At 68.3% G+C, this 51214-nt stretch carries 47 protein-coding genes and 4 tRNA genes; 35 read left to right on the top strand and 16 right to left on the bottom strand.

Features of this window, described 5'->3' with window-relative positions; genetic code table 11:
- The 3 genes from QZV84_RS06550 to QZV84_RS06540 all read right to left on the bottom strand — a co-directional run.
- The coding region (locus QZV84_RS06550; protein WP_292827108.1) for a biotin/lipoyl-containing protein at positions 1-795 on the bottom strand (795 nt) is incomplete at its 3' end.
- A 74-nt stretch (positions 796-869) separates the two neighbouring features.
- Complete coding sequence (lpdA, locus tag QZV84_RS06545; RefSeq protein WP_292827105.1) at positions 870-2243, bottom strand: dihydrolipoyl dehydrogenase; 1374 nt, start codon at positions 2241-2243, stop codon at positions 870-872.
- On the bottom strand, positions 2240-3808 hold the full coding sequence (locus QZV84_RS06540; RefSeq protein WP_292827102.1) for a leucyl aminopeptidase: 1569 nt from the start codon (positions 3806-3808) through the stop codon (positions 2240-2242). The genes lpdA and QZV84_RS06540 overlap by 4 nt, the downstream gene beginning before the upstream one ends.
- Positions 3809-3902: 94 nt before the next feature.
- Here QZV84_RS06540 and QZV84_RS06535 point away from each other — a divergent pair, with 94 nt between their 5' ends.
- The 3 genes from QZV84_RS06535 to QZV84_RS06525 all read left to right on the top strand — a co-directional run bounded on the left by QZV84_RS06535 (position 3903) and on the right by QZV84_RS06525 (position 7164).
- Positions 3903-4826, top strand: coding sequence for a PAC2 family protein (locus tag QZV84_RS06535; RefSeq protein WP_292827099.1), 924 nt, complete (start codon positions 3903-3905; stop codon positions 4824-4826).
- Between the two features lie 218 nt (positions 4827-5044).
- Positions 5045-6469, top strand: a complete 1425-nt coding sequence (locus QZV84_RS06530; protein WP_292827096.1) for an RNA polymerase sigma factor — start codon at positions 5045-5047, stop codon at positions 6467-6469.
- A complete protein-coding gene (locus tag QZV84_RS06525) occupies positions 6469-7164 on the top strand; it encodes a coenzyme F420-0:L-glutamate ligase (RefSeq protein WP_292827093.1) in 696 nt (231 codons plus the stop codon). Before QZV84_RS06530 ends, QZV84_RS06525 begins: the two co-directional genes overlap by 1 nt.
- On the opposite strand, the gene QZV84_RS06520 is transcribed toward QZV84_RS06525, so the two are convergent.
- On the bottom strand, positions 7161-8183 hold the full coding sequence (locus QZV84_RS06520) for a sugar-transfer associated ATP-grasp domain-containing protein (RefSeq protein WP_292827090.1): 1023 nt from the start codon (positions 8181-8183) through the stop codon (positions 7161-7163). The genes QZV84_RS06525 and QZV84_RS06520 overlap by 4 nt on opposite strands.
- Before the next feature lie 65 nt (positions 8184-8248).
- Here QZV84_RS06520 and QZV84_RS06515 point away from each other — a divergent pair, with 65 nt between their 5' ends.
- Positions 8249-8977, top strand: a complete 729-nt coding sequence (locus QZV84_RS06515; RefSeq protein WP_292827087.1) for an alanine racemase C-terminal domain-containing protein — start codon at positions 8249-8251, stop codon at positions 8975-8977.
- Positions 8974-10017 carry an alanine racemase gene (locus QZV84_RS06510; protein WP_292827084.1) on the top strand — a complete coding sequence of 348 codons (1044 nt, stop codon included), beginning with the start codon at positions 8974-8976 and terminating at the stop codon, positions 10015-10017. Before QZV84_RS06515 ends, QZV84_RS06510 begins: the two co-directional genes overlap by 4 nt.
- Here QZV84_RS06510 and QZV84_RS06505 read toward each other — a convergent pair whose 3' ends face one another.
- On the bottom strand, positions 10018-10239 hold the full coding sequence (locus QZV84_RS06505) for a hypothetical protein (RefSeq protein ID WP_292827081.1): 222 nt from the start codon (positions 10237-10239) through the stop codon (positions 10018-10020).
- Between the two features lie 180 nt (positions 10240-10419).
- Here QZV84_RS06505 and QZV84_RS06500 point away from each other — a divergent pair, with 180 nt between their 5' ends.
- Positions 10420-12513 carry a DNA topoisomerase IV subunit B gene (locus tag QZV84_RS06500; protein ID WP_292827078.1) on the top strand — a complete coding sequence of 698 codons (2094 nt, stop codon included), beginning with the start codon at positions 10420-10422 and terminating at the stop codon, positions 12511-12513.
- A 14-nt stretch (positions 12514-12527) separates the two neighbouring features.
- Here the strand turns inward: QZV84_RS06500 and QZV84_RS06495 are convergent, their stop codons facing one another.
- Positions 12528-14981 (bottom strand): DNA topoisomerase IV subunit A, encoded by a 2454-nt coding sequence (locus QZV84_RS06495; RefSeq protein ID WP_292827074.1) that lies wholly within the window; start codon positions 14979-14981, stop codon positions 12528-12530.
- A gap of 77 nt (positions 14982-15058) precedes the next feature.
- Between QZV84_RS06495 and QZV84_RS06490 the strand changes: the two genes are divergently transcribed.
- Positions 15059-16183 (top strand): nucleotide pyrophosphatase/phosphodiesterase family protein, encoded by a 1125-nt coding sequence (locus QZV84_RS06490; RefSeq protein ID WP_292827071.1) that lies wholly within the window; start codon positions 15059-15061, stop codon positions 16181-16183.
- Between the two features lie 6 nt (positions 16184-16189).
- On the opposite strand, the gene sepH is transcribed toward QZV84_RS06490, so the two are convergent.
- On the bottom strand, positions 16190-17224 hold the full coding sequence (sepH, locus tag QZV84_RS06485) for a septation protein SepH (protein WP_292827068.1): 1035 nt from the start codon (positions 17222-17224) through the stop codon (positions 16190-16192).
- A gap of 210 nt (positions 17225-17434) precedes the next feature.
- On the opposite strand from sepH, the gene QZV84_RS06480 reads away from it, so the two are divergent.
- Positions 17435-17728, top strand: coding sequence for a DUF4193 domain-containing protein (locus QZV84_RS06480; protein ID WP_292827065.1), 294 nt, complete (start codon positions 17435-17437; stop codon positions 17726-17728).
- Here the strand turns inward: QZV84_RS06480 and QZV84_RS06475 are convergent.
- The gene (locus tag QZV84_RS06475) at positions 17703-18188 is read right to left on the bottom strand and encodes a DUF3093 domain-containing protein (RefSeq protein WP_363331891.1); all 486 of its coding nucleotides are present in this window, start codon (positions 18186-18188) and stop codon (positions 17703-17705) included. The two genes, QZV84_RS06480 and QZV84_RS06475, sit on opposite strands and share 26 nt — an antisense overlap.
- A gap of 24 nt (positions 18189-18212) precedes the next feature.
- Here QZV84_RS06475 and dut point away from each other — a divergent pair, with 24 nt between their 5' ends.
- The 5 genes from dut to dxs all read left to right on the top strand — a co-directional run bounded on the left by dut (position 18213) and on the right by dxs (position 25101).
- Positions 18213-18659 (top strand): dUTP diphosphatase, encoded by a 447-nt coding sequence (gene dut / locus QZV84_RS06470; protein WP_292827061.1) that lies wholly within the window; start codon positions 18213-18215, stop codon positions 18657-18659.
- Positions 18660-18724: 65 nt separating this feature from the next.
- Entirely contained in the window at positions 18725-19324 is a 600-nt protein-coding gene (locus tag QZV84_RS06465) for a DUF3710 domain-containing protein (RefSeq protein ID WP_292827059.1), read from the top strand.
- A gap of 50 nt (positions 19325-19374) precedes the next feature.
- Positions 19375-20085 carry a DUF3159 domain-containing protein gene (locus tag QZV84_RS06460; protein WP_292827128.1) on the top strand — a complete coding sequence of 237 codons (711 nt, stop codon included), beginning with the start codon at positions 19375-19377 and terminating at the stop codon, positions 20083-20085.
- A gap of 138 nt (positions 20086-20223) precedes the next feature.
- Entirely contained in the window at positions 20224-23034 is a 2811-nt protein-coding gene (acnA, locus tag QZV84_RS06455) for an aconitate hydratase AcnA (protein ID WP_292827057.1), read from the top strand.
- Positions 23035-23136: 102 nt separating this feature from the next.
- The gene (dxs, locus tag QZV84_RS06450; protein WP_292827054.1) at positions 23137-25101 is read left to right on the top strand and encodes a 1-deoxy-D-xylulose-5-phosphate synthase; all 1965 of its coding nucleotides are present in this window, start codon (positions 23137-23139) and stop codon (positions 25099-25101) included.
- A gap of 31 nt (positions 25102-25132) precedes the next feature.
- Here the strand turns inward: dxs and QZV84_RS06445 are convergent, their stop codons facing one another.
- Positions 25133-26350: an HRDC domain-containing protein gene (locus QZV84_RS06445; RefSeq protein WP_292827051.1), complete on the bottom strand. Its 1218-nt coding sequence runs from the start codon at positions 26348-26350 to the stop codon at positions 25133-25135.
- Positions 26343-26933 (bottom strand): DUF3000 domain-containing protein, encoded by a 591-nt coding sequence (locus QZV84_RS06440; RefSeq protein WP_292827048.1) that lies wholly within the window; start codon positions 26931-26933, stop codon positions 26343-26345. Before QZV84_RS06440 ends, QZV84_RS06445 begins: the two co-directional genes overlap by 8 nt.
- Positions 26934-26958: 25 nt before the next feature.
- Between QZV84_RS06440 and QZV84_RS06435 the strand changes: the two genes are divergently transcribed.
- Positions 26959-28161, top strand: a complete 1203-nt coding sequence (locus QZV84_RS06435) for an alpha/beta fold hydrolase (protein WP_292827045.1) — start codon at positions 26959-26961, stop codon at positions 28159-28161.
- Between the two features lie 4 nt (positions 28162-28165).
- Here the strand turns inward: QZV84_RS06435 and QZV84_RS06430 are convergent, their stop codons facing one another.
- On the bottom strand, positions 28166-28606 hold the full coding sequence (locus QZV84_RS06430; RefSeq protein WP_292827042.1) for a SufE family protein: 441 nt from the start codon (positions 28604-28606) through the stop codon (positions 28166-28168).
- A gap of 40 nt (positions 28607-28646) precedes the next feature.
- Positions 28647-29546: a sulfurtransferase gene (locus QZV84_RS06425; RefSeq protein WP_292827039.1), complete on the bottom strand. Its 900-nt coding sequence runs from the start codon at positions 29544-29546 to the stop codon at positions 28647-28649.
- A 122-nt stretch (positions 29547-29668) separates the two neighbouring features.
- On the opposite strand from QZV84_RS06425, the gene zapE reads away from it, so the two are divergent.
- From zapE to QZV84_RS06410, 3 genes are all read left to right on the top strand, one after another.
- Positions 29669-30703 carry a cell division protein ZapE gene (gene zapE / locus QZV84_RS06420; protein ID WP_292827036.1) on the top strand — a complete coding sequence of 345 codons (1035 nt, stop codon included), beginning with the start codon at positions 29669-29671 and terminating at the stop codon, positions 30701-30703.
- Between the two features lie 186 nt (positions 30704-30889).
- Complete coding sequence (locus QZV84_RS06415) at positions 30890-32164, top strand: ammonium transporter (RefSeq protein WP_292827033.1); 1275 nt, start codon at positions 30890-30892, stop codon at positions 32162-32164.
- Positions 32165-32251: 87 nt separating this feature from the next.
- Positions 32252-32758 (top strand): type II toxin-antitoxin system PemK/MazF family toxin, encoded by a 507-nt coding sequence (locus tag QZV84_RS06410; RefSeq protein ID WP_292827030.1) that lies wholly within the window; start codon positions 32252-32254, stop codon positions 32756-32758.
- An 11-nt stretch (positions 32759-32769) separates the two neighbouring features.
- Here the strand turns inward: QZV84_RS06410 and QZV84_RS06405 are convergent.
- Positions 32770-32845: transfer RNA gene (locus QZV84_RS06405), tRNA-Val, on the bottom strand.
- A gap of 148 nt (positions 32846-32993) precedes the next feature.
- Between QZV84_RS06405 and QZV84_RS06400 the strand changes: the two genes are divergently transcribed.
- The 16 genes from QZV84_RS06400 (at position 32994) to QZV84_RS06325 (ending at position 46618) form a co-directional block, all read left to right on the top strand.
- Positions 32994-33066 (top strand) — tRNA-Gly (locus tag QZV84_RS06400).
- Between the two features lie 54 nt (positions 33067-33120).
- Positions 33121-33194 (top strand) — tRNA-Cys (locus QZV84_RS06395).
- Between the two features lie 24 nt (positions 33195-33218).
- Positions 33219-33290 (top strand) — tRNA-Val (locus QZV84_RS06390).
- Between the two features lie 47 nt (positions 33291-33337).
- Positions 33338-33580, top strand: coding sequence for a DNA alkylation repair protein (locus QZV84_RS11455; RefSeq protein WP_363331890.1), 243 nt, complete (start codon positions 33338-33340; stop codon positions 33578-33580).
- 95 nt (positions 33581-33675) lie between these two features.
- Entirely contained in the window at positions 33676-35667 is a 1992-nt protein-coding gene (gene thrS, locus QZV84_RS06380) for a threonine--tRNA ligase (RefSeq protein WP_292827125.1), read from the top strand.
- A complete protein-coding gene (locus QZV84_RS06375; RefSeq protein WP_292827027.1) occupies positions 35664-36212 on the top strand; it encodes an HIT domain-containing protein in 549 nt (182 codons plus the stop codon). The genes thrS and QZV84_RS06375 overlap by 4 nt, the downstream gene beginning before the upstream one ends.
- 86 nt (positions 36213-36298) lie before the next feature.
- Complete coding sequence (gene pdxS, locus QZV84_RS06370) at positions 36299-37213, top strand: pyridoxal 5'-phosphate synthase lyase subunit PdxS (RefSeq protein ID WP_292827024.1); 915 nt, start codon at positions 36299-36301, stop codon at positions 37211-37213.
- Positions 37203-37799, top strand: a complete 597-nt coding sequence (gene pdxT / locus QZV84_RS06365) for a pyridoxal 5'-phosphate synthase glutaminase subunit PdxT (protein WP_292827021.1) — start codon at positions 37203-37205, stop codon at positions 37797-37799. The genes pdxS and pdxT overlap by 11 nt, the downstream gene beginning before the upstream one ends.
- A gap of 134 nt (positions 37800-37933) precedes the next feature.
- Positions 37934-38692 (top strand): YebC/PmpR family DNA-binding transcriptional regulator, encoded by a 759-nt coding sequence (locus QZV84_RS06360; RefSeq protein ID WP_292827019.1) that lies wholly within the window; start codon positions 37934-37936, stop codon positions 38690-38692.
- A gap of 47 nt (positions 38693-38739) precedes the next feature.
- The gene (gene ruvC / locus QZV84_RS06355) at positions 38740-39300 is read left to right on the top strand and encodes a crossover junction endodeoxyribonuclease RuvC (RefSeq protein ID WP_292827017.1); all 561 of its coding nucleotides are present in this window, start codon (positions 38740-38742) and stop codon (positions 39298-39300) included.
- 46 nt (positions 39301-39346) lie between these two features.
- A complete protein-coding gene (gene ruvA / locus QZV84_RS06350; RefSeq protein WP_292827014.1) occupies positions 39347-39967 on the top strand; it encodes a Holliday junction branch migration protein RuvA in 621 nt (206 codons plus the stop codon).
- Positions 39960-40982: a Holliday junction branch migration DNA helicase RuvB gene (ruvB, locus tag QZV84_RS06345; RefSeq protein WP_292827011.1), complete on the top strand. Its 1023-nt coding sequence runs from the start codon at positions 39960-39962 to the stop codon at positions 40980-40982. Before ruvA ends, ruvB begins: the two co-directional genes overlap by 8 nt.
- An 81-nt stretch (positions 40983-41063) precedes the next feature.
- A complete protein-coding gene (locus tag QZV84_RS06340; protein WP_292827008.1) occupies positions 41064-41519 on the top strand; it encodes a preprotein translocase subunit YajC in 456 nt (151 codons plus the stop codon).
- Between the two features lie 38 nt (positions 41520-41557).
- Entirely contained in the window at positions 41558-43291 is a 1734-nt protein-coding gene (gene secD, locus QZV84_RS06335) for a protein translocase subunit SecD (protein ID WP_292827005.1), read from the top strand.
- On the top strand, positions 43291-44280 hold the full coding sequence (secF, locus tag QZV84_RS06330; protein ID WP_292827002.1) for a protein translocase subunit SecF: 990 nt from the start codon (positions 43291-43293) through the stop codon (positions 44278-44280). Before secD ends, secF begins: the two co-directional genes overlap by 1 nt.
- A 73-nt stretch (positions 44281-44353) precedes the next feature.
- Positions 44354-46618, top strand: a complete 2265-nt coding sequence (locus tag QZV84_RS06325) for a bifunctional (p)ppGpp synthetase/guanosine-3',5'-bis(diphosphate) 3'-pyrophosphohydrolase (protein WP_292826999.1) — start codon at positions 44354-44356, stop codon at positions 46616-46618.
- On the opposite strand, the gene QZV84_RS06320 is transcribed toward QZV84_RS06325, so the two are convergent.
- From QZV84_RS06320 to QZV84_RS06310, 3 genes are all read right to left on the bottom strand, one after another.
- Positions 46597-47172: a type IV toxin-antitoxin system AbiEi family antitoxin gene (locus QZV84_RS06320; protein ID WP_292826996.1), complete on the bottom strand. Its 576-nt coding sequence runs from the start codon at positions 47170-47172 to the stop codon at positions 46597-46599. The genes QZV84_RS06325 and QZV84_RS06320 overlap by 22 nt on opposite strands.
- Positions 47173-47277: 105 nt before the next feature.
- Complete coding sequence (locus tag QZV84_RS06315) at positions 47278-48555, bottom strand: DUF349 domain-containing protein (RefSeq protein WP_292826993.1); 1278 nt, start codon at positions 48553-48555, stop codon at positions 47278-47280.
- 106 nt (positions 48556-48661) lie between these two features.
- Positions 48662-48907, bottom strand: coding sequence for a dioxygenase (locus QZV84_RS06310; RefSeq protein ID WP_292826989.1), 246 nt, complete (start codon positions 48905-48907; stop codon positions 48662-48664).
- A 160-nt stretch (positions 48908-49067) separates the two neighbouring features.
- Between QZV84_RS06310 and QZV84_RS06305 the strand changes: the two genes are divergently transcribed.
- Complete coding sequence (locus QZV84_RS06305; protein WP_292827123.1) at positions 49068-50372, top strand: replication-associated recombination protein A; 1305 nt, start codon at positions 49068-49070, stop codon at positions 50370-50372.
- A gap of 176 nt (positions 50373-50548) precedes the next feature.
- On the top strand, positions 50549-51178 hold the full coding sequence (gene rpsD / locus QZV84_RS06300; RefSeq protein ID WP_292826986.1) for a 30S ribosomal protein S4: 630 nt from the start codon (positions 50549-50551) through the stop codon (positions 51176-51178).
- Positions 51179-51214: the final 36 nt, after the last annotated feature.

The following is a 51214-nucleotide window of genomic DNA, read 5'->3' as shown; positions in this document are numbered from 1 at the left end:
CTCCTGCGCGGGCGGAGCCTCCTGCGCGGGCGGAGCCTCCTGCGCGGGCGGAGCCTCCTGCGCGGGCGGAGCCACCTCCGCGACAGGCGCCACCTCCGCGACAGGTGCAACGGCAGATGATTCCGCGGGGGCGGCGACGCTGTCGCCGATGCGCGCGAGCGGCGAGCCGACGGCGACCGTCTCATCCTCCTGGATGAAGATCTGCTGCAGCACGCCCGCGAAGGGCGAGGGGATCTCGGTGTCGACCTTGTCGGTCGAGATCTCGAGCAGCGCCTCGTCGACCTCGACCGTGTCGCCGATATTCTTGAGCCAGCGCGTGACGGTGCCCTCGGTGACGCTCTCGCCGAGTTCGGGAAGCACGACGTCCTTGCCGTCGGGCGCCCCGCCCGCAGCCGGGGCCTCGGCAACAGGGGCACCCGCAGGCGGTGCCTCCGCAGCGGGCGCCTCGGACTCGGCAGACGCGGGTTCCGGGGCGAAGCCCTCGGTCGAGGGCGCCTCGGGCGCGGTCGCGACATGCTCGGCAGTGTCGGGGGCTTCATCCGACGCCGAGGCGGACCCGACCTCGCCGATCTTCGCCAGCACAGCACCGACCTCGACGGTCTCGTCCTCCTGGACGAAGATCTCCTCGATCACGCCGCTCACCGGCGATGGAATCTCGGTGTCGACCTTGTCGGTCGAGATCTCGAGCAGTCCTTCGTCCGCCTCCACGGTGTCGCCGACCTTCTTGAGCCAGCGGGTGACCGTTCCCTCGGTGACGCTCTCGCCGAGCGCGGGGAGGACCACAGAAGTGCTCATGTGCATGACTCCTTCAGAATGCCGATGTCGCTTTCCAGCTTAGTGATGCTGTCGTCGTAGCGCGTCGGCGCGCGTCAGAGCGCATGCAGGGGCTTTCCCGCGAGTGCGAGGAACGCTTCGCCGAGCGCTTCGCTCTGGGTGGGGTGCGCATGGATGAACGGTGCGATGTCCTCGGGGTGTGCTTCCCACGCGACTGCGAGCTGCCCCTCGGTGATCAGCTCGCCGACGCGATCGCCGACCAGATGCACGCCGAGGACCGGACCCTCCTTCAGCCTGACGACCTTCACGAGCCCCGAAGTGCCGATGATCTCGCTCTTGCCATTGCCCGCGAGGTTGTACTCGTACGAGACGACCTCTGCAGCGCCGTTCGCTTCTACGGCCTGGGCTTCGGTCAGACCGACCGAGGCCACCTCCGGGTGGCTGTAGGTCACCTTGGGGATCTGCGAGTCGGGGACCAGCACCGGCCGCAGGCCCGCGATCTCCTCAGCGACGAAGATCCCCTGCTGGAATCCGCGGTGCGCCAGCTGGAGGCCGGCGACGATGTCACCCACAGCCCAGACGTGCTCGGCGCTCGTGCGCAGGCGCTCGTCGATGGTGACGAAGCCGCGATCGAGCGTGACGCCATTCTCCTCGAAGCCGAGTCCGGCGGTCACCGGGCCGCGGCCGACGGCCACCAGAAGGTAGTCGGCCTCGTAGGTCGAGCCGTTCTCGAGCGTCACTGTGACGGCATCCGCGCTCTGCGACACACCGGCCACGCGCACGCCGAGGGACGAGGCGATGCCGCGTCGACGGAATGCCCGCTCGAGCGCCTTGCTCATCGTCACGTCCTCGTTCGGGACGAGATGGTCGAGAGCTTCCACGACCGTCACGTCCACGCCGAACGAGCGCCACACGCTGGCGAATTCGACGCCGATCACACCACCGCCGAGGATGACGATCCGCTGGGGGATCTCGGCCAGATCAAGGGCATGCTCGCTGGTGAGGACCCGCCCTCCGATCTCGAGACCGGGCAGCGTCCGGCTGTACGAGCCGGTCGCAAGGATGACGTCCGCTCCACGGTACAGATCGTCGCCGACGCGCACCGCCGGACCCGCCTCGAGCATGCCCTCGCCGGCGACGACGGTGATCCCGCGCGCCCTGATGAGCCCCTCGAGCCCCTTGTACTTCTTGGCTACGATGCCTTCCCGGTAGGCGCGCACACCGTCCGGGTCGATGCCGTCGAACGTGGCGCGGATGCCGATGACGGCGGCATCCCGGGCGACATCCGCGACCTCGGCTGCGTGCAGCAGCGCCTTCGTGGGGATGCAGCCGCGGTGCAGGCAGGTTCCGCCGACCTTATCCTTCTCTATGAGGGCGACCGACCTGCCCAGCTCCGCAGCCCGCAATGCCGCGGCATATCCACCGCTGCCACCACCGAGCACGACGATATCGAATTGGTGATCTGTCATGGGGTCTCCTCACCCTCTGGGGCTCCGCCCCAGACCCCCGGCTCGCTGACGCGCGCCCCCTCCGGGGCTCCGCCCCAGACCCCCGGCTCGCTGACGCGCGCCCCGGCGACGAAGCGGATGAGCGACCGGACGGTCGCTCCCGTGGGGCCTTTATCGGTGAACCCATAGCCGCCGCCCTTGTTCATTCCGACTCCGGCGATATCCAGATGAACCCAGGGGATTCGCGGCGCCTCCGCCTCGTCCGACACGCGACCGACGAAGTGGCGCAGAAACAGACCGGCGAAGAGCGAGCCGCCGGCCGAGTCGCCGATCTTGGCGTTCTGCAGGTCGGCGATGGGGGAGTCGAGCTCATCCACCATGTGGGCCGGAAGCGGCAGCTGCCAGGCGAGCTCGCCGGTCTCCGCGGAGGCCGCGAGATACTCGGCGACGGCAGCGTCCTCGCCCATCACCCCGGCATGCCGCGTACCCAGGGCAGTCGAGATCGCGCCCGTCAGGGTGGCGACGTCCACGATCACATCCGGGTGCTCCCGGCTTGCGGCCACGAGACCGTCGGCGAGCACGAGCCGCCCCTCGGCATCTGTGTTCAGCACTTCCACCGTCGTCCCGTCGAGCATGCGCAGCACATCGCCGGGGCGGGTCGCTCGACCAGAGGGCATGTTGTCGGCGATGCACAGCCATGCGGTCACGCGCACCGGCAGGCCCTGCGTCGCCACGGCGCGCAGTACGCTGAGCACCGTCGCGGCGCCGCACATGTCGTATTTCATGCCGACCATCGATCCGGCCGGCTTCAGCGACAAGCCGCCGGTGTCGAACGTGATGCCCTTTCCGACCAGCGCGACATGCCGCACGGCCTCGGCGGGTGCGTACTCGAGCCGGACCAGCCGCGGCGGCCGGTCGGATCCCTGGCCGACACCCAGGATGCCGCCGTAGCCTGCGTCGCGCAGAGCGGTCTCGTCCAGGACTTCGACGGTGACAGGAAGCCCCTCTACGGACTCGACGGCGCGTTCGGCGAAATCAGCCGGTCCCAGCCATTCCGCCGGGGTCGCGACCAGGTCCTTCACGAGTGCGACGGCGTCCGCTGCGGCGAGGACCGCGGCCAGTTCGTCGGCGGGCGGCTCCTGCGGACCGTGGACGATGACAGTGCTCGCGCGCGCCCTGGGGGACTCGGTCTTGTAGCCCTCGAAACGGTAGCCGCCGAGGGTCGCACCCTCCGCCGCCGCGCGCCACAGGCCGACGTCGTCGGCGACGACCGCGACGCTCACGGTCGCATAGCCGGTCAGAAGACGGATGCCGGCGCCCACCGCGTCACGGACGGCCGCGGCATCCGGATTCGCGCCTGTGCCGACGACGGCCAGCGGAAGCAGGGTGATGTCGGGCGCATAGACCCGCTGGAACGATGCCAGACCGCCGGTGAAACCGGTGCCGGCGAGTGCGTCGCGCAGTCCCGGCCAGGCTGCCAGCGTGGGCGCGTCGTCACGATCGAGCGGAGGCAGGGCCAGCAGGATGGCGTCGGCTTCGGATTCCTGAACGGGGGCGGCGCTGAACACGAGATCGGGAAACGGCATGACCTCCATCCTAGGTATGCCGCCCTTTGCCGTGTTCGCTGTGAGCGGGATGCGCGAGGTCTGCTCCGACGGGCGCGACTCGTAGCATGGGGGCATGGCTCTTTCCGCTCCGCTCTACGAGCGTGTGGCATCCGCGCCGCCGATCCCACGGGGACTCCCGCTCATCATCGCGCTCACGGGTTTCACCGACGCCGGGAGCGCGGTCAGCCGCATGGTCGATTACTTCCGCAATGGTCTCGAGCCCACCCCGGTGGCGGTGTTCTCGAACGATGTGCTGCTGGATTATCGCGCCCGCCGGCCGCTGATCTCGTTCGAACAGGATCACCTCACCGACTACCGGCCGCCGCGACTCGAGCTCTCCTTCGCGCACGACTCGCTCGGGCAGCCCTTTCTCCTTCTCGCCGGCTATGAGCCCGATTTCGCTTGGGACGCGTTCGCCGACGCGGTGCTCGACTTCGCCGCAGCCTACGACGTGCATTCGGTGACGTGGGTGCATGCCATCCCCATGCCCGTTCCGCACACACGACCGATCGGCACGACGGTGAGCGGAACGCGCAAAGAGCTGACCACGGCCCATTCGGTATGGCAGCCGCACACGCAGGTTCCGGCCACCGCGGGTCACCTCCTCGAATACCGCTTCGCAGAGGCCGGCGCGCTCGTCGTCGGCTTCGTCCTGCTCATTCCGCACTACCTGGGTGACACAGAGTACCCGGCGGGCGCGATGGCCGGCCTCGACAGTCTGACGGTGGCGACCGGCCTGGTCTTCGCCGGCGATGAACTCCGCGAGGAGAACCGAGAGTACCTCACGAAGGTCGAAGAGCAGGTCGCCGGCAGCGACGAGCTCTCCCGCATGGTGCAGGGCCTGGAAGAGCGATACGACTCCTACATGGCGGGGTCCACGCTCGCGACTCCGATCATCCACACGGGCGATCTTCCCAGCGCGGATGAGCTCGCAGCCGAGCTGGAGCGCTTCCTCGCGAATCGGCCGTCGGGCGACGACGAGAAGCGTGGAGCCTGACCTCGGCGGAATTCCCATCCCCGCCCGGGTGTTGTTCCAGATGTGTCCATTGCGCACGTCGGATGTGCGCGACGGATGTGCGACAATGGATGACCTGACCCGTTGTCAACCGACTCTGCGAGCATTTCTCAGCAGAGTGGGGACTTGACAAGGGTCTTACTAGTGTCCGAAATCTACCGGAGGGCGTGCGACACGCGTCCGACGGTGAAAGGCGAACCGTGACCTCAGGCACGAAGACCACAAACCGCGCGACCGGCGCGAAGGACACCGCGGCAGACTCCTCCGCGGTCGAGCCCGCGACGATCGTCGCGAAGAAGACCGTGACGAAGCCGGCCACCGACAAGACCACGGCGGCCAAGACGACGACCAAGACCGCGGTGGCCCCGAAGGCGGTGGCGAAGCCGACCAAGGCGCGCACCACTCCCGCGACCGACGACGACTCAGAGGACCTCGCGGACGAGGTCGAGATCGACGATGTCATCGAGCTCGACGGCGTCGTCGTGGAACTCGACATCAGCGACGACGACGAGAAGCCCAAGGCGACTCGGAGTCGGGCCAAAGCGGCCCCCGCCGCGGAGCCCGAAGGGGAGGCGTCCGAGTCCGAAGAAGAGGACGACGACGAAGAGGACACCAAGCCGGCGTTCTCGGAGCCGCTTCCGACCGGAGCGATCGTCATCTCGTCGACCGACGAAGACGACGTGCCCGTCTACTCGACGATGATCACCGGCGCGACGGCCGACCCGGTCAAGGACTACCTGAAGCAGATCGGCAAGGTGCCGCTGCTGAACGCGGCCGAAGAGGTCGAGCTGGCGATGCGGATCGAGGCGGGTCTGTTCGCCGAAGAGAAGCTCTCGCACATGACCCCCGCCGAGAAGTCCCACCAGACCGGGCTCGACCTGCAGTGGGTCGCCCGCGATGGTCAGCGCGCCAAGAGCCACCTGCTCGGCGCGAACCTGCGTCTGGTCGTCTCTCTCGCCAAGCGCTACACCGGCCGAGGCATGCAGTTTCTGGATCTCATCCAAGAGGGGAACCTCGGCCTGATCCGCGCGGTCGAGAAGTTCGACTACACCAAGGGCTTCAAGTTCTCGACGTACGCGACGTGGTGGATCCGCCAGGCGATCACCCGCGCCATGGCCGACCAGGCGCGCACGATCCGCATCCCCGTCCACATGGTCGAGGTCATCAACAAGCTCGCCCGCGTGCAGCGGCAGATGCTGCAGGACCTGGGCCGCGAGCCCACGCCCGAGGAGCTCAGCCGCGAGCTCGACATGACCCCCGAGAAGGTCATCGAGGTGCAGAAGTACGGGCGCGAGCCCATCTCGCTGCACACTCCCCTCGGCGAGGACGGCGACAGTGAGTTCGGCGACCTCATCGAGGACACCGAGGCGGTCGTGCCGGCCGATGCGGTGGGCTTCACGATGCTGCAGCGTCAGCTCGAATCGCTCTTGGACTCGCTCTCGGAGCGCGAGGCGGGCGTGATCCGCATGCGCTTCGGCCTCGGTGACGGCCAGCCCAAGACGCTCGACCAGATCGGCGACACGTTCGGGGTCACCCGTGAGCGGATCCGTCAGATCGAATCCAAGACGATGGCGAAGCTGCGCCACCCGTCGCGCTCGCAGTCGCTGCGCGACTATCTCGAGTGATGGCCGAGGCCAACGCCGGCAAGGCGCTCACGGTCGAGGTCGACGGCGCGAAGTACTCCCGCATCCCCATCCGAACGCGTGTCGTGATGCCCGGTGACGACCTCGACGCGTTCATCCGCGAGTACGCGACCGGTGTGGTCGCGCCGGGCGACACCTTGTTCGTGACCGAGAAGATCGTCGCGATCACGCAGCGCCGCTCCTACCTGGTCGAGGAGATCCGGCCCCGCCGGCTCGCGATCTTCCTCTCGAAGTTCGTGGTGCGCACGCCGTACGGAATCGGACTCGGCATGCCCGAGACCATGGAGATGGCGCTGCGCGAGTGCGGCACGATCCGCATCCTGTTCGCCGCAGCAGTGTCGGCCGTCACGAAGCTCTTCGGCCGCAAGGGCGACTTCTACCGCATCGCCGGCGATAAGGCCCGCGCGATCGACGGCCCGACCAGCGGAACGATCCCCCCGTACAACAAGGCGGTCGTGCTCGGTCCCGAGCGCCCGCGTGAGGTCGCGCGCCACATCAAAGAGCTGATCGGCGGGTCGGCCGAGGTCGCCGTCGTCGACATCAACGACCTGGGCGGCAACATCCTCGGCTCAACGCTCGACAAGGCCGGCGAGAAGCGACTCGTGGCGATCCTCAAGGACAACCCGCTCGGCCAGGGCCACCAGTCGACGCCGCTGGGCGTCGTCCGAGCCGCCTAGAATCCGATCGCTTCGCGGTACCGCGCTTTGTGCCCGGTGCGGATGCCGGTGGCGCTGGGCTTGTTTTCGTACACGCCCGCGCCCCAGTTTCCCTCGACGAGCACAGGACCGTCAGGCGTCACCACGACATCCCAGCCCACGTACTGCACCTGGGGCACGACGCGCGCGACGCGGTCGATGAATGCACGAACATCGTCCATCATCGGCAGCTGGAACTCGCCGATGACGAACCCCGAGTCGGGGTGCTTCTCGTACACGTGCCCGTGCGAGTCGTATCCGGGACCGACCGCATGGCCGCTCTCGTCGAGCATCGTGTAGAAGCCGCCGAACGTCATCTGATCGCTGACCGCGCCGCGCCCGAACTTCTGGGCCATCGCGAGGATGTGGGCTCGCTCGCCATCGAAGAACGCCGTGATGCGGGTGGTGTTGACCGTTCCGGAGCAAACGTCGGCGAGATCGGGATGCTGGACGATGACCTCTTCGATGAGCAGCTCTCCGCGCTCGAGCAGGCCCTCGTGGAAGGCATCCCAATCATCGATCTCGGCTGCGCGGAAGCGATGCACTCCGGTGCCGGCCTGTCCGACCGGTTCCTTCGTGACGATCGTGCCGTGGCCCTGCGCGAATGCGCGCACGTCGGCCGCATTGCCGGGTTCGACGACCATCCAGTCCCGGTGCAGGTGCTCGCTGAAGACGCGGTCGAACTCGACCTTGTCCTGGAAGATGTACCGGAAATCGGGATGATCGAACTTCTGCGAGAGCTGGTTCGAGACCGGGTGGGTCATGTAGGTGGCCCGCTCGTCGCGGCTCAGGATGGCGAAGTCGTAGTCGATGTAGTCCTGAAAGCCGACGTTGCGCAAGCCCGCCTGCCACAGCATGTCGACGACGATCGCGGGGGTCCACTTGTCATGCTGGGCGGAGGACTGCTTCGCGCGCTCGATGACGGATTTGACGTCGATCCGTCGCGCGCGGCCGGCGAGGTAGCGAAGGCGGGGCGAGAGGCCGAGGCCTTTCTGAGGCATTGATGCTCCGGGGTGGGACGGGATGGGCGGGCGATGGGCAGAGGGCCCCGGATAGTCTAGATGCCGTGACCTTCGGCATCCGCGGGCGCCCGGCACGCGGCCCGGGCATGCCGGGACGCACCGCACCCGCGGCGCGGATCTCGCTCGGCGCACTCGACCTCAATCTGCGTGCCGTCGTCGCCAGCACTCGCAGCGCTGTCGTCGACGTGCGCGCGGACGCCTGGGGCCATGGCGTGAACGTGGTGGCGGGCCGGGCGATCGCGGCGGGTGCCGCGGGCCTGCTCGTCGACGAGCACGCCCGAACGGCCCTGACCGGCGAAGTCGATCCGGCACTGCTTGAGGTGACGGGCGAAGCAACCAAGCCAGAAGCCGTGTACGGACTGACCGCGGGCTTCACACCCGTGCTGAGTCTGCGCGGCACGGTGCTCAGCTTCAAGAGCCTTCGCGCGGGGGAGGGCATCTCCTACGGCTACACGTATCGCGCTCCTCGCGACACCGTGGTCGCCCTGATCACCGGGGGCTATGCGCAGGGGGTGGTGCGCTCTCTCGGCAACGCCGCATCGGTGCTGATCGCAGGCGAGCGGCATCCGATCATCGGACGCGTCGCGATGGATGTCTGCGTGGTCGAGGTCGGGTCGCATGATGCCGTGCACCGCGGGGACGATGTCGTCTTCTTCGGCGAGGGGGCGCCAGGCTCTCCGACACTGGCGGAATGGAGCGCCGCGACCGGTCTGACCCCCGCCGAGCTCGTCACCGCCATCGGACTGCGCAACGACCGGGAGTACGTCGCATGAACGAACCGGAGCTGCGGATCGACCTCGACGACTTCGCCGCGAATCTCACCGTCGTGCGCGCGCACGTCGCTCCGGCACAGCTCATGCTGATCGTCAAGGACGACGCCTACGGGCACGGACTCGAGCAGATCATCCGCCGGGCTGTGGTCGAAGGCATCGGTTGGTTCGGTGCGTTCGATGTGCGCGAATCGCTGCGCGCTCGGCGGGCGGCCGGGCCGCGGGCGCGCGTCTTCTCGTGGCTCACGGTGGGCCGAGACCAGATCGCGGATGCGCTGTCGTCTGACATCGACCTGGGTGTCGGCGACGCCGAGTTCCTCGACGACGTCGCCGCGGTCGCCGGTGCGAGCGAGGAGACGGCGCGGGTTCATCTCAAGATCGACACCGGACTGCACCGAAACGGCATCCGGCCCGAGGACTGGCCCATGGTGGTCGATCGGGCACGTGCGTTCGAGCGGGCGGGACGGATTCGGGTCGTGGGCGTGTGGAGCCACCTCGCCGAGGCGAGCGATCAGGAGGACGACGCTGCGCGCGGCATCTTCGACGAGGCGGTCCGTGCGGCTGAAGACGCCGGTTTCGCGCTCGAGGTGCGTCATCTCGCCGCCAGCGCCGCGTCGTTCGCACGGCCGCAGTTCCGGTACGACCTCGTCCGGGTGGGCGCCTTCTGCTACGGCGTGCGTTCGGCGGGGGGCCCTGCGGAGGCGGATCTCGGAGTCCGTCCCGTCGCCACGCTTCTCGCGCCGGTGACGCACGTCGCCGACCACGCGGTCAGCATCGGTGTGGGCGCCCTGCACGGGTTGCCCTCGTCGCTGGCGCGGCACGCTGTGCTCGCGCCTGCGCAGGGCCGCATCGCCGTCGAGGACATCGGCCCGTTCCACACCACCGTCTCCCCGTGGCCGCACGCCGCCGTCGGCGAAGATGTCACCGTCTTCGGACCGGATGCTGCGTCGGCGACGGATCTCGCCGAGACGATCGGGACGGTGGGCGAGGAGATCCTCGTCCGCGTCTCACCGCTCGTGCCGCGGGTGTACCGCGGCGAGTGATCAGACGGACTCGAGCAGCCGGGCCGTCTCGTCGTGCCAGCTGGTCGCCATCGCGCGCAGCTTCTCTTCGTACTTGCGGCCGTGGTGGGCACAGAACAGCAACTCACTGCCGTTGACCTCGGCCGCGATGTAGGCCTGGGCCCCGCACGAGTCGCAACGATCAAGCGCCGTCAGGCGGTATTCGAGAACGGCGGGCTCGGTGGGGGTGGATAGCGCGGTCATCTCAGGTCCTCCTCGTAAGCGTCGCTCGCATCTCGTTCGCCCTGTCGGGTCCATCACATACAACCACGCGTTCGTTACGAGAATGGCGCGATGGCATGACATTTCGCTCACCGCGTACGCGGATCCGAGACCCGTGTCTGTGCGCGGGGGTGTCGGCATCCGGCGATAATCTTGAGGATTGTGACCTCCGAGTATTCCGCCCATCACCTGCAGGTGCTCGAGGGGCTCGAGGCGGTCCGCAAGCGTCCCGGCATGTACATCGGCTCGACCGATTCCCGGGGTCTCATGCACTGCGTCTGGGAGATCATCGACAACGCGGTCGATGAAGCCCTGGCCGGCAACGGCAAGCGCATCGACATCATCCTGCATGCCGATGCCAGTGTCGAGGTGCACGACACCGGTCGCGGGATCCCGGTCGACATCGAGCCCCGCACGGGGCTGTCAGGGGTCGAGGTCGTCTTCACGAAACTGCACGCCGGCGGCAAGTTCGGCGGGGGTTCCTACGCGGCGTCGGGCGGCCTGCACGGAGTGGGCGCCTCGGTCGTGAACGCTCTGTCCGAGCGGCTCGACGTCGAGGTCGATCGCGGCGGCAAGACCTGGGCGATGTCCTTCCACCGCGGCGAGCCCGGGGTGTTCGCCGACAAGGGCGAGCCGTCACCCGACTCGCCCTTCACGCCCTTCGTGCTGCGCAGCGAGCTGCGCGTGAAGGGCAGAGCCCCGCGCGGGGTCACCGGCACCCGCATCCGGTACTGGGCCGACCGGCAGATCTTCACGAAGGATGCGGCGTTCCAGCTCGATGAGCTCGCCACCCGTGCCCGGCAGACCGCTTTCCTCGTTCCGGGTCTTGAGATCGTCGTGCGCGACCAGCGCCATCAGGAGCACAATGAGACCTCGTTCCGCTTCGACGGCGGCATCTCCGAGTTCGCCGAGTATCTCGCGACGGATGCCGCGATCACCGACACGTGGCGCCTGACCGGCTCCGGCACCTTCACCGAGACCGTTCCCGTGCTGCAGCCGAACGGCGCCATGGTGCCGACCGAACTCGAGCGGGAGTGCCAGGTGGACATCGCCGTGCGGTGGGGGACCGGCTACGACACGATCACCCGCTCTTTCGTGAACATCATCGCGACGCCGAAAGGCGGCACCCACCAGCAGGGCTTCGATCAGGAACTGCTGCGCGTTCTGCGCACCCAGGTGGAGCAGAACGCCCGGCGCCTGAAGGTCGGCCCTGCTTCCGGTGGATTGCCGAAGCTCGAGAAGGACGACGTCATGGCGGGCCTGACCGCCGTGCTGACGGTGCGTCTGCCCGAGCCGCAGTTCGAGGGGCAGACCAAAGAGGTGCTCGGTACGCCGGCCGTGCGTCAGATCGTCACGCAGGTCGTGCGCAAGGAGCTCTCCGCACGGTTCTCCTCGCCCCACCGCGATGACAAGGCCCAGACCGCGCTCCTGCTCGACAAGATCGTCGCCGAGATGAAGGCGCGCATCTCGGCGCGCGCCCACAAAGAGACCCAGCGTCGCAAGAACGCGCTCGAATCCTCATCCCTGCCGGCGAAGCTCGTCGACTGCCGCTCCTCCGACGTCGCGCAGTCCGAGCTGTTCATCGTGGAGGGCGACTCCGCCCTCGGTACCGCCAAGCTTGCGCGAAACAGCGAGTTCCAGGCGCTGCTGCCGATTCGCGGCAAGATCCTGAACGTGCAGAAGGCGTCGGTCAGCGACATGCTGGGCAACGCGGAGTGCGCGTCCATCATCCAGGTGATCGGGGCCGGTTCCGGCCGAACGTTCGACCTGAGCGCCGCGCGGTACGGCAAGGTGATCCTGATGAGCGACGCCGATGTCGACGGCGCGCACATCCGAACGCTGCTGCTCACACTGTTCTTCCGCTACATGCGCCCGCTCATCGAGGACGGTCGTGTGTTCGCGGCAGTGCCGCCTCTGCACCGTGTGATCGTGATGAACCCTGGCACGAAGCCGAACGAGACGATCTACACGTACAGCGAGGACGAGCTGCACACACTGCTGGCCAAGGTCACGAAATCGGGCCGCCGTTGGCACGAGCCCGTCCAGCGGTACAAGGGCCTCGGCGAAATGGATGCCGACCAGCTGGCGACGACCACGATGGATCGGTCGGGGCGGATGCTGCGCCGTGTGCGCCTGCAGGACGCCGAGGTGGCTGGGAGCGTTTTCGAGCTGCTGATGGGCAATGAGGTGGCTCCGCGCCGCGAGTTCATCGTCGAGTCCTCGGATCGGCTGTCCCGTGAGGCGATCGACGCATAGCCGCACGGTCCTGGTCAGACCAGCGTTCCGCCGATCGAGCCGATCGCCGCGTCGAGCGGCTGACCCGAACCATCACGCTTCGCATTCGCCTCCGGCAGCGCGCGCGCAGCGCCGTCCGTGCCCACGGCCCTCGCGTTCGCTGAGCCGACCCAGGCCAGGGTCAGCCGATCTTCGCCCTTGAGGAACGCGTGCGCCCGCACGCCGCCGGTGGCTCTGCCCTTGCCGGGGAACTCCTCGAACCTCGAGACCTTTATGCGCCCCGGATCGATGCCGGGCAGTACGCCCTCGGCTCCCGAGATGGTGACGGCGACGATCTCGCCGCCGCTGTCGACTGCGCCGAAAAAGACGACGCTCGCGTTCGTCGACAGATTCACGCCGGCCATACCGCCGGCGGGCGGACCCTGCGGGCGCACCGCCGAGGCGGCGAAATGCAGCAGCCGCGCGTCGCTCGTGACGAACACGACCTCCGCGGTGTCAGACGCCGCCGCCGCGCCCACGACGGCATCGCCCGGCTTGAGCCCGATGATCTCGAGTTCGGGCTTGGGCGGCAGCGTGGCGGGCACGATCCGCTTGACCACGCCCTGGCGGGTGCCGAGCGCGAGCGGGGTGGTGTCGTCGAACCGGATGAGCGCGAGGACGCGCTCGCTCTTGTCGGTGATCCCCAGGTAGTCGCGCAGGATCACCCCGGCGGCCAGCTGCACCGAGGCCGGCGGCACGGAGGGCAGGTCGACCGGGGAGAACCGCAGCACGCGGCCCGCGGTCGTGACCGCTCCGAGCTCGCCGCGGCTGGTCGATGCCGCGGTCGCCTGGACGGCGTCATGCTTGCTGCGGCGCGCGGGAGCCGCCAGCTCCTGCCCTTCGACCAGGTCGACCCGCACCGCGCGCCCGGTCGTGGAGAGCACGACGACCGTCGGCGCGTCCGCGATCTGCAGGTCGGGTGCGGGGGCGCCGCGCGTGGGGCGGGGAGCTGCAGGCTTGGCATTCATCAGCAGCGTGCGCCGCGGCGTCCCGTACGCATCGGAGGCGGCCTCGAGCTCGCGGGCGACCTGCGCGCGGATCAGCGCCTCACTGCCGAGCAGCTGCTCGAGCTCGGCGATTTCCGCCGTGAGGGCGTCGCGCTCGCTCTCGAGCTCGATGCGGGAGAACCTGGTGAGGCGGCGCAGTCGCAGTTCGAGGATGTACTCTGCCTGCACTTCGCTGAGGTCGAAGACATCGCGCAGCCGTGCGCGGGCCTGCTCGCTGTCGTCGGAGGTGCGGATGACCTGGATGACCTCGTCGATGTCGAGGATCGCCACCAGGAGTCCCTCCACCAGGTGAAGACGCTCCCGGCGCCGCGCGAGCCGGAAGCGGCTGCGCCGCGTGACGACCTGGATGCGGTGGTCGATGTAGACCCGGAGCAGCTCTTTGAGGCCCAGTGTCTGGGGCTGTCCCTCGACGAGCGCGACGTTGTTGATGCTGAACGAGTCCTCGAGCGGGGTCAGCCGGTACAGCTGGTCCAGCACGGCCTGCGGGTCGAACCCGGTCTTGATGCCGATCACGAGACGCAGGCCGTGGTTGCGATCGGTCAGGTCGGTGACATCGGCGATGCCGGTCAGGCGCTTGGCCTGGACCGCATCCTTGATCTTCTCGATGACCCGCTCGGGGCCCACCTGATAGGGCAGCTCAGTCACGACCAGACCGGTGCGACGGGGACCGAGCGACTCGACCGAGACCTTGCCGCGCACCTTGAACGCGCCGCGCCCTCGCGTGTACGCGTCCTTGACGCCTTCCAGGCCCATCACGATGCCACCGGAGGGAAAGTCGGGCCCGGGCACGAAGTCCATCAGCTCTTCGACGGTCGCCTCGGGGTGGTCCAGCAGATGGATCGCGGCGGAGACGACTTCAATGAGGTTGTGCGGCGCCATGTTGGTGGCCATGCCGACGGCGATGCCGGTCGCCCCGTTCACCAGGAGGTTCGGGTAGGCAGCCGGGAGGACGGCGGGCTGCTGAAACTGCCCGTCGTAGTTCGGGATGAAGTCGACGACATCCTCGTCGAGGTTCTCGGTGAGGGCGAGCGCCGCCGGCGCCAGGCGTGCCTCCGTGTACCGCGGCGCGGCGGGGCCGTCGTCGAGCGACCCGAAGTTGCCGTGGCCGTCCACGAGCGGTACGCGCAGGGAGAACGACTGCGCGAGACGGACGAGCGCATCGTAGATGGGCGCATCGCCGTGGGGATGCAGCTTGCCCATGACCTCGCCGACGACACGAGCGCTCTTCACGTGACCGCGGTCGGGGCGCAGCCCCATGTCGGCCATCTGGTAAAGGATGCGGCGCTGGACGGGCTTCAGTCCGTCGCGCGCATCGGGCAGCGCGCGCGAGTAGATGACCGAGTAGGCGTACTCGAGGAAGGACCCCTGCATCTCGGTCGAGACGTCGACGTCTTCGATGCGCTCCTCTGCGTCGGGAGAGGAATCGGTGGGCGCTGCGGGCATAGCGATCTGGCCTCGGGTGACGGCGTCTGTGGGAGCGGTCGGGGAGCGGTTCCCGCGGGTGTGCGAGACTGGCCCCGATGTCCCTCAGCCTACCCGCGGAGCCGCCGCGAGCCCGGAGCCTCACCGGTGTCGTTCCCCAGATGCTCGCAGCTCTGGACGGCACATCGCAGTGGTTCGCGCCGGCCCGGAGTGCGATCGTCCTCGTCGTCGACGGGCTGGGCGCCCACAACCTCGCGGCGCGCTCGGGCCACGCCCGGTTCCTCTCGTCCGCCGGGTCCAAGAGGGACCTCGTCCGCACGGTCTTCCCTTCGACGACGGCGTCCGCCCTGACGAGTCTGCTGACCGGGGCCGCGCCCGGCGAGCACGGCATCGTCGGCTATCGCGCCCTCGTTCCGGACACCGACGAGGTCCTCAATCAGCTGCGGGGATGGGACACCGACGGCCTGGACCCGTCATTTCAGCGCGCACAGCCGCTCACCGAGCGATGGGCCACCTCCGGGCGACCCTGCTTCATCGTGTCGGAGCCCGAGTACGCGGGCACCGGATTCACGCACGCGACGATGCGCGGCGCGCAGTTCGTCGCCGCACCGGACATCGCCGAGCGCGTGCGCGTCGCCGCCGACCTCGCGGTGCGGCATCCGGGTGCATTCATCTACGTCTACTCACCCGCCCTCGACGCGATCGGCCACAAGCGCGGCTGGCAGTCCGGCGAGTGGGTCGCCGAGCTGGAGCGGGTGGATGCCGCGACTCGTGCGCTTGCGGGCGCGCTCGCACCCGGCACGGGCGCGCTCGTCACCGCGGACCACGGGATGATCGATGTTCCCCGCCACCGCCATGTGCTCTTGGAGGAGGGAAGCGACCTCCTCGACGGTGTCCGTCACATCGGCGGCGAGCCGCGGATGCTGCACCTCTACGCCGAGAACGGCGCTGGAGCGGACCTGCTGGCCCGATGGCAGAACGCAGAGGCCTCCCGATCCTGGGTGCTGTCCCGCGACGAGGCGGTGGCGGCGCACCTGTTCGGGCCGGTGGCCTCGCCCGTGCTTCCGCGCATCGGCGACGTGATCGTCGCCGCGCGGTCGGGCATCGCCTACTACGACGATCGGCTGGACGACAAGGGCGCCCAGCGCATGGTCGGCCAGCACGGCTCCCTCACGAACGAGGAGCGCACCGTTCCGCTGATCCGCCTGGGGGCATTCGCCTGAGCCTCCTCAGTCGTCGGTGCGGGCTCCGAACACGATCTCATCCCACGACGGCATCGAGGTGCGGCCCTTGCGCCGCCCAGACGCCTCGGCGGCCGCGGCCTGCGCGATCTCGCTCTCCGTCTCGTCGTGGAGGTCGCGCGGAGTCTCGTCGTAGCCCGGCTCGAGCGCATCGAACAGCGCGACGGGGGCGTGATTGCGCGTGGGCGCCAGCTCCTCAGATCCGGGGAGTGGTTCGCGCTGACCGCGCCGACGTCGCAGCGCCTCCAGCAGATCCGCCGTCTCGGACGAGGTGACTGCGGGCGCGCTGGCCCGCTTCATCGCCGCCTCCTGCACGGCAGGTGCGACCGGCTCCCGAAGATCGGGCGACTCGAGGTCGGCATCCGGCATGCGCCGCGGGCCGAACGCACCGCTGTCGAAACGCGTGTCGTCCTTCGCGGAGGCAGAATCGAGCGCACGCAGGCGGGGGATAAGGCCTTCCGGGAGCGAACCCTGCCGCGAGAGCTGAATCGCGTCGGCGTTCAGCGGCGACAGGGTGCTGCGACGTGGATCGAACCCCCAGCGCGCATCATGATCCACCTGATTCGCGGAGAACTCGAGCTTGACGACCCAGCCGGTCGGTTCCTTCCAGCTCGTCCAGCGTTCGCCGGAGGCGCCGGCCTCGGCCAGCTTGGCGCGCACGGCGCCGCCGAATGTCGGGTGCACGTCGGGATCGAGTTCGGCGCCGAGCAGAACGGGCACCGCGAGGGCCTGGCTGACGACGTGTTCGCGCTCGGCCAGCACAGGTCCCTCGAAGCGGGCGACATCCTCGACGCGCGCGCCGAGAAGAGCCGCGACCTCGTCGGCCGACATTCCGGCGCGGATGTGCATCTGGATCTCTCGCGGGCTCGGGCGAACGACCTGCGGGTCGCCGTCGCGATCCCTGCGCGCCTTGCGCAACTCGATGCGCAACACGTCGTCGACGGCCAGTGAGAACCGATCACCCGACTCGGTGACCAGGACGAGGACATCGTCTTCGGTTCCGATGATTTTGAGCTGTTCCATGCGAAACGCCCCTCCGATCCAGCGGTTGCGCCCATGTTGTCACAGGGGTCGCCTCGTGCCGGGAATATCCGGCGCGCGCCGCGAGTTTCACGGCAGCGCGGGCCCCGGACCAATCGCGCATTTGCGAAAAGGGTTCAGGTCATGCAAACTATCGCCGCCCGACAGGGTCAGCGCACCACCTATATTCCCCGGAAGTTGAGACTTTTACGCATGGCCACGGATTACGACGCCCCCCGCAAGACCGAAGACGACAGCGAGTCGATCGAGGCTCTGAAGGAGCGCGTGCCCGACAAGCTGTCGGGCTCCGTCGACGTGGAGGACGCGGACAACCCCTCGGGTTTCGAACTGCCCGGGGCGGACCTGTCCGACCTCGAGCTGGACGTCGTGGTGCTGCCCGCGCAGGAAGACGAGTTCACGTGCGTGAACTGCTTCCTGGTCAAGCACCGCTCGCAGCTGGACCACGAGGACGCCGGTGGACCTATCTGCTCGGAGTGCGCGGCGTAGCCTGCGCCCTACGCAGGGCTGCGGCAAGCCGGTCCGGAGTCCTCGTGGAGATCACCCATGATGGCGCGGGATCGTCGGGGTCGGTGATCGCGACGATGACGATACCGTCGATCCCACCGCGGATCACATGCCACGAGCGAGGCTGAAGTCCCGGTCCGCGTGCGTGCCGCGCCTCCTCGCCGGTGAGCACGACGACCTCACCCGTGAAGGCCACGTCGATGTGGGCGCGACCCGCCGTGAGCACACCATCACTTATCGCCACGGTAGGGGAGCCGGCGATGAGGAACGCCACGATCGCGACGCCGACAACCGCTCCGGCGACCAGCGCGAGTGTGGTGTCGATCGGCGCCACCACCAGCGCCGCCATCGGGGCGGCGACAGCCGCGCTCACGATCACCCAGAGCGACGGGCTCAGCCGCTCGCGGTAGAGGACGGCGGCACCGCTACGGATACTGCTCACTGTCTTCTGCATTACCCTCGTTGCGTGATGGAAACTGTGGACGTCCTCATTATCGCCCCCGACGTTCCGGCTTATGCGCATCCCGGCGACGCAGGGGCCGATCTCGTCTCCGCCGAGGCCCTGCGACTGGAACCCGGGGAGCGCGCGCTCGTCCGCACCGGGGTGCGCATCGCGCTCCCGGACGGCTACGTCGCCTTCGTGGTGCCGCGCAGCGGTCTGGCCACCAAGCACGGGATCACGATCGTCAACAGTCCCGGCACGGTCGACGCGGGGTACCGTGGCGAGCTCAAGGTGACGCTCCTGAACACCGATGCCCGCGAGCCATACGAAATCGGAATCGGAGACCGCATCGCACAGCTGATCGTCATGCCGGTGTCGCGCGCCAACTTCATTCCGGTCGAGCAGCTTCCCGACAGCGCCCGCGGGGACGGCGGATTCGGCTCGACGGGTTACCACGGGGGCGCGGCGTAGCCGCCGACGAGCGTCCTCGAGGGGATCTCCCCGCGACCGAAAAGACCAAGGAACGGAGCGCAGGAATGACCGACGCAACACCCACGGACGCACCGCTGCCCGACGCCCCTGAAGACCGGGCGACAGCGGGACCCTTCGACGAGTCCGAGGCGAACCCGGTCCGGCCCTACATCGACCTCGGCGGGATCAAGATACTGCCGCGCGACGGACTCAACCTGCGACTGGAGGTTGAGGAGCAGACCAAGCGGATCGTCGCGGTCGGCCTCGACTACGTCGACTCCACGCTGCAGGTGCAGCCGTTCGCGGCGCCTCGCACCATCGGCCTGTGGGAGGAGACGCGCGAGCAGATCCGCGCGCAGATCCGCCAGCAGGGCGGACGCGTCGAGGAGCGCGAGGGTCCGCTCGGACCGGAACTCCTGGCCGAGGTGCCCGTCGTTGCGGCCGCGGACGGTGCGGCCGGCAAGCGGCTGGCGCGATTCGTGGGCGTGGACGGACCGCGCTGGTTCCTGCGCGGCGTGATCGGCGGCGCGGCCACCGCCGACGTGGATGCCGCCGCCCAGGTCGAGGACCTGTTCCGGTCGATCGTCGTGGTGCGCGGCGGCACACCGATGCCCCCTCGCGATCTCATTCCGCTGCGGATGCCCTCGACCCCGGGCGCAGCGTGACCGGCGCCCCGCCTGCGGGCTCCGATCGTGAGCCGGATCCGGCCCCCTCCCTGACACCGCCGCCGTCGGCATCCGCGCTGGTGGGGGCCGCGCTGGGCGAGGCGGCCAAGCGCGCCGGCCTTGATCCGGCGGAGGACGCACCGACCGGGCATGTGGTGTGGCGTGCCATGGGCGGCTGGCGCGGCATCCTCGAATCCGTCCTGCCGAGCCTCGTCTTCGTCGTTGTCTTCACGGTCACATACGACCGCACCACGCAGACCGGCAATCTGTGGCTGTCGCTGGGCCTGTCGGTCGGGCTGGCCGCCGTCTTCACCATCATCCGGCTCGTCACCAAGTCGCCGCCGGCTGCGGCGATCGGCGGCCTGGTCGCGACCGCCGGTGCCGCGGCCCTGGCTCTGTTCACCGGCCGCGGGCAGGACAACTTCGTCTTCGGCTTCGTCACGAACGCCGTCTACGGCACCGCGCTCCTCGTCTCGGCCCTGATCGGGTGGTCCCTGATCGGGCTTGCGGTGGGGTTCCTGATGAGCGAAGGAACGCGCTGGCGCGCCGACAAGCGCAAGCGACGGGTGTTCTTCTGGCTCGCGATCTCGTGGGCGGGACTGTTCGCGTTCCGCCTCGCCGTGCAGCTGCCGCTCTACTTCTCCGGTGACGTCACCGCGCTGGGCACCCTGAAGCTGATCATGGGACTTCCGCTGTTCGCGCCGCTCGTCGCCGTCACCTGGCTCGCCGTGAGGGCACTCTATTCCCCCTCGGCGAGGTGATACATTTATCTTGATATCAAGATAAAAACATCCCCTCCGAACAGTTAGGCCAACCTCACTAGCCACTGCGTCCGGGGACAGGGAAGATGGGGAGTGCCGGGCCGTGCGCCCGCTCCGCCGCCGACGAAGGAGACACACGTGTCCACGGTTGACAGCTTCGGTGCCAAGAGCACCCTGACAGTCGGCAGCACCGACTACGAGATCTTCCGCATCGACTCCGTGCCCGGTTATGAGAAGCTCCCGTTCAGCCTGAAGGTGCTGCTGGAGAACCTGCTCCGCACCGAGGACGGCGCGAACGTCACGAGGGCGCAGATCGAGGCACTCGGATCGTGGGATGCCGCTGCCGAGCCCGACACCGAGATCCAGTTCACCCCGGCCCGTGTCGTCATGCAGGACTTCACCGGTGTGCCCTGCATCGTCGATCTCGCGACGATGCGCGAAGCGGTCGAGGCGCTCGGGGGAGACCCGAAGCGCATCAACCCGCTCTCCCCGGCAGAGATGGTCATCGACCACTCCGTCATCGCCGACCTGTTCGGCACCGAGAACGCTCTCGAGCGCAACGTCGAGATCGAGTACGAGCGCAACGGCGAGCGGTACCAGTTCCTGCGCTGGGGTCAGACCGCGTTCGACGATTTCAAGGTCGTCCCGCCCGGCACCGGCATCGTGCACCAGGTCAACATCGAGCACCTGGCGAAGGTCATCTACGACCGCAGCGTCGACGGCGTGCTGCGCGCCTACCCCGACACGTGCGTCGGCACCGACTCGCACACCACGATGGTCAACGGACTCGGCGTCCTCGGCTGGGGCGTCGGCGGAATCGAAGCCGAGGCGGCGATGCTCGGCCAGCCCGTGTCGATGCTCATCCCCAAGGTCGTCGGCTTCAAGCTCTCCGGCGCCATCCCGACCGGCGTCACCGCGACCGATGTCGTGCTCACGATCACGGAGATGCTGCGAAAGCACGGCGTCGTCGGCAAGTTCGTCGAGTTCTACGGCGAAGGCGTCGCCTCTGTGCCGCTGGCCAACCGCGCGACGATCGGCAACATGAGCCCCGAGTTCGGCTCGACCGCGGCGATGTTCCCCATCGACGCGGTGACGATCGACTACCTGCGCCTCACCGGTCGTGACGAGCAGCAGCTCGCGCTGGTCGAGGCGTACGCCAAGCTGCAGAAGCTCTGGCACGACGCCGGCGAGGAGCCCGTGTACAGCGAGTACCTCGAACTCGACCTGTCCACCGTGGTGCCCTCGATCGCCGGGCCGAAGCGGCCACAGGACCGGATCATCCTCGCGAATGCGAAGACCCAGTTCGCGAGCGACCTGACCAACTACGCCGACGTCGAGCACGACCTCGTCGACCTGGAAGGCTCCGAGTCGTTCCCGGCATCCGACCCGCCGTCGAACTCACCCGAAGACGAATACAACACCCATGAGCACCACGACCACAGCCACGCTCCCGCCAAGGGGTCCAAGCCGACGCCGGTGATCATGCCCGACGGCGAGAAGTTCACTCTCGACCACGGCGCCGTCACGATCGCCGCGATCACCTCGTGCACCAACACCTCGAACCCCTCCGTCATGCTCGCCGCGGGGCTCCTCGCCCGCAACGCGGTCAAGAAGGGCCTCAAGGCCAAGCCGTGGGTCAAGACGACCCTCGCCCCCGGGTCGAAGGTCGTCACCGACTACTACGAGAAGGCCGGACTGACCCAGGACCTCGAAGACCTCGGCTTCTACACGGTGGGCTACGGCTGCACGACCTGCATCGGCAACTCCGGCCCCCTCATCGAAGAGGTCTCGGCGGCGATCCAGCAGAACGACCTCGCGGTAACCGCCGTCCTCTCCGGAAACCGCAACTTCGAGGGGCGGATCAACCCCGACGTCAAGATGAACTACCTCGCCAGCCCGCCGCTGGTGATCGCGTACTCGCTGGCCGGTTCGATGAACTTCGACTTCGAGACGGATCCGCTCGGACAGGACCAGGCCGGAAACGACGTGTTCCTGAAGGACATCTGGCCGGATGCCGCAGAGGTGCAGTCCACGATCGACTCGTCGATCAACAAGGACATGTTCACGCATCAGTACGCGAGCGTGTTCGAAGGTGACGAGCGATGGAGGACCCTGCCCACCCCGACCGGTGACGTGTTCGAGTGGGATGCCGACTCGACGTACGTGCGCAAGCCCCCGTACTTCGATGGCATGACCATGGAGCTGAGTCCGGTCACCGACATCGTCGGCGCCAGGGTCCTGGCCACGCTCGGCGACTCTGTCACCACCGACCACATCAGCCCGGCCGGCAACATCAAGGCCGACAGCCCGGCCGGACAGTATCTCGATGCCCACGGGGTGAGCCGCAAAGACTACAACTCCTACGGTTCCCGTCGCGGCAACCACGAGGTCATGATCCGCGGGACTTTCGCGAACATCCGCCTCAAGAACCAGCTGCTGGACGGTGTCGAAGGCGGCTACACGCGCGACTTCACCCAGGAGGGCGGACCGCGGTCGTTCATCTACGATGCGAGCCAGAACTACCAGGCCGGCGGCATACCGCTCGTCATCTTCGGCGGCAAGGAGTATGGCTCCGGATCGTCACGCGACTGGGCGGCCAAGGGAACGAGCCTGCTGGGCGTCAAGGCCGTCATCACCGAGAGCTTCGAGCGCATCCACCGCTCGAACCTGATCGGCATGGGCGTGGTGCCGCTGCAGTTCCCCGCCGGGGCCACCTGGGCCTCGCTCGGTCTGGACGGCACCGAGATCGTCTCCGTCTCGGGGCTCGGGCAGCTCAACGAGGGCGTCACGCCCAAGACCGTGCACGTCACGGCGGCGCCGAGCGAGTTCTCGGAGCCCGGCAAGGCCACGATCGAGTTCGACGCGGTCGTTCGCATCGATACGCCCGGTGAAGCGGACTACTACCGCAATGGCGGCATCCTTCAGTACGTGCTGCGCTCGCTCGTCTGAGAACTGCGACGAAGGGGCCGGGCCAGAGCGCCCCGCCCCTTCGTCGTATCCGCCGCAGGTAGACTTGCCAGGCCCACTGCGGGCGCACAAGAAGGAGCCTGGATGTCGTTGCTGTCGTCGATCTCGAGCCCCCGCGACCTCGACGCGCTGACACCGGAACAGCTGGCGCAGCTCGCCGGGGAGATCCGCGCCTTCCTGATCGAGAACGTCTCCCGCACCGGCGGGCACCTCGGTCCGAACCTCGGCGTGGTTGAACTGACGATCGCGATGCACAGGGTCTTCGACTCGCCGGACGATCCGATGATCTTCGACACGGGCCACCAGTCCTACGTGCACAAGCTGCTGACCGGCCGCCAGGACTTCAGCGGGCTGCGGTCTCGAGGAGGCCTGGCCGGCTACCCGCAGCGCTCAGAGAGTCCGCACGACGTGGTGGAGTCCTCGCATGCGTCCAGCTCGCTGAGCTGGGCCGACGGCGTCTCGCGCGCACTCACACGCACCGGCCGCAAGGACCGCCACGTGGTCGCCGTCGTCGGCGACGGCGCGCTCACCGGCGGGATGACCTGGGAAGCGCTCAACAACATCTCCGACGACAACGACCGCAATCTGGTCATCATCGTGAACGACAACGGCCGGTCGTATGCACCGACGATCGGCGGCATGGCCCGGTACCTCAACCGCGTGCGCACCGCTGAGAGCTATCGCACGCTCCATCGGAGTTCGGACTCGCTCTTCGGCAAGCTCGGTCCGGCATCCCGGGCGTTCTACCGGGGCGTACGCGGAGGAACGCACGGCTTCCTGTCTCGGTTCACGAACAACGCGGCACTGTACTCGAACCTCGACATCAAGTATCTCGGCCCGGTCGACGGCCACGACCTGCCGATGCTCATCGAGACGCTGGAACTGGCCAAGGACTTCGGTGCTCCGGTGATCGTGCACGCGATCACCGAGAAGGGTCGCGGCTATCAGCCGGCTCGCGATGACGAGGCCGATCAGTTCCATGCGGTCGGTCGCATCGACCCGCTCTCGGGCGAGCCGGTCGGAAGCTTCCCCGCGACGGCGTGGACGGACGTGTTCGCCCAGGAGCTCGTCGCGGTGGGGGAGGACCGTCCGGATGTGATCGGCGTGACTGCGGCGATGCTGCGCCCCACGGGCCTCCTGCCGTTCGCGCAGCGCTTCCCCGACCGCGTCTACGACGTCGGCATCGCCGAGCAGCACGCGGTGGCTGCGGCAGCCGGACTCGCATACGGCGGCCTGCATCCGGTCGTCGCGATCTACGCCACCTTCATGAATCGGGCATTCGACCAGGTCATGATGGATGTCGCCCTGCATCGCGCCGGCGTCACGTTCGTCCTGGACCGAGCCGGGGTGACCGGGCCCGACGGCCCCAGCCACCACGGCATCTGGGACCTCGCGATGCTGCAGATCGTCCCGCACATCCGCATCGCTGTGCCGCGCGACGCGGAGCGCCTGCAGGAAGAGCTGCGCGAAGCCGTCGCGGTCGATGATGCACCGACGGTGATCCGCTTCCCCAAGGGATCGGTCAGCCCCACCCTGCCCGCTCTCGAGCGGCTGAGCGACGGCGTCGATGTCCTCGTCCGTTCGGACGCGCAGGATGTGCTCATCGTCGGCATCGGCCCGATGGCGCACATCGCGGTCGACGTCGCGCACCGACTCCGCGCCCAGGGGATCGGCGCCACCGTGGTGGACCCCCGTTGGGTCATCCCGGTGCAGCCGTCGATCATCGAACTCGCCGCATCCCATCGCCTTGTCATCACGATCGAAGACGGCATCCGCGTCGGCGGGATCGGCACGCGCGTTCGCCAGGTGCTCCGCGAGGCCAACGTCGACACCGCGGTCGACGAGCTAGGCCTTCCCGACGAGTTCATCGATCACGCGACTCGCGAGCAGATCCTCGAGGATGCCGGTCTCACGCCCGCGAAGATCGCACAGGACGTCGTCTCCCAGGTGCTCGGCACCCGGATCCCGGTAGCCCGGCCCACCGAGCAGCACCCCGACTGGCTGACCGGCGTCAGAACCACGCAGCATGACGAGGTCCGCGACGCCTAGCGACTCGCTCCGACATCGAAGCGCAGCCGATCTACGAAGGGTTGTCCGGGCCGGGATGCGGGCCTTGCACTGATTGCGCCGATTGCGCTGATTGCACGAAGGCATCCGCTATCAGCTGCGAAGTCTGCGCAATCTGCCACGGTCGGGCGCCGAGTTCGGCGAGGAATTCGCCGACGGATGCCGCACTCAGCGGCTCGGGCGGCGTCCAGGCCACCCGGCGCAGGAGGTCGGGCGTGATGAGGTTCTCGGTCGGCATCTGGAGCTCTTCGGCGAGCGCCTCCACGGCGGGACGGGCCGCCTTCAACCGGGCGTCGGCCGCGGGGTTGCGGTCCGCCCACGCGCGAGCGGGCGGGATGGATTCGCCGCCGGGCGCGCGCTCGAGCGGAAGATCGGTGGCGGCGCGCCCCGCCTCGAAAGCCGCCCACCACCGATCCAGCTGGCTCCGGCTTGCGCGGCCGGTGAATTCCCTCACCTGCGCGAGCTCCTGCTTGGTCTTCGGATCGGCGAGCAGGGCCGCTACCAGCGCGCGGTCGGGGACGAGGCGCCCGGGCGCGATGTCCTGCTCGCGGGCGTAGTCCTCACGCGCGGTCCACAGCTCGCGCGCGACCGCGAGTGCCTTGCGCCCGCGAACGGCGTGCAGACCACTCAGGCGGCGCCACGGGTCCTCCCGGGCCGGCTTCGGCGTGCGGTCGAGCACGGCGCGGAACTCCTCCGCGGCATAGTCGGTCTTGCCCTGCGCGGCGAGCTCTGCAACGAGCGCATCGCGCACGTCGACGAGGTAGTCGACATCGAGCGCGGCATACTCCAGCCAGGACTGGGGGAGTGGCCGGGTGGACCAGTCGGAGGCCGAGTGGGCCTTGGCCAGAACGATGCCGAGAGTATCCGCCACGACCGCTCCGAGGCCCACCCGCGCGTGGCCCAGCAGACGTGCGGCCAGCTCGGTGTCGAACAGCGTGACCGGCTCGAGGCCGAGTTCGCGCAACGACGGCAGATCCTGACTCGCCGCGTGGAGCACCCACTCCTCGTCGCCGATAGCATCCTGCAGGGCGGTGAAGTCGCCGACCGCGGGCGGATCGAACAGGAACACCCCGGAGCCACGACGGAAGACCTGCACGAGATAGGCGCGCTGCGAGTAGCGGAACCCGGATGCGCGCTCGACATCGACCGCGACGGGTCCGGTTCCGGCCGCCAGTTTCTGCACGGCGTCGGCCAGTCCCTCGGCATCCGTGATGACGGTGTATTCAGTCACGCGCAGCCCTGCGTGAGCCGAGCACGGCGATCTGCTCGGAACCCGGCGGCAGGCCGGCCAGCATGCAGACCAGCTCAGACCACGCTTCGACGTGGGGGGCGGTCGGGCCCGACGGTGACCACGACGCCCGCAGCTCGATCTGCGCGCCGTCTCCTTCGGCGGCGAGCGAGCCGAATCCCTTGGACAGCGTTTTGGTGGCCGTTCCCGACGCCGAGTGGAACTGCGCGCGACGCGAACCCAGCGCGTCCATCAGCCACGACCACGCCACGTCCGCGAGCATGGGATCGATGCCGATGTCGGGCTCGAGCGGGGCCTGCGCGAAGCAGACGATCCGCCACGGGCCGTTCCACGGCGCAGGCTCGTCGGGGTCGTGCAGCAGGATGAACCGCCCGGTCCCGTACGGAGAGTCCAGGCCGTGCTCCTCGGGCCGCACATCGCCCGCCAGCGCCAGGCAATCCGGTGCGAGTCCCGCGGGCGCAGGGATCTCGCGAACCGACAGGTCACCCCGGAATGCGGTCGCACGGACCTCAGCTGCCGCACGCTCGAACAACGGCGGCGCACTCGGAGGACGAAGGTCTGCCACGCCGAAAGACTAGAGTGGGGTCTCGATGGTCGACTCCAGGCGCGCCGCGATGCCTGCCCCCTCTCCCGCACTCCTGGCCGGAGTGAGGGCTGCCCTGGCCGTGTTGAGCGCCGCCCTCGGCCTCACGCTGTCCGCTCTCGCCGTCGTATCGCTGCGCGTGGCTCGGCGGGTCGTGACCCCCGCCGTGCGCACGCCCGACACCCGCATCCTCGCCCTCGACACCGGCGCGCAGACCATCACGCTGGGCCGCACGGCCGATACCGAGCTGCCCGGCAGGTATGGGCTGTTCACCAGCGGCACGGAGAGCTACTTCAAGCTCGGCTCCGTCCTCGCCGAGGACGCCACCAGTGTCAAGCGCAAGCTCCTCACCCAGATCGGCGCGCAGACGCGGATCTCGGCCGACGCGGCCTTCAGCGGCTGGTACTACGACCACCCCGAAGAGCTGCACATCCCGTTCACCTCGGAGCTCATCGGGTCTGCCGTGGGGCCTTGTCCGGCCTGGCTGTTTCCCGCGGGTGACGGTCAGGTCTGGGTGATCCAGGTGCACGGACGCGGCACGACCCGCGCCGAATGCCTGCGCGCGGTTCCGGTGTTCGACTCGCTGGGCATCACCACGCTCGTGGTCTCCTACCGGAACGACGGCGATGCCCCGCGCAGCCGGGCAGGGACATACGCGCTCGGCGCGACCGAGTGGCGGGACGTCGATGCCGCAGTGGGATTCGCCCGGCGCCACGGTGCACGGCGCATCTTGCTGATGGGCTGGTCGATGGGCGGTGCGATCGCACTTCAGCTCGAGCTCAACTCGGCCCACCGCGACGCGCTCGCCGGGCTGATCCTGGAGTCGCCGGTCGTGGACTGGCGAATCGTGCTCGGGCACCAGGCGAAGCTCCTGCGGCTGCCCGCAGCGGTGACCGGGCTCGCCATCGGAGCGCTGCAGACCGAGTGGGCCACCCCGATGACCGGCGCCGGTGCGGCCATTCCGTTCGATCGGCTCGATGTCGTAGCGCGGGCTGCCGAGCTGCGGCATCCGATCCTGATCCTGCACAGCGACGACGATGAATTCGTGCCATCGCACGCCTCCCACGATCTCGTCGTGGCGCGACCCGATCTCGTCGAGATGCCGGTGTTCGAAGTCGCTCGCCACACGAAGCTGTGGAACTACGACCAGGAGCGCTGGAGCGACAGCATCCGCGGTTGGCTCGCGCGACAGGGGCTCACCGGCGCGTGACCGTTCAGGCGGGACGCTTCTCTGCGACCTGGCGCTTGACGCGTCGCAGCATCCCCGCCATCCCCGCGATGCGCAGCGGCGAGACCGCCCGCGTCAATCCGATGCTCTGCGGGAAATCGTCGGGGATCGCGAGCACGGCGTCGGCGGTGAGCCCGGCGATCCCCTGCACGAGGATGCTCGCGAAGCCGCGCGTGGTCGGCGCTTCCCTGGGCGCGGTCGCGTGCATCGCGACCACGCCGTCGTCGTCGACGTCGACGATGATGTAGACAGGCGACTGGCACTCCGCGACCCGCTCCCGCAGCTCCGGGTGGCCGTCGTACTTCTCCGGAACCGCGGGCAGCTCGTTCGAGAACTCGAGCAGCAGCTGCAGCCGGTCGGCTTCGGGCAGCTCGAGGAACTCGTCGCGAATCTCGGCGAGGGAAGCGGGCAGGACGTGGGTGGTCATCCCTCTCATCCTCCCACGCGCCGATCACCGCGGCGCAGGCTCAGCCCGGGAGCCCGCCGGGTTCGGCGCCTGTCGCGATCGGCACCCGCACCGCGCTGCCCCACTCGGTCCACGATCCGTCGTAGTTGCGGACTTTCTCGAAGCCGAGCAGGTGATGGAGCACGAACCAGGTGTGGCTCGAACGCTCGCCGATCCGGCAGTAGGCGACGACCTCGTCGCCGTCGGAGAGCCCGACTTCGTCACGGTAGATCGCGTCCAGCTCGGCGCGCGTCTTGAAGCCGCCGTCCGCGGCCACCGCGCGCGCCCACGGCACGCTCTTCGCGGTCGGGATGTGGCCGGCCCGGAGCGCGCCCTCTTCAGGGTAGGCCGGCGCGGACGTTCGCGAGCCTTCGTACTCCTCGGGTGAGCGGACATCGATCAGGGGGTTGCCGAGGTGGGCGAGCACGTCGTCCTTGTAGGCGCGCAGCCTGCTGTCGTCTCGGGACACGACGGGGTAGTCGGTCGGTTCGCGCACCGCGGCGTCCGTGGTGATCGGTCGCCCGTCCGCGATCCACTTGTCGCGACCGCCGTCCAGCAGCCGCACGTCCTCGTGGCCGAACAGCGAGAAGACCCACAGCGCGTAGGCGGCCCACCAATTGTTCTTGTCGCCGTAGATGACAACGGTGTCTTCGCGCGAGATGCCCTTGCGGCTCAGTAGTTCGGCGAATCCCACGCCGTCGACATAGTCGCGGACGACGGGATCGTTCAGCTCGGTGTGCCAGTCCACCTTCACCGAGCCGGGGATGTGGCCGGTCTCGTAGAGGAGCACATCCTCGTCGGATTCGACCACGACCAGGCCGGGCTGCCCGAGGTGATGTTCGAGCCAATCTCCGGTGACGAGCCGGCCGGGCTCGGAGTACTCGGCGAACTTGGGGGATGACGTGTCGAACTCGACGGACACCGGCTGCTCCTCGGGTCAGGATGGCGGAAGCGACGGCATAGGGTTGGACCGTCTCTTCGACCCTAGATTCCCGGGCCCAGGAACGCACTCACTCTGTAAGAAGGCGACACAGGATCAGCAGGATGACACTCTCCGCGACCCCCACGGGAATCGTTCGACTCACCGAGCGCACTCCGCAGATCTCCGGTGCCGAGATGGTCGCGTCGCTGGTTCCCCCGCCCCAGTTCGAAGACGCCACCTTCGAGTCCTACCGCGCGGATGCGGCCTTCCCATCGCAGCAGAATGCCAAGAGCACACTCATGGCGTTCGCGGGGCTCGGTCAGCCTGAGGCACGGGGTGGGTTCCTCCGGCGTGCGAAGAAAGGCCCCGCGCCCAGGCCAGGCGTGTACCTGGACGGCGGGTTCGGCGTCGGCAAGACGCACCTGCTGGCGGGGACCTACCACGCGATGCCCGTGCGGCGGAAGTACTTCGGTTCGTTCATCGAGTACACGGCGCTGGTGGGCGCCCTCGGCTACCAGAACACGGTGGAGCTCTTCCGCGGGTCCGACCTGCTCTGCATCGACGAGTTCGAGCTCGATGACCCCGGAGACACGATGGTCATGACCCGGCTGCTCGGCGAGCTCGTGGCCTCGGGCACGCGCCTGGCCGCGACATCCAACACGCCGCCGAACGCACTGGGCGAGGGCCGGTTCGCCGCACAGGACTTCCTCCGCGAGATCCACGCGATGGCCGCGAGCTTCGAGACCATCCGCATCGACGGCACCGACTACCGCCATCGACAGCTCGACGGCCATGCCGCGGCGCTGAGCTCCGCGGAGTATGAGGCCGCGATCGCGGATGCAGGCACGCGTGGCGTGGTCTCCGATGACGGGTTCGCCGACCTGGTCGCACACCTGGCCACCGTGCATCCGTCCCGCTACATTCGGCTCATCGACGGACTGTCGATGGTCGGACTGCGCGATGTCGCGGCGCTGACCGATCAGTCCGCGGCGCTGCGGTTCGTGGCCTTCGTCGATCGGGTGTACGACGCGCAGATGCCGATCCGCGCCACCGGCGAGACGCTCGATCTGGTCTTCCCGGATGAGATGCTGGCCGGCGGCTACCGCAAGAAGTACCTGCGCGCGATCTCGCGGCTCGTGGCCTCTACCCTCGACTAGCGGGCCGCGCCGCCGATCCGCGAGATTCCGCCGTTGCTCACGGCGTCCCGAAACTTGATGTTTACCTCGGTCGGGGTTGTGTAACACGCGCGAAACACCGTGTGACCGTCGGAGGAAACCCGCACCCTCGACACTGAGACCACCCGACGCTTTTACCCTGCGTCCCTGCAGAGAGGTTCATTCGAGATGGATCAAGGCAATACAGCATTCATCCTGATATCCGCCGCACTCGTTCTGTTGATGACCCCAGGACTCGCCTTCTTCTATGGAGGCCTGGTCAAGGCAAAGAGCGTCATCAGCATGATGATGCTCAGCTTCGGCGCGATGGGCATCATCGGGGTCCTCTGGGTCCTCTACGGCTACGCGATCGCCTTCCCGACCACGGACGTGGGCACGATCAACTTCCCTTGGACGATCGACCCCTCCGAATTCGGCCTGTCCAGTCTCCTCGTCACGCCCGAGGGCGCCGCGTACCCACCGCTCGCGTTCGTGGCCTTCCAGGCGACCTTCGCGATCATCACGGTCGCGCTGGTCTCCGGCGCGATCGCAGATCGCGCGAAGTTCGGGGCGTGGATGATCTTCGCCGCGGTCTGGGCGACCGTCGTCTACTTCCCGGTTGCGAGCTGGGTCTTCAACTTCGGCCTCGCCGAGGACGGCAGTTTCTCCTACGGCGGCTGGATCACCTACGGCATGCAGACCTGGTTCGGAGTCGGTGCGATCGACTTCGCCGGTGGTACCGCCGTCCACATCAACGCTGGTGCCGCAGCCCTCGCACTCGCACTCGTGCTCGGCAAGCGCGTCGGCTTCCAGAAGGGCGTGAACGTCCCGCACAACCCGCCCTTCGTGCTCCTCGGCGCCGGTCTGCTGTGGTTCGGCTGGTTCGGCTTCAATGCCGGCTCCGAGCTCGCCGCCGACAACACCGCCGCAATCGCGTTCGTCAACACGCTCGCGGCACCGGCAGCGGCTCTGCTGGCGTGGCTCATCGTCGAGAAGATCAAGGACGGCAAGCCGACTTCCGTCGGAGCCGCGTCGGGTGCTGTCGCCGGCCTGGTCGCGATCACCCCCGCCTGCGCCTCACTGACGCCGATCTGGGCGATCGTGCTCGGTCTGGTCGCCGGTGCGGTCTGCGCCCTGGCGATCGAACTGAAGTACAAGCTCGGCTTCGACGACTCGCTCGACGTGGTGGGCATCCACCTCGTCGGCGGTCTGATCGGAACCCTGTACCTGGGCTTCTTCGCCAACGGCACCGGCCTCATCTACAGCGGCAGCGGCGCTCAGCTGCTCGTCCAGGCGATCGCGGCCTTCGCGGTCCTCATCTACTCGTTCGTCCTCGCCTGGATCATCGGGTTCGCGATTCAGAAGACGATCGGCTTCCGCGTCAAGAACGAGGATGAGATCGCGGGTATCGACACCATCATGCACGGCGAAGAGGGTTACGTCCTCGCCGACGCGAGGGCCTGACACCCGCACCATTCCAGAACGCCCCGCGACTTCGGACGCGGGGCGTTCTGCCCTGCGTCCGGATAGGGTCTGAGTGTGCATGAGGGCATGGCAATGCGGCGCAGGGGTCTCCTCGGGGCACTGTCACGCCTGTTCCGCACCACACCCACCCCGGCCCCGCCGTCGACCTCGACCTCGACCTCGACCTCGACGGTGGAGATAGACCCGCCTCGACCGAATGGCCTGCGCATCAGCTACGCGCCCGACCGCGACGGCGACCCCGACGCGGGCGAGATCGTCTGGACGTGGGTGCCGTACACCGAGAACGACGGCCGCGGGAAGGACCGTCCGGTCCTGGTGATCGGCCGGTGGGATGACGAACACGTCTACGCGGTGCGGCTGACGAGCAGGTCGCACGAAGCGGATCGGGACTTCATTGCGATCGGTGCGGGTCCGTGGGACTCACAGGGTCGCCCGTCGTGGGTGGACATCGATCAGTTGTACAGCGTGCATCGGCAAGGCATGCGGCGTGAAGCATCTGAGCTGGATCTGGAGCGGTTCGCGCGGGTCGCTGACGCGCTGCACCGCCGCTACGGCTGGGATGTCGGGAACTGAACTGCGGTGCGTGGTGGGCGATACCGGACTCGAACCGATGACCTCTTCCGTGTGAAGGAAGCGCGCTACCAACTGCGCCAATCGCCCCAGACCCCTGCGGGGTCGACTCACGATGTTACCGGATGCCTGAAGCGCGAGCGAACCCGCTCATATGACACGCGCATGCCCGCGCTGGTTTGGCGAGTCCTGGATCATCGGCTAAAGTCGTTCAAGCGCCTGGAGCAATTCTGGGAACGCGGATGTAGCGCAGTTGGTAGCGCACAACCTTGCCAAGGTTGGGGTCGCGAGTTCGAGTCTCGTCATCCGCTCGAGTGCAGGGATCCCTCTTCGGAGGAATCACGGCACGTGGGGTCAATCCACACGGTGGCGTGGCCGAGCGGCTAGGCACCGGCCTGCAAAGCCGTTTACACGGGTTCGAATCCCGTCGCCACCTCCACTCCCGGCGCGAGCCGGCGGACTTGGGCGATTGGCGCAGCGGTAGCGCGCTTCCCTGACACGGAAGAGGTCACTGGTTCGATCCCAGTATCGCGCACAGAGAGAAGCCGCCGGAATTCCGGGTTCAACGTGTCGGGGGCCACGGTGCGCCCCGCGCTCGTGGAGTGGCAACTCCCGAGGGCCGCAAAAAGCGTCGATCGAGGGCTTCTCGCGGCGATGATCGCTCGAAACCTCGACGACCGCGAGTTCTTCACCCGCGCGGCGATCGGATGGGCGCTGCGCGAATGTGCGCGTCGACCCGGAACTAGACTGTGGTGCATGGGATTGCGCCACCTGCCGAATGCGACCGTCGTCGCCGTCGCCGGCACGCGAACGCTCGGCGCCTGAGCGGGCGGGGCGCAGCGCGCGCCTGAAGCTGAGCAGCCTTTGATCCGAGCCACCCTCTGGAGAGTTCCTTGACTGACGTCACACCTCCGTCGGACGTGACCTACCCCGCTGACGGATTCGCCCTCTTCCCCGCTCGATCCGTCGTCGCGCTGCGGGTGAACGGCGAGCTGAGAGACCTCGCCGAGACCGTCGCCGAGACGGATTCCGTCGAGCCGGTCACGATCGAGAGCCCTGACGGCCTCGCGATCCTGCGTCACTCCGCCGCGCATGTCCTGGCCCAGGCGGTGCAGCGCATCAACCCGCAGGCCAACCTCGGCATCGGCCCGCCGATCACTGACGGGTTCTATTACGACTTCGGCGTGCAGCAGCCGTTCACGCCCGAGGACATCAAGGCAATCGGCAAGGAGATGCAGCGCATCGTCCGAGACGGCCAGCGGTTCGTGCGACGCGTCGTCACCGACGAGGAGGCCCGGGCGGAACTGGCCGCTGAGCCGTTCAAGCTCGAACTGATCGGCCTGAAGGGCGGCACATCTTCGGGTAAGGACGCCGCCGACGGCGCGTCGGTCGAGGTCGGCGCCGGCGAGCTCACGATCTACGACAACGTGACCCGTGACGGCGAGGTGGTCTGGAAGGACCTCTGTCGCGGCCCGCATCTGCCGAACACGCGCATGATCGGCAACGGCTGGGACCTCACTCGCATCGCCGCCGCGTACTGGCGGGGGAGCGAGAAGAACCCGCAGCTGCAGCGCATCTACGGCACCGCCTGGCCGTCGAAGGATGATTTGCGAGCGTACCAGCGGCGTCAGGAGGAGGCCGCCAAGCGCGATCACCGGCGTCTCGGCAAGGAGCTGGACCTGTTCTCGTTCCCGGAGGAGATCGGCTCGGGGCTGTCGGTGTGGCACCCGCGGGGCGGCATCGTGCGCCAGGAGATGGAGCAGCACGCGCTGCATCGCCACCGCGCCGCGGGGTACACCTACGTGTATACCCCGCACATCACGAAGAAGGACCTCTTCATCGAGTCCAACCACCTCGTGACCTACGCGGAGGGCATGTTTCCGCCGATCCACATGGACGAGGAGCGCGACGAGAACGGCGAGATCACCAAGGCCGGCGTCGACTACTACCTGAAGCCGATGAACTGCCCGATGCACATCCTGATCTACCGGGAGCGTGCACGCAGCTACCGGGACCTTCCGATGCGCCTGGCCGAGAACGGGACGGTCTACCGCAACGAGCTCTCCGGTGCGCTGCACGGCCTGACCCGAGTGCGCGGCTTCACTCAGGACGACGCCCACCTGTTCGTCACGCCCGAGCAGCTGGAGGGTGAGGTCGCCGAGGTCCTCGAATTCGTCCTCTCGCTGCTGCGGGACTTCGGCCTCAGCGACTTCGAGCTCGAGCTGTCGATGCGCGACGACGAGAAGGCGAAGTGGATCGGCGACGAATCCCACTGGGCGGAGGCCACCGATGCGCTGCGCCGCGTCGCCCTCGCGAGCGGACTCAGACTGACTGAGGTGCCAGGCGAGGCGGCGTTCTACGGTCCCAAGATCGACCTGAAGGTCAAGGATGCGATCGGTCGCACCTGGCAGCTGTCCACCGTGCAGCTCGACTTCAACCTGCCCGAGCGGTTTCACCTCGAATTCACCGACCGCGACGGTGTGAAGAAGCGCCCCGTCATGATCCACCGCGCGCTGATGGGCTCTATCGAGCGCTTCTTCGCGATCCTGCTCGAGCACTACGCCGGCGCGTTCCCGGTGTGGCTCTCGCCGGTGCAGGTCGTCGGCATCCCGGTCGCCGAGGAGTACGACGACTACCTCGACGAGGTCATCGCACGGCTGAAGCGGGACGGCGTGCGGGCAGAGGTCGATCACAGCGACGACCGGATGCAGAAGAAGATCCGCACCCACACGACGCACAAGGTGCCCCTCCAGCTCATCGCCGGCGAACAGGACCGCGCGGGCGGGACGGTATCGTTCCGCTTCCGCGACGGGTCGCAGGAGAACGGCGTGCCGATCGAGGAGGCCATCCGCCGCATCCGCGACGCGATCTCGACGCGGGCGCTGGTCAACTCGGCAGGGGACCTGGCGTGACTGACGCGCCTGTCGAGGGGCTCGTCGACGCCGCCACCCTCGCCGGCATCCCTGATGAGTTCCAGCGGCTGTGGACGCCTCACCGGATGGCGTATATCGCAGCCGGCCCGCAGCCGTTGCGCGACGCGTGCCCGTTCTGCGCGGCGCCGCAGATGTCGGATGAGGACTCGCTCATCGTCGCCCGCGGCACGACGGCGTTCGTGCTGCTGAACCTCTTCCCGTACAACTCCGGCCACCTGCTGGTGTGCCCGTACCGGCACATCTCTCAGTATGACGAGGCGACCGGGGAGGAGGTCGCCGAGATCGGCGCCCTCACCCAGCGCGGCATGGCCGTCCTGCGGAAGGTGTCGCGGTGCGATGGCTTCAACATCGGCATGAACCAGGGCCACGTCGCTGGAGCCGGGATCGACGGCCACCTGCATCAGCACATCGTCCCGCGGTGGACGGCCGATGCGAACTTCTTCCCGATCATCGCGAAGACCAAGGCGCTGCCGCAGCTGCTGGGCGAAGTCCGTCGCACGGTCGCCGACGCCTGGCACGCCTGAACCAGATCCGACCCGGTCCAGCCGATCGCCCGTGGCCCCTCAGGCACGGCTGGAGCGGCATCCGCGCCCAACTAGAATCGATGATTATGACTGACAGCACCACTCCCTCGAACGCGGCCGCGCAACATGGATCGAGCCGCGTCAAGCGCGGTCTCGCAGAGATGCTCAAGGGCGGCGTCATCATGGACGTCGTCACCGCGGACCAGGCCAAGATCGCGGAGGATGCCGGAGCCGTCGCGGTGATGGCGCTGGAGCGCGTGCCCGCCGACATCCGCGCCGAGGGCGGGGTGTCACGCATGAGCGACCCCGACATGATCGAGAGCATCATCGCATCGGTGTCGATCCCCGTGATGGCCAAGGCCCGCATCGGGCACTTCGTCGAGGCGCAGGTGCTGCAGGAGCTGGGCGTCGACTACATCGACGAGTCCGAGGTCCTGTCGCCGGCCGACTACATGAACCACATCGACAAATGGCGCTTCGCCGTCCCGTTCGTGTGCGGTGCAACCAACCTCGGGGAGGCTCTGCGCCGCATCAACGAGGGTGCGGCCATGATCCGCTCCAAGGGCGAGGCCGGCACGGGCGATGTCTCGGAGGCCACCAAGCACATCCGAAAGATCTCCGGCGAGATCAACGTCCTGCGCTCGCTGACCAAGGATGAGCTTTACGTCGCGGCCAAAGAGCTGCAGGCGCCCTACGAGCTGGTCGCCGAGATCGCCGAGACCGGCACGCTTCCCGTGGTGCTGTTCGTCGCCGGAGGCGTGGCCACGCCGGCCGACGCAGCCATGATGATGCAGCTCGGCGCGGACGGCGTCTTCGTCGGGTCGGGCATCTTCAAGTCGGGCAACCCCGCACAGCGCGCCGCGGCGATCGTGAAGGCGACGACCTTCTTCGACGACGCCAAGGTCGTCGCGGATGTGTCGCGGGGCCTCGGCGAAGCGATGGTCGGCATCAACGTGTCGGACCTGCCCGCGCCGCACCGCCTTTCCGAGCGTGGCTGGTAGGCGGCCGCACGTCGGAGTGCTCGCTCTGCAGGGCGACGTTCGCGAGCACGCCCGCGTGCTGAGCGACCTCGGCGCCGACGTGGAACTCGTCCGGCGTCCGAACGAGCTGACGGCGGTCGAGGGGCTCGTGATCCCCGGCGGCGAGTCGAGCGTGATCGACAAGCTCTCCCGCGCGTTCGGGATGCAGCGGCCCATCCGCGACGCGATTGCCGCGGGCATGCCGATGTACGGCACGTGCGCCGGGCTCATCCTCCTGGCCGACCGGATCACCGACGGCATCCAGGGCCAGGAGACCTTCGGCGGCCTCGACGTCGTGGTGCGCAGGAACGCATTCGGCAGTCAGCTGGAATCGTTCGAGACGGACCTGGACGTTCCCGCGCTGGGCGACCCCCCCGTGCACGCGGTGTTCATCCGCGCGCCGCTGGTCGAAGAGGTCGGCTCCGGCGTGGAGCCGCTCGCGCGGCTCGCGGACGGCCGGGTCGTGGCCGTCCGACACGCCCAGCTGCTGGGCACGTCGTTCCACCCGGAGGTCACCGGGGAGCGTCGTTTTCACGAGCTCTTCCTCGACACCGTGCGCGCCGCCTGACGACGCTCGCGGGTGCACCCCCTTGATCGCGCGGCCGACCCCCGCGCCCGCGCCGGCGTGCCTCAGCAGGGTGCGGCGTGACCTCATTGCGCTTCGGCTTCGAGACAGTCGCCCTGCCCGCGTAAACTGGAGCCATGTCCGGCCACTCCAAGTGGGCGACGACGAAGCACAAGAAGGCGATCATCGATTCGCGCCGTGCCAAATCGTTCGCCAAACTCATCAAGAACATCGAAGTCGCAGCCAAGATGGGCGGTGCCGACCTCTCGGGCAACCCGACCCTGGTCGACGCCATCCAGAAGGCGAAGAAGACGTCGGTCCCGATCGACAACATCAACCGCGCCGTAAAGCGGGGGGCGGGGCTCACCGGTGAGTCCGTCGACTACGCCACGATCATCTACGAGGGCTACGGGCCCAACGGCGTCGCGCTGCTGATCGAGTGCCTCACCGACAACAAGAACCGCGCGGCGGCGGAAGTGCGCACCACGATGACCCGCAACGGCGGGACCATGGGCGACCCGGGGAGCGTCGCCTACAACTTCCACCGCAAGGGCGTCATCGTCGTCGGCGGCGAGGGAACCAGCGAGGACGACGTCATGCTCGCGGTGCTGGATGCCGGAGCCGAAGAGATCGCGCCCCATTCCGACGGATTCGAGGTGCTCACCGACGCGAGCGACCTCGTCAAGGTCCGCACCGCGCTGCAGGACGCCGGCATCGACTACGAGTCCGCCGACGTCGAGTTCGTCCCGAGCCTCAAGGTCGAGATCGACGCCGACACGGCGCGCAAGGTCTTCCGGCTGATCGACGCACTCGAAGACAGCGACGACGTGCAGAACGTCTACAGCAACTTCGACCTGTCGGCCGAGGTGCAGGCCGAGCTCGAGACCGACGAGTAGGGCGCGCCGCTGACGACTCCTTCCCTTCCGCCGCTTAGCGTGGGGGAGTGGCAGCTCTGCGTGTTCTCGGCATCGACCCCGGGCTGACCCGCTGCGGCATCGGGGTCGTGGATGTGGCGCGCGACCGATCGGCCACGCTGGTGCACGTCGGCGTGATCCGCTCCGACCCGGGTGAGCGGATCGAGCGCCGCCTGGTGACCATCGCGGCCGGCATCCGCGCCGTGATCGACGAGCACGGCCCGTCGGTGATGGCGGTGGAGCGCGTCTTCTCGCAGCACAACCGCCAGTCCGTGATGGGAACCGCGCAGGCGAGCGGCATCGCACTGCTCATCGCCGGCGAACGGGGCCTGCCCGCCACGACCCATACCCCGACCGAGGTGAAGGCCGCCGTGACGGGCTACGGAGCGGCCGACAAGCGGCAGGTGCAGGCGATGATCGTGCGGATCCTGCGGCTGGATGAGGTGCCGAAGCCCGCAGATGCCGCCGACGCGCTCGCTCTCGCGCTGTGCCACGCGTGGCGCGGCGGCGCCGCCCAGGCGGCAACCGGTGGTTCGCTGACCCCGGCGCAGCGGGCGTGGGCGGACGCTGAACGTCTCGCCCGCCGATGAGCGTGTCGGTCGAACAAATCTGCGAACCGGCTCGTAGGCTGAGCACATGATCTCCTCGCTGCGCGGTCGGGCCGCCCACGTCGACACGGACTCGCTGGTGGTGGAGGTGGGGGGGATCGGACTGGCCGTCGCGGTCACGCCGCATGTCGCCGCCGCCACAAACGTCGGCGACGACGTGCATCTGCACACGAACCTGATCGTGCGGGAGGACGCGCTCTCGCTGTTCGGCTTCGAGAGCCACGACGAGCTCGTCGTCTTCACGCAGCTGCTGAGCGTCACGGGCGTCGGTCCCAAGTCGGCCCTGGGAGTGCTCGCAGCCCTCAGTGTCGGGCAGATCGCGGAGGCGGTCACCGCCGACGACGATTCCCCGTTTCGCAGGGTGTCGGGCATCGGACCGAAGACCGCGAAGCTCATCGTGGTCCAGCTCGCCGGCAGGGTCGTCGCGCCGCGCTCGGGCGGAGCCGCGCGTGCCGATGCCGCGCCCGGCGTGGCCGCGCAGGTCACGCAGGCGCTCGTCGGCCTCGGCTGGAGCGAGCGCGCCGCGAGCGAGGCGGTGGCATCCGCCGTCGAGGAGGCGAGCCCCGCAGAGCGCGCGGCCGTTCCGGCACTCCTGCGCCTGACGCTCGCGACGCTCGGTCCGGCGCGGAAGGAGCGCACCGGTGGATGACGTGCACGACGCCGACGAGCCCGTCGACGAGGCGGAGCTCGCGATCGAAGGCGCCCTGCGGCCGGCATCCCTGGCGGAGTTCGTCGGCCAGCAGAAGGTGCGCGGGCAACTGCAGCTGCTGCTGGACGCGGCCCGCATCCAGCAGCGGCCCGCCGACCACATCCTGCTGTCCGGCCCGCCGGGCCTGGGCAAGACCACGCTCGCGATGATCGTCGCGCACGAGAGCGCCCGGCCGCTGCGGCTCTCGAGCGGCCCGGCGATCCAGCACGCGGGCGACCTGGCAGCGCTCCTGTCCAGCCTCACGCCCGGCGAGGTGCTGTTCATCGACGAGGTGCACCGCATGGCACGCTCCGCCGAAGAGATGCTCTACCTCGCGATGGAGGACTTCCGGATCGACATCATGGTCGGCAAGGGCGCCGGTGCCACCAGCATCCCGATCGATCTGTCGCCGTTCACCCTCGTGGGCGCGACGACGCGGTCCGGGCTGCTGCCCAACCCCCTCCGCGATCGGTTCGGGTTCACCGCGCATCTCGAGTACTACGAGCCACATGAGCTGGAGCGGGTGATCGAGCGTTCGGCCGCCATGCTCTCGGTCGACCTGCCGCCCGCCTCGCGCGCCGAGATCGCCCGGCGGTCGCGCGGCACGCCGCGCATCGCCAACCGGCTGCTGCGCCGCGTGCGGGATTTCATGGTCGTTCGCGGGGGCGCCGGCGACACGACGACCGTCGATGCCGCACTCGACCTGTACGATGTCGACGCGATCGGGCTCGATCGACTCGACCGCGCCGTCCTCGATGCGCTCGTACGGCGGTTCCGCGGGGGGCCGGTCGGGCTCAGCACGCTCGCGGTCGCCGTCGGAGAGGAGGCCGAAACGATCGAATCCGTCGTCGAGCCATACCTCGTGCGCATCGGCTTCATGGGCCGCACACCGCGCGGCCGTATCGCGATGCCGTCGGCGTTCGCGCACATGGGCGCCTCACACGTCGACTCGGCGCTCAGATTCGATGATCTATAATCGCTGGAGGCTCTCGCCTAACTCCCTCCTGCAAGGCAGCGCCGCCACGGCACACGCCTGATTCGAAAGGCTCTCGCCTCCATGGAATTCCTCTCCAACTACGGCCTCATCATCCTGCTGGTCGTCCTGCTCGGCTTCATGTTCTGGAGCTCGCGCCGACGCACGCAGAAGCAGAAGATCGAGCAGGAGAAGAAGGCGCGCGAAACGGTCCCCGGCGCCGAGGTGCTGATGCAGGGCGGCCTGTACGGCACGATCGTCTCCTTCGACCCCGACAATCTCGACCGCCCCGCTGTCGTCGAGATCGCGCCGGGCGTCGAGATCAAGGTGCACAGCCAGGCCATCCTCCGTGTCGTGGACCCGACCGAGGGAACGGTCACCGAGGACGAGTTCATCGAGGCCGAGGCGAACGAGGCGGGCTACATCGCCGGTGTCGCGAGCGGGTCGATCAGCTCGATCAGCGACGACCACGCACGCGCCGTCGAGGCTGAGCACACCGCCGACCCCGACACCGACGCGGACACCAAGCCCAAGGCCTGACCGAACGCCCTCCGGGGCTCTCAGAAAGCTGACCCTTCGTGGCGACCCCCACTCCTGTCCGGCATGCCTGGCGTGCGCTGACCGGTCTTCTGATCATCACCGCCGTCCTGTTCGGCATCAACGCGCTCGGCGTCTATGTGTTCAAGGCGAGTTCGTGGACTCCCGAGCTCGCGCTCGACCTCCAGGGCGGCACGCAGATCATCCTCGAGGCGCAGACGGCCGACGGCACCGCACCGACAGAAGACCAGCTGAACCAGGCCGTCACGATCATCCGCCAGCGCGTCGACGCCTCAGGTGTCGGTGAAGCGGATGTGACCACCGAGGGCGGCAAGAACATCGTCGTTCAGATCCCTGGTCAAGCAGACGAGCAGACCCGTCAGCGCATCGAGGCATCCGCTCAGCTGCAGCTGCGTGCCGTGCTCGTGGCCGGGCAGCCCGCGACCACCTTCGTCGGCGAGGACGGCAAGGAGACGCCGTATCCGAGCCCCGACCCTTCGCTCGAGGCCACCCCGACGACGTCGCCGACCAACGGCAGCGACCTCGCGTGGATCACCCCCGCCCTGCAGGCCGAGTACCTCGCGTATGACTGCGCGAACCCCGACAACGATCCGGCCAACGCGCCCAAGGACGAGCCGCTCATCACGTGCGACCCGGACGGCACGGTGAAATACATCCTCGGGCCGGTCGAGCTCGACGGATCCTCGATCAGCGACGCGACGTTCGGCCTGCAGCAGACGAATGGCCAGTGGGCGGTCAACCTCAAGTTCGACGACGCCGGCACCAAGACGTTCGGCGAGATCAGCCAGCGCCTGTACGGCGCCAACCCGCCGCTGAACCAGTTCGCCTTCGTCCTGGACGGCTATGTGCTCTCCGCACCGTCGATGAACGCGGTCATCCTCGGCGGCGACCCCAGCATCACGGGCAGCTTCACGCAGGACAGCGCCAAGGTGCTCGCGGATCAGCTGAAGTACGGCGCGCTGCCGCTCAGCTTCGAGGTCGTCAGCTCCGACACCATCTCGGCCACACTCGGCTCCCAGCAGCTCATGATCGGCCTCATTGCGGGTCTGATCGGCCTGGCTCTGGTCGCGATCTACGTGCTCATCGTCTACCGCGCGCTCGGACTCGTGATCATCGCCTCGCTCGCGGTCATGGGTGTGCTGACGTACATCACGATCTCCATCCTGGCGTGGCGCTTGGGCTTCCGCCTGTCACTGGCCGGAGTGGCCGGCCTGATCGTCTCGATCGGATTCACAGCCGACTCCTTCATCGTCTATTTCGAGCGCATCCGAGACGAGCTGCGCGACGGCAAGTCGATCACCGGCGCCGTCGAGGACGGCTGGGGACGCGCGAAGCGGACGATCTACATCTCCAAGTCGATCAACATCCTCGCCGCCGTCGTGCTGTACATCCTGGCCGACGCCACGGTGAAGGGCTTCGCATTCACACTGGGACTCACCACGGTGATCGACGTCATGATCTTCATCCTGTTCACCCACCCGGTCATGCAGTTGCTTGCCCGCACCAAGTTCTTCGGGTCGGGGCATCCGCTCTCCGGAATGGATCCCGCCGCGCTCGGCGCCGTCTACCGCGGGCGCGCCCGGTTCCGTGCCCCGGTGGCCCAGAGCACGAAGACCCAGGCAGATCGCCGCGCGTCTCGTTCGCGGGGCGAAGCGGAGCGCCGTCAGACGATCGCCGAGCGGAAGCAGGCCGAGCTGACGAAGGTGCCCGACACCGGCAAACCGTCGAAGACCGACAAGGGGGCAGAGCTCTGATGCGCTCGATGAGCCAGCTCGGCAACGATCTCTACACCGGCAAGACCTCGTTCCCCTTCGTGGGTCGACGCCGCCTGTGGTTCATCATCGCGTCGATCCTCGTGATCGGGTCCGCCCTGGTGCCGCTGTTTCGCCCCATCCAGTTCTCCATCGAGTTCACCGGCGGCTCGCAGTTCACCGTGTCGGGGGTCTCGTCGCCCGATCAGCAGCTCGCAACCGACGCGGTGCACACCGTCGTCCCGGACGCGACCACCAAGGTCACCACCGTCGGCGACGCCACCGTGCGGGTGCAGACCGATCAGCTCACCCCCGTCGAGACGCAGCAGGTCACCGACGCGCTCGCCGAGGCCTACGCCGTGCCGGTCAGCGAGGTCACCTCTTCGTTCATCGGACCGAGCTGGGGCGCCGACGTGACCCGCCAGTCGCTCTGGGGTCTGGCGATCTTCCTCGCCCTGACCTTCCTGATTCTTGCCCTCTACTTCCGCACCTGGAAGATGTCTGTCACCTCGATCATCGGACTGCTCGACGTGCTGGTCATCACGGTCGGCGTCTACGCTCTCTGGGGCTTCGAGATCTCGCCCGCGGCGGTCATCGGATTTCTCACGATCCTGTCGTATGCGCTGTACGACACGACCGTCGTGTTCGACAAGATCCGGGAGAACACGACCGAGGACGGTGAGATCTCGGGGCGCACGTTCGGCGAATCGGTGAACCTCGCCGTGAACCAGACCCTGATCCGGTCGATCAACACCACGGTCGTGGCGATCCTCCCCACCGGGGCGATTCTCTTCATCGGAGCGCTCTGGCTCGGTGCGCAGACATTGACCGACATCTCACTGGCGATCTTCGTCGGCACGATCGTCGCGGCCTACTCCACGCTGTTCGTCGCAGCTCCGCTGTACTCGCTCTTCCGCGAGAACGAGGCAGACGTCAAGGCCCGCGATGCTCGGGCTCTGAGCGCACGCGAGCGGGCCGGAGCGCCGGTCTGAGCACCGGTTCTCCCTGCAGCGGGGGCTGACCGCCGCGGGCGTAGGATTGAGGTCCAGCGGAGGGGAGTATCGGATGGCCGAGACCGTTCCTCCCGCCCAGTCGCCGCCCGCCCAAGCATCGTCGCTGCGCCGGCTCGTCCCACGCATATTCTCGCGGTCCGCACGACGCGATGATGTCGAACAGCTGCTTCGGACGGTGCGCACCCACCACCCCAAAGGTGACCTGTCGATCATCGAGCGCGCCTATACGGTCGCGGACGAGGCACACCAAGGCCAGACCAGGCAGAGCGGTGAACCGTACATCACGCACCCGCTCGCCGTGGCTCAGATCCTCGCGGACCTCGGCCTCGGCCCGAAGGCGATAGCCGCAGCGCTCCTGCACGACACGGTGGAAGACACCGGGTACGCCCTTGAAACGCTGAACGCCGAATTCGGCGACGAGGTCGCGATGCTGGTGGACGGCGTCACCAAACTCGACAAGGTCAAGTACGGTGAGAGCGCGCAGGCCGAGACGGTGCGCAAGATGATCGTCGCGATGTCGCGCGATATCCGCGTGCTGCTCATCAAGCTCGCCGACCGTCTGCACAACGCTCGCACCTGGGGCTTCGTGCCGCCCGAGAAGGCGCAGAAGAAGGCCACCGAGACCCTCGAGATCTACGCGCCGCTCGCGCATCGGCTCGGCATCCAGACGATCAAGTCCGAACTCGAGGACCTCTCGTTCGCGGTGCTGCATCCGAAGCTCTACGCCGAGATCGAGAGCCTCGTCCTGCAGCGCACGCCGCAGCGCGAGCAGTACGTCCAGAGCGTCATCGACGCGGTCGAAACCGACCTGCGGGAACTGCGCATTCGCGGGCGCGTCATGGGCCGTCCGAAACAGCTCTATTCGGTCTACCAGAAGATGGTCGTTCGCGGCCGCGAGTTCGACGACATCTACGACCTCATCGGCATCCGCGTCCTCGTCGGGAGCGTCCGCGACTGCTACGCCGTCCTCGGCGCGATCCACGCGCGCTGGACGCCGCTGCCGGGCCGTTTCAAGGACTACATCGCGACCCCCAAGTTCAACCTGTACCAGTCGCTGCACACGACCGTCATCGGGCCCGGCGGCCGGACGGTGGAGATCCAGATCCGCACGAACGAGATGCACCAGCAGGCCGAATACGGGGTGGCTGCGCACTGGAAGTACAAGGAGCGCCTGACCGGCGGCAAGCCCGACGCGAAGTCGGTCGACACCGACATGGCGTGGCTGGCACGCATCTCGGACTGGCAGGCCGAGACGGCCGATCCGGGCGAGTTCCTGGACTCCCTGCGCTTCGAGATCGGCGCCAAAGAGGTCTATGTCTTCACCCCGAAGGGCCGCGTGATCGGCCTTCCCGCCGGCGCGACCCCGGTCGATTTCGCGTACGCCGTGCATACCGAGGTTGGCCACCGCACGATGGGCGCCAAGGTCAACGGCCGCCTCGTGCCCCTCGAATCAGAACTGCAGAGCGGTGACGTGGTCGAGGTCTTCACCTCGAAGAATCCGGATGCCGGGCCCAGTCAGGACTGGCTGACCTTCGTCAAGAGCACCCGAGCCCGCAGCAAGATCCGCGGCTGGTTCACCAAGGAGCGCCGCGAAGAGGCCATCGAGCAGGGCAAGGAGGCGATCGCGCGCGGGATGCGCCGCCAGAACCTGCCGCTGCAGCGCCTGATGAGCCAGGACTCGTTCGGCGAGGTGGCTCGCGCGCTCAATTATGAGGACGTAACCGCGCTGTACGCCGCCGTCGGCGAGGGGCACGTCTCGACGCAATCGGTCATCGAAAAGGTCACCGCTGCCGTCAGCGCGAACGACACCTCGACCGGACCCATCGACATTCCGCATGTGGGGCGTTCCCGTCAGCCGCGCGGCGGCGACTCCGGCGTGCTCGTGCGCGGATCGCCCGACATCCTCGTGAAGCTCGCCAAGTGCTGCACGCCGGTCCCCGGCGACGAGGTCTTGGGCTTCGTCACCCGCGGCAGCGGCGTATCAGTGCACCGCACCGACTGCACGAACGTGCAATCGCTCATGAACGACGCCGAGCGGCTCATCGAGGTCGAATGGGCGCCCACGGCCAAGAGCATCTTCCTCGTGCAGATCCAGATCGAGGCGCTGGATCGCTCCGGGCTGCTGAGCGATGTCACGCGCGTGCTGAGCGAGCACCACGTGAACATCCTCTCAGCCACGGTCTCGACGACCAACGACCGGCTCGCACTGAGCCGCTTCGTCTTCGAGATGGGCGACATCGTCCACCTCGAGCGCGTGCTCAACGCCGTGAGGCGCATCGACGCCGTGTACGACGTCTACCGCGTCACGTCGTCCTGACCCGCGCCTGCGCTTTCGCGCTCGGCGAGTTCGCGCAGGAATGCCAGAGCTGACCGCTTGTGGGGGAGGGCGCCGTGGGACTCGAGCCAGAGGATGGAGCGCGCCGCCAGCCCAGGGAGGGCATCCGCCAGCATCCTCCCCGCCGCAGCATACTCGGCGTCGGGCACCCGCGAGAGGTCGGCGAGTGTGCGCTCGGGAAGGGTCACCAGGACCCCGCCGATCGTCGTCAGGTCATCGGGATCCACGCGGAGATCCCGGTATTGCAGGCGGCGGCCGATCACGTGGTGCAGACGACGCGCGACAGCGCGCTGCACGGTGTGACGGGCGGGCGGCTCGTGCAGCGCACCATGAATCCACGCCGCACTGAGGTGAGTGGCCGCCAGGCTGTCGCCCAGCAGTCCGCTCAGCGAGCCGGCGCGCAGCGCGCGGGTCTCAACGGCGTCGGCGGGGATGTAGGCCTCACCGAGTTCCACGAGGTGCCCGTCCAGGCGCGCGGCGGACAGCTCGGCAGGCGAAAGTCGATCATTCGCGAAGTACAGGAACGGTGAAGGCATGAGAGCCACTGTGCCCGACGGGTGGTCCTCCCAGGACCGCGCCCGGCGAGTCTGTGGACAAGCCGCCCGCCGCGACGGGAGGGTGGCGCGGGGACCAGCCGCGGCCTAGCCGCCGAGGGCGGTGAGCCAGGCGCGTCGCGCATCCAGCGCCTCGGTCGCTTTGGCGATCGCCGCCTCATCGCCCGACTTGTTCGCCTTGCTCAGCTCATCCTCGAGCTTCTGAATCGCCTCGGTCAGCTGACGCGTCATCTCGTCCGCGCGCGCCTTGGTCTCGGGGTTGTTGCGCTTCCAGTCCGTCTCTTCGCGACCGCGAAGGGCCGTCTCGATCCGGCGCAGGTCGTCCTCTAGCGCGCGCTCCTTGTCTTGCGGGAAGACCCGCCCGATGTCGTCCCACTGACGCTGGATCTCCGTCAGTGCGCTGCGGGCCTTGACCAGATCCGGCTCGTCGGCGATCACGCGGGCTTGGTCGAGGAGGGCGCGTTTGGCGTGCAACTTCTCGCGCGATGCCTCGGCGTCCGCTGCCTCGCGTTCCCCGCGGGCGCCGTAGAGGGCATCACCAGCGGCCTTGAACCGGGCCCAGAGTGCGTCGTCGGCCTTCTTGCCGGCGCGGCCGGCGGTCTTCCACTGGTCGAGCAGTTCGCGGTAGGTCGCGATGCCGTCCTCGCCCTTCGGCGCCAGCGCCTCGGCCTTCTCGACGAGACGCACCTTCTGGTCGCGAACGGTCTTGTGCGCCTCGTCCTGCTCGGCGTAGAACTCGCGACGGTGCTTGTCGACGGTCGCCCGCGCATCGCGGAAGCGCTTCCACAGCTGCTGACCGGTCGACTTCGGCAGACGAGGTCCGTTCTGCTGCTGCGCCTGCCACTGGTCGAACAGCGATGCGAGATCGGCGGATGCCTGCTTCCACTGCACACTGTGCGGGTCGCGGGCGGCGAGCGCTTCGGCCTTCTCGACGAGCTCGGTGCGCGCGCGCACAGCGTCCTCGACTGCCAGACGCTGTGCGGCGGCCTCAGTGGCGGTTGCCTCCGTGAGCGCTCCGGTCAGCGAGAGCACGCGGGCATCGAGCGCGGCGAGGTTGCCGACCGCGGCCGCGTCCTGGAGCTTGGCGTGCAGCGCCTTCGCGGCAGCGCGAAGGTCTGCCGTCGATGCGCCACCGTGACGATGGCGCACCTCGAGGAGCGCGACCTCGCTGGCCAGATCGGAGAACTTGCGGCGGTAGTACGCGAGCGCCTCCTCAGCCGAACCGTCGGGATACTGGCCGACCACGCGCCATCCGTCGGCCTCGCGCACCGAGACGGTGCCGTCGTCGTCGACGCGTCCCCACGGTTCGGTCTCAGGAGCGGGTTCGGTGGCGGATTCGGGAGTGGACTCTGCTGCGGCAGTCACGGGATGCACCTCATCGCGGCTCTCGCCGCCTGTGGGGGATGGACGGCTCCCAAGCCTAGTACGGGCGGAAGCTCTCACCGAGGGCGCAGAGGACGCCGTCGGCGGGTCAGAGGGTGGGCGTCGCGGACGGTGTCGCCGAGGGGGTCGGGACCGGGGCGCCGGGCCCGGCCATGAAGTACGCCACCTGGCCTCCGATGACCGCGAGGATCAGCAGTCCGCCACCGATGCCGGCGATCAGATTGTCGCGCGTGCGGCGCCGTGACTGCTCAACGTGAAGCGCCCGGCGGGCCTGATAGACCCGCACGCGCTCTCGCTCCGCACGCGTGTCACGCTGCTTTCCACCGGTCGCCACGGGACCTCCCTTGCTCGCCGGGCAACCCGGGCGGGTTGATCATACGGGCCGCCGAGACGGGGGCCAAACCCGCGCCGCACCGAGGGTCGGATGCGGCCGTTAGCCTGGGTGCGTGACCTCCGCCGCGCTCTTCCAGGGGCAGACCCCCCTCGCCGTGCGCATGCGACCGACGTCGCTGGACGAGGTCGCCGGCCAGGCGCACCTGCTGCGGCCCGGCTCACCTCTCGTGCTGCTGGCCCGGCCCGACATCTCGACGGGGGCGGCGGCATCGGTGATCCTGTGGGGACCCCCCGGCACCGGCAAGACGACGCTCGCGCAGGCGATCGCCCGCTCGTCCGGTCGCCGCTTCGTCGAGCTGTCGGCGGTGACGGCGGGCGTGAAGGACGTGCGGGAGGTCCTGCAGGAGGCGTTGACTCAGCGTGACCTCTACGGCCAGTCGACGATCCTCTTCCTCGACGAGATCCACCGCTTCACGAAGGCGCAGCAGGACACGCTCCTGCCCGGAGTCGAGAACGGCTGGGTCGTGCTGATCGCCGCCACGACCGAGAACCCGTCGTTCTCGGTGATCTCGCCGCTGCTCTCGCGGTCGCTGCTGCTCACCCTGCGGCCGCTGACCGACGAGGATCTCGGCATGCTGCTGGACCGCGCGATCGCCGACCCTCGCGGACTGGGCGGTGGTGTGACACTCCTGCCCGAGGCGCGCGACGCCCTGGTGCGACTGGCCTCCGGCGACGCGCGACGAGCCCTGACCGCGCTGGAGGCCGCGGCATCCCTCGCCGAGCCGGTCGAGGACGACGACACCCACGAGGCGTCGGATCCGGCCCTATCGGAGATCACCGCCGACCATGTGGCCAGTGCCGTGGATCGCGCGCTGCTGCGCTACGACCGCCAGGGCGACGAGCACTACGACGTGATCAGCGCATTCATCAAGTCGATCCGCGGATCCGATGTGGACGCGGCGATGCACTATCTTGCGCGCATGGTCGAGGCGGGAGAGGACCCCCGGTTCATCGCGCGGCGCCTCGTGATCTCGGCATCCGAAGACATCGGACTCGCCGATCCGCAAGCCCTCGTTATCGCGGTCGCCGCCGCCGACGCTGTTGCCTTCATCGGGATGCCGGAGGGCCGCATCCCGCTCGCCGAGGCGACCGCCTATCTCGCGACCACCGCGAAGTCGAACGCCGCATACCTGGCGATCGACAAGGCGATCGCGGACGTGCGCGCCGGCGGCTTCGGCCGCGTCCCGCCCCACCTGCGCGACGCGCACTACCCGGGCGCGAAGCGGCTCGGCCACGGCAAGGACTACCGGTACCCGCACGACTCCGATGTCGGCGTCGTAGCCCAGCAGTATCTGCCAGACGAACTGACATCGAAGCGGTACTACGAACCGACCAGCCACGGGCAGGAACGCGATGTGCAGGGCCGCCTCGACAAGATCCGCCGCATCCTCGGTTCCGGCGCCTGACCAGGCGCTGGGCGCCGATCTGCTAAGCTGGACCGGCTCGAAACGCAGTTTTCGGGTATCTCCTTCCCCCACAACACCTTCGGTGCGCCCCGACGTGCGCTCCGTCAGGGCAGGTCGGGAGATACGTCCATGAGTCCGCGAAAGACGCGGCCATGTTGTTTTGGAAGGACACATCCGTGCCCACGAAGTCCCAGGACCGCCGCAAGGTCCGCCTCTCCCGAGCGCTCGGCATCCCGCTGACGCCGAAGGCCGCCAAGTACCTCGAGAAGCGTCCGTACGCTCCGGGCGAGCACGGCCGCACCAAGCGCAAGCAGGACAGCGACTACGCCGTCCGCCTCCGTGAGAAGCAGCGTCTGCGCGAGCAGTACGGCATCCGTGAGAAGCAGATGCGCAACACGTTCAACGAGGCTCGCCGCACCCAGGGACTGACCGGTGAGAACCTGGTCGAGCTCCTCGAGATGCGTCTGGACGCGCTCGTGCTGCGCGCCGGCTTCGCCCGCACCACCGCGCAGGCCCGCCAGCTCGTCGTGCACCGCCACATCCTCGTCGACGGCCAGACCGTCGACCGCCCGTCGTTCCGCGTGAAGCCGGGTCAGCTCATCCACGTCAAGGCCAAGAGCGAGGGCACCGAGCCCTTCCAGGTGGCAGCGGCGGGCGGTCACGCCGACGTTCTGCCTCCGGTTCCGGGCTACCTCGAGGTCGAGCTCGACAAGCTGCACGCGACGCTGCTGCGTCGTCCGAAGCGCGCCGAGGTCCCCGTGACCGGTGACGTCCAGCTCGTGGTCGAGTACTACGCGGCGCGCTAGCGCCGCGCCGGGACGCTGCGCGAAGCGCCGCGTCCC

It is taken from the genome of Microbacterium sp. (genome assembly GCF_011620715.1).
GTDB lineage: Bacteria > Actinomycetota > Actinomycetes > Actinomycetales > Microbacteriaceae > Microbacterium.
The sequence above is the reverse complement of the archived record's forward strand: the minus strand, read 5'-3'. Positions and strand labels throughout refer to the sequence as shown.

Bases quoted from the DNA above. Each gene is read 5' to 3' on its own strand.
- lpdA (WP_292827105.1), bottom strand. From the start codon at position 2,243: ATGACAGATCACCAATTCGATATCGTCGTGCTCGGTGGTGGCAGCGGT.
- QZV84_RS06540 (WP_292827102.1), bottom strand. From the start codon at position 3,808: ATGCCGTTTCCCGATCTCGTGTTCAGCGCCGCCCCCGTTCAGGAATCC.
- QZV84_RS06535 (WP_292827099.1), top strand. From the start codon at position 3,903: ATGGCTCTTTCCGCTCCGCTCTACGAGCGTGTGGCATCCGCGCCGCCG.
- QZV84_RS06525 (WP_292827093.1), top strand. From the start codon at position 6,469: ATGGCCGAGGCCAACGCCGGCAAGGCGCTCACGGTCGAGGTCGACGGC.
- QZV84_RS06520 (WP_292827090.1), bottom strand. From the start codon at position 8,183: ATGCCTCAGAAAGGCCTCGGCCTCTCGCCCCGCCTTCGCTACCTCGCC.
- QZV84_RS06510 (WP_292827084.1), top strand. From the start codon at position 8,974: ATGAACGAACCGGAGCTGCGGATCGACCTCGACGACTTCGCCGCGAAT.
- QZV84_RS06505 (WP_292827081.1), bottom strand. From the start codon at position 10,239: ATGACCGCGCTATCCACCCCCACCGAGCCCGCCGTTCTCGAATACCGC.
- QZV84_RS06495 (WP_292827074.1), bottom strand. From the start codon at position 14,981: ATGCCCGCAGCGCCCACCGATTCCTCTCCCGACGCAGAGGAGCGCATC.
- QZV84_RS06490 (WP_292827071.1), top strand. From the start codon at position 15,059: ATGTCCCTCAGCCTACCCGCGGAGCCGCCGCGAGCCCGGAGCCTCACC.
- sepH (WP_292827068.1), bottom strand. From the start codon at position 17,224: ATGGAACAGCTCAAAATCATCGGAACCGAAGACGATGTCCTCGTCCTG.
- QZV84_RS06480 (WP_292827065.1), top strand. From the start codon at position 17,435: ATGGCCACGGATTACGACGCCCCCCGCAAGACCGAAGACGACAGCGAG.
- QZV84_RS06465 (WP_292827059.1), top strand. From the start codon at position 18,725: ATGACCGACGCAACACCCACGGACGCACCGCTGCCCGACGCCCCTGAA.
- dxs (WP_292827054.1), top strand. From the start codon at position 23,137: ATGTCGTTGCTGTCGTCGATCTCGAGCCCCCGCGACCTCGACGCGCTG.
- QZV84_RS06435 (WP_292827045.1), top strand. From the start codon at position 26,959: ATGGTCGACTCCAGGCGCGCCGCGATGCCTGCCCCCTCTCCCGCACTC.
- QZV84_RS06430 (WP_292827042.1), bottom strand. From the start codon at position 28,606: ATGACCACCCACGTCCTGCCCGCTTCCCTCGCCGAGATTCGCGACGAG.
- zapE (WP_292827036.1), top strand. From the start codon at position 29,669: ATGACACTCTCCGCGACCCCCACGGGAATCGTTCGACTCACCGAGCGC.
- QZV84_RS06415 (WP_292827033.1), top strand. From the start codon at position 30,890: ATGGATCAAGGCAATACAGCATTCATCCTGATATCCGCCGCACTCGTT.
- QZV84_RS06410 (WP_292827030.1), top strand. From the start codon at position 32,252: ATGGCAATGCGGCGCAGGGGTCTCCTCGGGGCACTGTCACGCCTGTTC.
- pdxS (WP_292827024.1), top strand. From the start codon at position 36,299: ATGACTGACAGCACCACTCCCTCGAACGCGGCCGCGCAACATGGATCG.
- QZV84_RS06360 (WP_292827019.1), top strand. From the start codon at position 37,934: ATGTCCGGCCACTCCAAGTGGGCGACGACGAAGCACAAGAAGGCGATC.
- ruvA (WP_292827014.1), top strand. From the start codon at position 39,347: ATGATCTCCTCGCTGCGCGGTCGGGCCGCCCACGTCGACACGGACTCG.
- QZV84_RS06340 (WP_292827008.1), top strand. From the start codon at position 41,064: ATGGAATTCCTCTCCAACTACGGCCTCATCATCCTGCTGGTCGTCCTG.
- secF (WP_292827002.1), top strand. From the start codon at position 43,291: ATGCGCTCGATGAGCCAGCTCGGCAACGATCTCTACACCGGCAAGACC.
- QZV84_RS06325 (WP_292826999.1), top strand. From the start codon at position 44,354: ATGGCCGAGACCGTTCCTCCCGCCCAGTCGCCGCCCGCCCAAGCATCG.
- QZV84_RS06320 (WP_292826996.1), bottom strand. From the start codon at position 47,172: ATGCCTTCACCGTTCCTGTACTTCGCGAATGATCGACTTTCGCCTGCC.
- QZV84_RS06305 (WP_292827123.1), top strand. From the start codon at position 49,068: ATGCGACCGACGTCGCTGGACGAGGTCGCCGGCCAGGCGCACCTGCTG.